Raw genomic sequence first — 54,618 nt, forward strand, 5'->3', positions numbered from 1 at the left:
CCGCACCGGGCCGCTCACGCTCGACGCGGTATTGGGCCGGGACGGGAAGTTCTACCTGATCGAGATGGGCGCCCGGATGGGCGGGAACGGCCTGGCCGAGGCGATCGAACACAGCACCGGCGTCGATCTGATCGCCGCGGGGATCGCCGCCGCGACCGGCGGTGAAGTGGTGCTCGCGCCGCGCGACCCGCGACCGACGCTCATCCACATCCTCGCCTCCGACCGCGGCGGCCGCATCGTGCGCATCGAAGGCGTCGACGAGGTCCGCGCCATGCCCGCGGTGCACAACCTGGAACTGTTCGCGGAGCAGGATTCCTACGTCAAACCGTACGAGCAGGCCGGCTACAAGATGGGGTACGCCGTGCTTTCGGCGCCGACCGTGCCCGAGGTGCTCGCGGCGGAGGACGAGTTGCGCGGCACGCTGAAGTTCCTGCTCGACGAGCAGGGAATGGCGGTACCGCTCCCTTGACCGGAACCTCACTCACCGGTGCCGCGCCGATCACGGCGCCGAAGCCGTCGATGGTGCTCCGGCTGCTCGCCGGGCGCGGCGTCTTCCGGCTGGCGATCCAGGCGATGGGCCTGGTGCTGGTCACCGCGTGGGGTGCGCACGACTACGGCCGGTTCGCCACCGCGCTCGGGCTGATGACCTGGCTCAACTTCGTGCCGTCCGCGGCGGAGAAGTCGGCGTTGAAATGCCTGCCCCGGCTGCGGATGACGCGGGACGCGGTCGCGGCGCTGGCCGTCCGCGTCGCCGTCGTCCCGGTGCTGGTGGTACTGGCGGCGATGGCGGTCGCGCTGATCGTCGCGCCGGACTCGGACGCCGCGCTGTACCTGACGGCCGCGGGCTGGTCGATCTCCGGTGGCCTGCTGATGACCGTCTCCGGCCTGCACCGGTTCAACGGCAAGTCCACTTTGGACGCGCTGGCGTTCACCGCGGGCGCGCTGGTGGTCGGCGCGGTGACGGTGGGCACCTGGTTCGTCCGCTGGCCGCCCCTGACGCATCTCGGTCTGCTGCTCGGCGGGATCCTGCTCATCCTCGGCTGCTCCGCGGCGCTGCTGCCGAAGAAATGGCTCCGGGTGGAAAGGATCGACGGGCACCGGCTCTGGCCCGCGTTCGGCCGGACCACCGTACTGCTCGGGATGACCGAGGTACTGGACGTCCTCGCGACGTCGTCGGTGTTCGGTGTGCTGGCGCTGGCGGGACGCACCGTCGACAGTGGACCGTTTTACGTCGCCTTGCTGGCCGGCAGCGCGTTCTGCTCGCTGCTGTTCTATCAGCTCCGGGTGCACCAGCCGGCTATTTCCGCCCGGCTGCGTGGAAGCGGGGCGGCGGCGGGCCGGGCCCGTGCGGTCGAACTGCTGAAACTGGTCGAACGGGGCGCGCTCGCCTTCCTCGTCCTGGTGGGCGTCGGTCTGGTGATCCCGGCGGCTCGCGCCGTGCTGACCGCCGAAGACACCACCGGCGCCTATGTGGTCCTCTGTGTCTTCGTCCTGGTCGAAACCGTGCTGTTCGCCGTGCGGCTCTACGCGGGCTTCCTGATCGAGAACACCAACAGCAAGGTCCTCACGCTCACCGCGTCCGCCTCGATCGCCGGTCTGGTCGCCACCCCGCTGGCCGCCGCCGCGCTCGTCCCGGCGATGGGGCCGGTCGGCGGCTTCGCCGCCCTCGTCTTCGCCATCGGCACGCGGGCGGCCGTGCTCCGGCGGCTGCTGCGCCGCCACCACCCCGAACTCTGAACGTCGCACTGGAGAAGGAACATGTACGTACTGGGAATCAGCAGGGTCCACGACTCGGCGGCCGCGCTCGTGCGCGACGGCGAGATCATCGCTTTCGCCGAAGAAGAACGCTTCACTCGCAAGAAGCACGACGGGGACTTCCCCGCGGAGGCGATCAAGTTCTGCCTGGAGCGCGGCGGGATCACTCTCGCCGACGTCGACCATGTCGCCTACTACTGGCAGCGCTGGCGCGAAGGCATCCACGCGGCGAAGGTGTTCGCGAAGTACTTCCCGGCGACGCTGGAGGTCTTCCGCAACCAGAACGGTGACGAGGGCGGCTCCTCCGCGGGCATGGTGGAGACGTTCAAGACCGGTGGCGGCAAGGGCGTCGACGACTATCACGTCGGCGGCGCGGTGCTCGCGCACATCAAGCGGTCCTTCACCCTCGAACGCGATGTGAAGGAGGCCGTGGGCTGGACCGGCCCGACGAAATTCAAGACGCATCTGGTCGACCATCACAAGGCACACGCCGCCAGCGGGTACTTCATCTCGCCGTGGGAAGAGTCGGCGGTGCTCACCTTCGACGGCATCGGCAGCGACGGGACCGCGACCTATCTGGGACACGGCAAGGGAAACCGGATCATCGACCTCCGGCGGATCAAGTTCCCGCATTCGCTCGGCGCGATGTATGCCGGCGTCACCGGGTACCTCGGCTTCTACCCCACCCGTGACGAAGGCAAGATCATGGGGCTGGCGCCGCTCGGCAACGACACCTACGTCGACGCGTTCAAGCAGCTGATCCACCTCGACGACGATGGCGGGTACGAGCTCGACCTGAGCTTCTTCGGCCACCATCGCACCGGCAAGCACGTGATGTCGAAGAAGTTCACCGACCTGTTCGGCCCGGCGCGGCCCAAGACCCGGGTCACCGCGGAGAACCCGGTGCCGCAGCACTACTGCGACGTCGCCTACGCGCTGCAGGTCACTCTGGAGGAAGCCGGACTGCACCTCGCGCGCTGGCTACAGCGGGAAACCGGGTCGCGGCGGCTGTGCGTCGCGGGTGGTGTCGCGCTGAACAGCGTGATGAACGGGCGGATCCTGCTGGAAACCCCGTTCGAGGACTTCTTCGCCCAGCCCGCGGCGGCCGACGACGGCTGCGCGCTCGGTTCGGCGCTGGAGGTGTCGGTCAGCAAATACGGCAAGCCGCGCCCCCGCGACGGCTATACCTACACCGGCCCGGACTACACCGAGGCGGAGATGGAACTGGCACTGCAGGACGCCGGGGTCCGCTACACCAAGGTCGACGACATCGCCGCACACACGGCGAAGAAGATCTCCGAGGGCAAGATCATCGGCTGGGTGCAGGGCAGGATGGAATGCGGGCCGCGCGCACTCGGCAACCGTTCGCTGGTGGCCGACCCGCGTGACCCCGACTCGAAGACGCGGATGAACGAGAAGGTCAAACACCGCGAGGCGTTCCGGCCGTTCGCCCCGTCATGCCTGGCGGAACGCGCGGGCGACTGGTTCGTCAGCGACTACCCGTCACCGGTGATGCTGCTGGTGTTCGACGTCCTGCCGGACAAACGCGACGAGGTCCCGGCCATCACCCACGTCGACGGGACCGCCCGTGTGCAGACGGTGAGCGAAACGGACAATCCGTTGTATTACCGGATGATCAGCGAGTTCGAGAAGCTCACCGGTGTGCCGATGGTGGTCAACACCTCGTTCAACGACAACAACGAACCGATCGTCGCCGGCCCGGCCGACGCGGTGGCCTGCTACCTGAAGACCGACGTCGACGCGCTCGCCCTCGGGCCGTTCTGGGCAGAGAAGGACGACCTGTGACCGCGACCTTGCCCGACACCGACGGCTGGATTCCCGCGCTTTACCGGCGACGCAAATGGTTGTGGCTGATTGCGGCCGTCCCGGCCGTGGTGACCACGCTGCTGATCATGGTGATCCTGCCTCCGGACCAGACGCTCGACAACGTCGTGGACTGGGCGTTCAAGCTGTGCCCGTTCGTGTTCGCGGTCGCCACGGTGGCGCTCTTCCCGCGCACCAAAGCGGGTCCGGCGCTGATCGTGCTCGCGGTGTTCGTCTACATGTCCTATTTGGACACCGAACTGATCATGCGGATCCAGGCGTTCGCCAGGAACGCCGCCACCGACGAGGACGCCTTCCAGCCGGTGTACCAGTTCGAACTGTTCATCGTGACGTTCATCGTCCTGTTCGGGCTGATGGCGTACCGGCTGGGCGGCGGCCGGACCGCGAACGTGCTCAAAACCGGGATCGCGGCGATCCTCGTGGTGATCTCGGGCGCGAACGACCTGACGTTCTGGGCGCTCAACGACGTCTGGGCGGCCGGGACGAAACCGACCGAGCTGAAGTGGGCGTCGCATATGATCGTGTTCCTCGGCGGACCGCCGAGCGTTCCGGTCGCGGTCGTGTTCATGCTGGTGCACCTGGTGCTGGCGGCGATCGTGGTGGCGCTGCCGGTGGGCCGGTGGGTGGACCGGGCACTGGGACTCAGGTAGGCGGCGCATGTCGCGAAAGCCACTTTCGCGACGTTGAAGGTTGCGAAAGTGGCTTTCGCAACGCGCTCTTCAGCTCACGTGAGCCGTCGCACCAGACCGTCCGCCAGCAACCGCCCGCGGTCGGTCAGCACGGCACGCTCCTGACCGTCCAAAGCGGACTGATCGAGTAGCCCTTCGGCGGCGGCGACCCGGGCTTCGGCCCGGCCGTCGTCGTCGAGGGCGTCGAGCGGAAGTCCTTCGGACAGCCGGAGTTCCAGCATCACGCGTTCCAGATGCCGATCCTCGCCGGTCAGCAGTTCGCGGCCCGCGGCGGGCGACTCCCCTGCCGCCAGGGACGCGGCGTAGCGCGCCGGATGCTTGACGTTCCACCAGCGGACGCCGCCGACGTGGCTGTGCGCGCCGGGTCCGGCTCCCCACCAGTCGCCGCCGCGCCAGTAACCGATGTTGTGCCGGCAGCGGGCTTCTTCCGAGGTCGCCCAGTTGGACACCTCGTACCAGCGCAGTCCGGCCGAAGCGAGGACGCGGTCGATCATCTCGTAGTCGGCGGCGAGCACGTCGTCGTCCGGCGCGGGCAGTTCGCCGCGGCGGATGCGGCGGGCGAGCGCGGTGCCCTCTTCGACGATCAGCGCGTACGCCGAGACGTGGTCGACGCCGGCCGCCAGCACCGCGTCCAGCGAAGCCTGGAGGTCTTCGATCCGCTCCCCCGGCGTGCCGTAGATGACGTCGAGGTTGACGTGCTCGAACCCCGCGGCGCGGGCCTCTTCGGCGGCCGCGACCGGGCGGCCCGGGGTGTGCACGCGATCGAGGATCTTCAGCACGTGCTGTGCGGCCGACTGCATTCCGAGCGATATCCGGTTGTACCCGGCGTCACGGATGCCCGCGAAGAACTCGGGCGAGGTGGACTCCGGATTGGACTCCGTCGTCACTTCGGCGTCCGGCGCGAGCCCGAAGGTGTCGCGAACGGCGTCGAGGACGCTTCGGAGACCTTCGGCGCCGAGGAGGGACGGGGTGCCACCGCCGACGAAGACGGTGTCGACCGCGGGCGGCTTCCCCAGCACGCGCGCGGCCAGGTCGAACTCGCGCTTGAGGCCTTCGAGCCAGGACTGCGGCGACGAACCGCTGTCCAGCTCTCCGGCGGTGTAGGTGTTGAAGTCGCAGTAGCCGCAGCGGGTCGCGCAGAAAGGGACGTGCACGTAGACGCCGAACGGCCGGGTGCCGAGCCCTTCCAGCGCGCTCTCGGGGAGCGCGGACTCGACGGGCGTGGTGGTTTCGGGCAGCAACGCGGGCACACCCCAGTGTCCCCCACGCGGTGAAGGCCTCCTTCCCCGGGGAAAGAGGCCTTCACGAACGAGCTACCGGTCGGCGATGCGCACCTTGACCGAGGTGGAGCGGGTGCCGTCCTCGAACCGCACCCAGACCAGGGTCTCCATGCTCAACGAATAGTCGTTGACCACGTGGTCCACCGACCAGTCACCGTGTTCGTCCGAGACGGCGTCGCGGCTCATGGCCACCTCGACGAGCACCATCTGGAACAGGTGTCCCCGGACGTCCCGCGAACAGCAGGGACGCCAGCACCATCGCGGCCTCACTCACCCGAAGCGGTATCAGGCCAACCCGTTGGCGGCCAGCCACTCCGGCGACGGCGGGATCACCTCGATGATGTCGATCAGGAAGCCGTTCAGGTCCTCGATGTAGAAGTGCCGCTGGCCGAATTCCTCGTCCACGAGTTCGGTGACGATCTTGACCCCCTCTTCGCGCAGCCGCTCGTATTCGGCCGCCGCGTCGGCGACCACGAAGCCGACCATGGAACCGGCCGCTTCCTGCGCCCGCCACGGCTCCGGCGTGGCCTTGTGACCACGCTTCGCGAAGCTCATTTCATAGCCGGGGACTCCGACGTTGAGGCTGGAGAACCAGTCGAGCTCGATCGTCACCGTCAACTGCATGTGCCGCTTCCACCAGGCGGTGGTCTCGGCGATGTCGTCGACGAGCACACAGGCACCGAAACCGCTGAGTTGCATCTGGTGTTTCCTCCCAGTTGTTTACCACTTGATGCGTAGTACTATAAGCATAGTGGTTTGACTGAGGCAAGGAGAATGTTCCGATGCGACAGAACCCGGAGCGCCGGACCGCGCTCACCGACGCCGCGATCACCGTCCTCGCCCGTGAAGGCGCACGCGGACTCACCTATCGCGCCGTGGACGTCGAAGCGGATGTCCCGCCGGGAACGACGTCCAACTACTTCCGCAACCGGGACCAGCTGCTCGGCGAGGTCGGCGTCCGCGTGCACGAACGGCTGTCGGCGCCGGCCGACGTGATGGCGAACCCGCAGGCCGAGACGCCGTCCCGCGACCGGGTCGGTGTCCTGCTCGGCGAGCTCATGGGGCGGCTGACCGCCCACCGCGAGCCCTATCTCGCACTGCTGGAGCTCAGGCTCGAAGCCACCCGGCGCCCGGATCTTTCGGCCGAACTGACCAAGACCATCCGCGAGGGCATCGACATGAGCGTCGACTGGCACGTCGCGGCGGGAATGCCGGGCGGGCGCGCCGAAGTCCTGCTGATGTACCTCGCGCTGACCGGGCTCACCGTCGAACGGCTGACCCTGCCGGAGGTCCTCGCGGACGTCACCGACGAGGAGGTCATCCGGGTCATCGTGGACCGCGTCCTGCCTTCTTGAGCCGTGCGCGTTCTGCGTCACAATGCCCGGTCGCGAACCCGGGCTTGACCTCCAAAGCATGCCTCTGACCTGCGAATACAGCCAAGTTCGGACAACGTTCCCAGCATTCGGACCGGCCTGGACCACATAGTGGGCGCGTGGCACGCTGAATCAATGACCCGCGCCGGAATCACCCTCGTGGCACGCCGCCACGTGGATCTCCGTCGTGTGGCGAGCGCGCTCTGTGCGACGAACCGCTGACTCCCCGCCACCACCACGATCTGCCGGAGGACTCCCATGTCGTCGCCCACGCGCGAAACCCCTGCCCGCACGCCCCGGGTGAAACAGAAACGGGGCGAGGGACAGTGGGCTTTGGGCTACCGCGAGCCGCTGAACCCCAACGAGCGGTCCAAGAAGGACGACAACCCGCTCAACGTCCGTGCCCGGATCGAGAACATCTACGCCCGCGGCGGCTTCGATTCCATCGACCCGGGTGACCTCCGCGGCCGGTTCCGCTGGTTCGGTCTCTACACCCAGCGCAAGCCGGGGATCGACGGCGGCCGCACGGCGACGCTGGAGCCCGAGGAGCTCGACGACCGCTACTTCATGCTGCGGGTCCGGCTCGACGGCGGCGCCCTGACCACCGACCAGCTGGCCGTGCTCGCCGAGATCTCGCAGACCCACGCGCGCGACACCGCCGACATCACCGACCGGCAGAACATCCAGTACCACTGGATCCAGATCGAGGACGTCCCGACGATCTGGGCGAAGCTGGAGAAGGCCGGGATGACCACGATGGAGGCCTGCGGCGACAGCCCGCGTGTCATCCTCGGCTCCCCCGTCGCCGGCATCGCCGCCGACGAGATCATCGACGGCACGCCCGCGATCGACGAGATCAAACGCCGCTACATCGGCGACCCGCGCTACTCGAACCTGCCGCGCAAGTTCAAGACCGCGGTCTCCGGGCAGCAGGACGTCGCGCACGAGATCAACGACGTCGCCTTCGTCGGCGTGAACCACCCCGAACACGGCCCCGGTTTCGACGTCTGGGTCGGTGGCGGCCTGTCCACCAACCCGATGATCGGGCAGCGGCTGGGCGCCTGGGTCTCCCTCGACGAGGTCCCCGACGTCTGGGAAGGCGTGATCAGCGTCTTCCGCGACTACGGCTACCGGCGGCTGCGCGCCCGCGCCCGGATCAAGTTCCTGGTGAAGGACTGGGGTGTCGCGAAGTTCCGCCAGGTGCTGGAAGACGAGTACCTCAAGCGCAAGCTGACCGACGGCCCGGCACCCGAGGTGCCCGCCACCCAGATCGACCACGTCGGCGTCCACCCGCAGATCGACGGGAAGTTCTACGTGGGCGCCGCGCCGGTCGCCGGCCGCGTCTCCGGGGCCACCCTGCTGGCGGTCGCCAAGGCCGCCGAGCGGGCCGGGTCGAACCGCGTCCGCCTGACCCCGCACCAGAAGCTCGTGGTCCTCGACGTTCCCGAGGCCGAGGTGAACGGGCTGAAGACCGAACTGGCCGACCTCGGCCTTCAGAGCGAGCCTTCGCCGTGGCGGCGCGGGATCATGGCGTGCACCGGACTGGAGTTCTGCAAGCTCGCGATCGTCGAGACGAAGGCCCGCGCGATCGAACTCGTCACCGAACTCGAGAAGCGCCTCGCCGACATCCAGGCCGAGATCGAGAACCCGGTGACCGTGCACCTCAACGGCTGCCCCAACTCCTGCGCCCGGGTCCAGACCGCCGACATCGGGCTCAAGGGCCAGATCGTCACCGATGAGGACGGCAACCAGGTCGAAGGCTTCCAGGTGCACCTCGGCGGCGGGCTCGGCCTCGACGCCGGATTCGGCCGGAAACTGCGCGGGCACAAGGTGACCGCGTCGGAGCTGACCGCGTACGTCGAACGGGTCGTGCGGGCGTACATCGCCGGCCGCGAACCCGGCGAGCGGTTCGCCCAGTGGGTCCTGCGGGCCGACGAGGGCGTCTTGCAATGACCGAGCGCGCGACCCCGTACCACTGCCCTTTCTGTGGCGATGAAGACCTGCGGCCCGAAGAGGGCGGCTCCTGGCTGTGCTCGGGCTGCCGCCGGGTCTTCACCGTGAAGTTCCTCGGACTGTCCTTTCCGGAGGTGTCACCAGGATGACCGCCACTGCCGACTACAAGACGCTCGCCGAACGGGCCTCGAAGGAGCTCGCGGAGGCGACCGCGACCGAGGCCCTGCGCTGGACCGCGGAGACCTTCGGCGACGACTTCATCGTCGCGTCGAACATGCAGGACGCCGTCCTCGTCGATCTGGCCACCCAGGTCAAACCCGACGTCGACGTCCTGTTCCTGCAGACCGGCTACCACTTCCCGGAGACCATCGGCACCCGTGACGCGGTGCAGGCGGTGTACCCGGGGGTGCGGATCGTCAACGCCGAGGCCGCGCAGAGCGTCGCCGAACAGGACGCCGAGTACGGCCCGAAGCTGCACGAGCGCGACCCGAACCAGTGCTGCCAGCTCCGCAAGGTCGTGCCGCTGCGGAACACGCTCGCGAAGTACTCGGCGTGGGTGACCGGCGTCCGCCGCGTCGACGCGCCGACCCGCGCGAACACCCCGATCGTCACCTGGGACGACCGCAACGGACTGGTGAAGATCAACCCGATCGCGCCGTGGTCCGACGACGAGTTCAGGGACTACATCGACGAGCACGGGATCCTCGAGAACCCGTTGGTGTCCATCGGTTATCTGTCGATCGGCTGCGCGCCGTGCACCGCCAAGGTCGCTCCGGGCCAGGACCCGCGCAGCGGCCGGTGGGCCGGGCAGGGCAAGACCGAGTGCGGCTTGCACGGGTGAGAAGGGACGACATGACCACGCTCGAACCGGTCGCGGCCGCGGCACAGGACAACCTGGCGGCGCTGGAATCCGAGGCCATCCACATCTTCCGCGAGGTGGCGGGAGAGTTCGACCGGCCGGTGATCCTGTTCTCCGGCGGCAAAGACTCGACGCTGCTGCTGCATCTGGCGATCAAGGCGTTCTGGCCCGCGCCGGTGCCGTTCCCGTTGCTGCATGTGGACACCGGGCACAACTTCGACGAGGTCATCGACTTCCGCGACCGGGTCGTCGAGCAGCACGGGCTCCGGCTGGTCGTGGCGAAGGTCCAGGACTGGATCGACGACGGCAGGCTCGAGGAGCGCGCCGACGGGATGCGCAATCCGTTGCAGACCACGCCACTGCTCGACACGATCGCCGAGAACAAGTTCGACGCCGTCTTCGGCGGCGGACGCCGCGACGAGGAACGTGCCCGCGCCAAGGAGCGGATCTTCAGTCTCCGCAACTCCTTCGGCCAGTGGGACCCCCGGCGGCAGCGCCCCGAACTGTGGAACCTCTACAACGGCCGGCACCGCCCCGGCGAACAGGTCCGCGTCTTCCCGCTGTCCAACTGGACCGAAGCGGACGTCTGGAACTACATCGCGCGGGAGAAGGTCGAACTGCCGTCGATCTACTACGCGCATCGGCGCGAGGTCTACCAGCGCGACGGCATGTGGCTCGCCGAAGGTCCGTGGGGCGGGCCGCGGCCGGACGAGGTCGTCAAGGAACTGACCGTGCGCTACCGGACCGTCGGCGACGGTTCGTGCACGGGCGCCATCGAATCGACCGCCGCCACGGTGGACGAGGTCATCGCCGAGGTCTCGGCCTCCCGGCTCACCGAACGCGGCGCCACCCGCGCCGACGACCGGATGTCGGAGGCGGCGATGGAAGACCGCAAGCGGGAAGGGTACTTCTGATGTCCAGCCTCCTCAGGCTCGCGACCGCGGGCAGTGTGGACGACGGGAAGTCGACCCTGGTCGGACGGCTCCTGTACGACACCAAATCCGTGCTCGCCGACCAGCTGGACGCGGTCACTCGTGCCAGTGTCGACAAAGGACTGTCCACTCCGGACCTCTCGCTGCTCGTGGACGGCCTTCGCTCGGAACGCGAGCAGGGCATCACGATCGACGTGGCGTACCGGTACTTCGCGACGCCGAAGCGCAGTTTCGTGCTCGCGGACACGCCGGGCCACGTACAGTACACGCGGAACACGGTGACCGGGGCGTCCACCGCGCAACTGGCCGTGCTGCTGGTCGACGCACGCAAGGGCGTCATCGAGCAGACCCGCCGTCACGCCGCGGTGCTCGCCCTGCTGGGCGTCCCGAACCTGGTGCTGGCGGTGAACAAGATCGACCTCGTCGGCTACGACGAAGCGACGTTCACCGTGATCGCCGAGGAATTCGCCGAGCACGCCGCCTCCCTGGGCTACGAACGGGGTTCCGTGCTCGCGGTGCCGGTTTCGGCGCTGGTGGGCGACAACGTGGCGGAGAAGTCGGACAAGACCCCGTGGTACTCCGGCCCGACCCTGCTGGAGCATCTGGAAACCGTGCCGGTGGCGCCGGATCCGCACGATTCGGCGTTCCGCTTCCCGGTGCAGTACGTGATCCGGCCGCGCACGGCCGACCACCCCGACTACCGCGGGTACGCGGGGCAGATCGCGGCGGGCACCGTCCGGCCGGGCGACGAGATCGTCGTTCTCCCGCAAGGCATCCGCAGCCGGGTGGAAGCCATCGACACCGCCGACGGGCCGCTCGCCGAGGCCGGCGCCGGTACCTCGGTGACCCTGTTGCTCACGGACGACGTCGACATCTCGCGGGGCGACCTGATCGCCGCCGCCGACCGGCAGCCGACGGTGACGGACGAGATCACCGCGACCCTGTGCTGGCTCTCGGCCAAGGCGCTGAAGCCGGGCGCCCGGGTGCTCGTGAAGCACGGGGCGCGGACGGTGCAGGCACTCGTCGGCGAACTCCACGCCCGCTTCGACGAGCAGGCCCTGTCCAGTGTGGACGATCCGGGCACGTTGGAACTCAACGACATCGGCCGGGTCACGCTGCGGCTGGCCGAGGAGATCGGGGTGGACGACTACGGCGTCAGCCCGCGGACGGGCGCTTTCCTGGTCATCGACCCGAAGGACGGCGATACACTGGCGGCCGGACTCGTCGGCGAAAGGTTCGCATGACCCCAAGCCTCACTCCGCCACTGGTCGCGGTCGCCCACGGCAGCCGCGATCCGCGGTCCGCCGCGACCATCCGCGCCCTGCTCGACGTTTCCCGCGGGCTGGCGCCGGGTCTCGACATCCGTGAGTCCTTTCTGGATCTCTCGGAACCGCTGCTCACCGATGCCCTGCGCGGGTTGTACGCCGAGGGGCATCGCGAGGTCGTCGTGGTGCCCTTGCTGCTCGGCGTCGCGTACCACGCCCGGGTCGATCTCCCCGCGCTCGTCGCCGAGGTGACCGCGGACTGCCCTGGCCTCGACGTGCGGGTATCCGGGGTGCTGGGCATCGACCCGCTGATCGAGACGGTCGCGCTGGACCGGCTCGCCGAGGCCGGCGCCGATCTGGACGATCCGGGGCTGGGTGTCCTGCTGGCGGGTGTCGGCTCGTCGAACGTCGCGGCGAACGACGCGGTCGCCGGGATCACCACCCGCTGGCAGTTGCGCCGCGGGCTGCTCGCCACCCCCGCGTTCGCGAGCGCCGCGCAGCCGGACGTTCCCACCGCCATCGCGCGGTTGCGGCTCAACGGCGCACAGCGGCTCGCGGTCGCGGGCTGGTTCCTCGCGCCGGGGCTGTTGCCGGACCGGATCGCGCGGCTGGCCCGCGAAGCCGACCCGTCGGTGGTCGTCGCCGGACCGCTGGGGCCGGATCCGCGGATCGCCGGACTCGTCCTGGACCGCTACGACGTCGCCGCCGCCCGGCTCGCCGCCTGATCATTCATCGGCACAGTCGTTCATCGGCACAGTAGAGCGGGCTCGTCCCGTTCGGGCGCTTGATACCGATTTTCGGAGGGTCTCGTTCCCAGTTCCGTCACGCCTCGCGCATGGGAACGGAGATTTCTTGACGAGTTACTTAACTTGCCGGTAACTCTCTAATCGCTGCGCAGCTCCCTCTCTCCCCCATCGAACCCCCAGGTAGGTGGAACATGAAGGCTGCCATCCGTGCCCTCGTCTGCGCGTCGGCCGTGCTCGTCCCGCTCGTCGGTCTCGCCGCGCCGGCTTCGGCGGCGACCACCGTCGTCTTCGACTGCGAGGCGAAGCCGCCGCTCGTCGGCAACAAGTACCTCAAGCTGAACCAGGACGCCGACGTCACCGCGCCTGCCACGGTCGCTCCCGGCGCCGCGCTCGACATCGTCATCGACCCGGCACCGAACACCGTCCCGGCCGAGGTCAGCGGCTACCAGGTCAAGCAGATCAAGGACTTCTCCCTGAAGATCCCGATCCCGGCGAACTCGACCTGGGTGAGCGCCGACCTCGCCGGCGGCTCCGGCATCGGCTCGACCCCGCCGAAGATCACCGTGTCCGGCAGCGTCGCGACGCTGAGCTTCCCCGGCCCGATCGCCGGCGGTTCGACGTTCGAACTGCCGACCGTGACGGCGCACCTCACCGCCGGCTCGTCCGGCACCATCGAGACGAAGCTGGGCGGCTCCAGCTACGCCGACCCGGGCCTGACGTTCACCGCCGTGGTCAGCGCCGGTTTCGACGTCTCCGCCCCGACGTCGTGCTTCCCGAACCCGAGCCCGACCTTCACCACGACGACGATCGGCTGACCCGTGCCTGCGCCACCGTCGCAGGAGATGGTGGCGCAGGCCACTGCCCGGCCCGACTTCGCCCATGCGAAGGTGAGGCATGGCTGACGAACTGGTGCACTACGACGTGGTGGGCGGCACCGCCACGATCACCTTGGACTCCCCGCACAACCGCAACGCGCTCTCCGCCCAGCTGCGACGTGAACTGAGCGAATCGCTGGACAAGGCACGGGCGGACGACGCCGTGCGGGTCATCGTGCTCACCCACACCGGCCCGGTGTTCTGCGCGGGAATGGATCTCAAGGAGGCCCGCGGCGCCGGCGCGGGCGCCCAGGGCGTCAACGAGTTCCCGAAGATCCTCGAGCAGCTGTGGACCAGCCCCAAACCTGTCGTGGCGAAGCTGGCGGGCCCCGCACGGGCGGGCGGGATCGGCATGGTGGCCGCGACCGACATCGCCGTGGCCGTCACCGAAGCGACCTTCGCCTTCTCCGAGGTGCGGATCGGCGTCGTGCCCGCTGTCATCTCGCTGACCGTGCTGCCGCGGCTCAACGCCCGCGCCGCCCACGAACTGTTCCTGACCGGTGACACCTTCGACGCGAAGCGCGCCGTCGAGATCGGCCTGCTGAACTCGGCCGTCTCCGCCGGCGAACTCGACGGCGAGGTCGCCCGCTACGTCAAGGCGCTCGCCCTCGGCGGGCCGAAAGCGCTCGCGGCGACGAAGGAACTGCTCAGCAAGCCTCGCCCGGCGACACCGAGCGAAGGCTTCGAGGCCATGAACAAACTGTCCGCCGGCTTCTTCGCGAGCGAAGAGGGCCAGGAAGGCATCACGGCCTTCGCGCAGAAGCGCAAACCGAACTGGGTGCCCGAAAGCTGAGCCTCAGTCGGGCAGGACGACGGTGAGGCGCCGGGAGTCCGTCCGCTCACCGGACGGCCCCAGCGCCCGCTGCGCGTCGGAAAGCACGCTGCGGACGGCCAAGTACGCCTTCGGGTCGCGCTCCTTGAGCAGCGAGGAACCGGTCCAGATCAGCACGTGCTCACCCGGCGCGAGCCAGGACAGGTCGGTGAGGCAGTCGTAGAGCGCGTCGAGGTTCTTCCCGAAGTAGTCAGGGAAGGACAACGCCTCCGCGATCGCGTCGAGTGTCGAAGCCTTGTCGACCGTCTTGCCGCCGTCGATAAGGTGCGGACGCGCTCCGCGGGCGAACGCCTTGTCCGCCGCTTCCTTCGCCGCGCTCATCGGCTGGGGTCCACTACGACGAAGGACTTGTAGTGGTCCTCGGTGTAGTACAGCTCCTTGCCGGAGCCGGTCACCATCCGCCGCGCTCCCCGATCCTGGCTGCCCGGCGTCTTGACCGTGTACTCCCGGTAGTAACCGGAAGCCTTGGCAGGCAGGACCTTTTCCCGGTTCTGGAAGGTCACGTCGTCGTTGCGCGGATACGGGTACGGCCCGCCCGCCTGGATGAGCTTCCAGGTGTCGGACGCCTGCGGGGGAAGTCCCGTGAGCGGTTTGACCGGAAGACCGGAGTCCGCACCCGCGACCTTGCCCTTCGCCTGGCTCGCGGCGTCGCCCGACGGCGCCGCCGAAGCGGACGAACTCGCCGGAGCACTCTTCGTGTCGTCACCGCTGATGCCGTCCTTGACGAACCAGCCTGCGAGCACCAGCACGATCAGGCCGATCAGGGCGGCGGTGATCCGCCTACGGTTGAACATGGTGTGCCAGCTTAGGAGGGCCGGTCGGAGTCGTTCGCATCGCGGGCCGTGCCGAAGAGCCGGGCGACCTTGCCGAAGACCGAATCGAGCACCCAAGCGGCGACCAGGCACAGCGGTACGACGACCGCCATGACCAGCACGAACTGCACGGGAAACGGGGCCTGCGCGAGCCACAACTCGACGCCGTCCCACCAGTCTGCAAGCCCGTTGAACACGAGTGTGAGCCTACGCTCGCACCCACTGCCACCGCCGGTCAGGCCATGTAGGTTGCTGACATGTTCGCCGTTTACGCTTCCGAACCCAACGCCGAAAAGCCGCTGGACTCGCTCGTGATCGGCGAGCGACCCGAACCCGACGCGCCCGAAGGCTGGGTGCGGGTCAACGTCAAGGCCGCCAGCCTCAACATGCACGACCTGTGGACGCTGCGCGGCGTCGGCATCAAACCCGAGCAGTTCCCGATGATCCTTGGCTGCGACGGCGCGGGCACCCTCGACGACGGCACCGAGGTCGTCATCCACTCGGTGATCAACGCCCCCGGCTGGCAGGGCGACGACACCCTCGACCCGAAACGCACCCTGCTCACCGAGAAGCACCAGGGCACCTTCGCCGAGCAGGTCGTGGTTCCGGCCCGCAACGTCGTGCCGAAGCCGTCGGGCCTGACCTTCGCGGAAGCCGCGACCATGGGTACGGCGTGGCTGACCGCTTACCGGATGCTTTTCGTGAAGTCCGGGCTGCGGCCGGGACAGACGATGCTCGTCCAGGGCGCCTCCGGCGGCGTGTCGACCGCCCTCGTGCAACTCGGGCGTGCGGCCGGATTCCGGGTTTGGGTGACCGGGCGTAGCGAAGAGAAGCGTGCGCTGGCCGAGAGCTTGGGCGCACATCAGACCTTTGAGTCCGGCGCGCGCCTGCCGGAGCGGGTCGACGCGGTCTTCGAAACCGTCGGGAAGGCGACCTGGTCCCATTCGGTGAAGTCGCTCAAACCGGGCGGGATCATCGTTGTCTCGGGGTCGACCAGCGGTCCGGACGCTCACGCGGAGTTGCAGCGCGTGTTCTTTCTGCAACTGCGTATCGCGGGTTCGACGATGGGGACCAGGGACGAACTGACCGATCTCCTCGCTTACCTGGAGCTCACCGGGGTGCGCCCGCAGATCGGCGCCGAACTGCCGTTCGCGGAAGCCGAAACCGGGTTTAAGAACATGCTCGACGGGGAAACTTCCGGCAAGGTCGTCTTCACGCATTGATCGGAGGGGTGAGCGCCCCCCTCGCGGTGATCAAGCGCGCACACAAGCGCACGTCCGCGCGTTCCCCCCAGGTCAACCAGTCATTTCGCAGTCTTGTCAAGTGTCAAGAACGTTATGACTCAGGGAGCTTTTCACGACCAAAGTTCGACCAAAATCCGACCTCTCGCGGTTAGCCTGGAAAGATGACCGCATCGCAGCGGCCCGAACCGGCGGACCCCGGGGGCCGGACCACCACGGACACCGACCCGATCCGCGTCTCGTTCCGGCGGTACGCCGGCGTTCGCACCAGAGTTCTCGAAGTCGGGCCGCAACCGGTGGAATCGGCCGACCGCGCTCCCCGGCGGGTGCTCGGCAAGCGCGCGGCCGCACGCGCGCACGCCAAGCCGACGGCGCCGCGGCTGGTGCTGCTGCACGGCTATTGCGACAGCGCCGACACCTGGCGCCCGGTCCTGGAGCTGCTCGCGGCCGCCGGTGTTCCGGCGGTCGCGGTCGATCTGCCCGGATTCGGTGACGCTCAGCCACTGCGGCCGGGCTCGATGCTGCCGCAGCTGGACGCGTTCACCGCGGCCGTCATCAAGGAACAGGCCGTCCTCGGCACGGTCGTACTCGCCGGCAACTCGCTCGGCGGCACGATGAGCCTGCGCGCCGCGGAGAACCACCGGCTCCCGGTCGCGGGCGTGGTCTCGATCGCCGCACCCGGTTTCGTGGACAGCTGGCTCATCCGCACCGTGGCCCGCTATCCGCTGCCGCTGCGGATGTACTCGGCTCTTCCGCTGCCGATCCCCGGCTTCCTCGTGCGCGCCGTCGCCGAGCAGGTCGTCCCCCGGCTGCTGTACGCCAACGCGACCGCCGCGGACGCCGAGCAGGTGCGCCGGTTCACCTCGCTGTTCCCGGACTACCGCTCCACCACCACCCGGCTCGAACAGGCGCGGCAACTGGTCGAAGAGCTGGCGGACGCGTACCGGCTCGAAGAAATCCGCGTCCCGCTCCTGGTGGTCGTCTGTGGCAAGGACAAACTGGTCAGCGCCGCCTCCGGACGGCAGCTGCACGCGCTGGTCCCGCACAGCAGGCTGATGGTGCGCGAGGACTGGGGGCACTGCCCGCAGCTGGACGACCCCGTCGAGATCTCGGAACTGCTCACCTACTTCTCCGCCGGCGCGTCCAGGCCGTCGAAGATCGCCGCCCGCGTCGCCGCCGAAGTGAGCGAGGACACCGTCGCCGGATAGGTGCGATGTCCCGACTCCCGCTACGGTGCCTCTCGGACTGTGACCCAGTCCGAAAAGCACCAACTGTTGGGAGACGACGATGTCCGCACCGCGCAGCCTGGGCTCGGGATCCGGGATATTCCGCCGCAAACCGATCGAGCAGATCCAAGAACTCAGTGACGGCGGCGGTGGGCTCCAGCGCACGCTGGGCCTGCGCCAGCTGACCGCGATCGGGGTCGGCGGGATCATCGGCGCGGGGATCTTCTCCCTGGCCGGCGCGGTCGCGAACGAGAAGGCCGGCCCTGCCGTGCTCATCTCCTTCCTCATCGCGGGCATCGCCAGCGCCGCCGCCGCGTTCTCCTACGCCGAGTTCGCCGGGTTGATCCCCCGCGCCGGATCCGCGTACACCTACGGGTACACCGTGCTGGGCGAGATCGTCGGCTGGTTCATCGGCTGGGATCTCCTGCTGGAGTACACCGCGATCGTCGCGGTGGTCGCGATCGGCATCTCCGGCTACTTCAACGAGCTGCTGGGCTACCTCGACATCAACCTCCCGGTCTGGATGCTGGGCGCCCCCGGCACCGAAAAGGCCGACGTCGCGGCAGGCTCCTACAAGATCAACCTGTTCGCCGTCCTGCTGTGCCTGCTGATCGCCTTCATTCTCAACCAGGGCATGAAGAACGCCGCCCGGTTCGAGACGCTGCTGGTCTATCTGAAGGTCGGCCTTGTCCTGCTGGTGATCGTCGTCGGCGTCTTCCACATCAACACCGACAACTACTCGAACTTCTTCCCGTTCGGCCTCAGCGGCGCGTTCGCCGGAGCCGCGACGGTCTTCTTCGCTGTTTTCGGCTACGACGCCATGTCCACCGCGGCCGAGGAATCGACCGACTCCCAGAAGCACATGCCGAAGGCGATCATCTACTCGCTCGCCATCTCGATGGTGCTCTACGTGCTGGCCTGCCTGGTCCTGACCGGGATGGTGAACTACAAGGACATCGACAGCGAAGCCGCCTTCTCCAGCGCCTTCGCGGGCGTCGGGATGAAGTGGCTCGGCCTGATCATCGCGGTCGGCGCGATCATCGGTATCACCACCGTGCTGTTCACCTTCCTCATGGGCGCGAGCCGCGTCGGCTACTCGATGAGCCGCGACGGCCTGCTGCCGAAGTGGTTCAGCAAGACCCACCCGGTGCGCAAGGTGCCGAGCCGGATGACCTGGGTGCTCGGCATCGCGTCGGCGATCATCGCCGGGCTGCTCCCCATCGGTGAGGCCGCGGAACTGACGAACATCGGCATCCTGCTCGCGTTCGTCGTCGTCTGCGTCGCGGTGATCGTGCTGCGCTACAAGCAGCCGGACCTGCCGCGGACGTTCAAGACCCCGGGCATGCCGATCGTGCCGATCATCGGCATCGTCTTCTCGATCTGGCTGATCACGTTCCTGAACTACCACACCTGGCTGCGGTTCGCGGCCTGGTTCGGCCTCGGCCTGATCATCTACTTCGCCTACAGCCGCCGTCACTCCGCGATGAACGCGAACAACGGCGACGCGAAGCAGGTCAGCGGAGACGACTCAAACGCGTAGTGGCTTCGCGGGCTTCGGTCTGGAGGCGTTCGACGATCGACGCCGCCGGGCCGGAGCCCGCGAGTTCGTAGGTCTGTCCCGCGTAGAGGGACATGATCTCGGGATCGCCCGCCTTGCCCGCCGCCGCGCGGATCGGTTTGGTCAGATTGTTGACCTGCGGATACGCCGACGGCGCGGTGGCCGAGAAGTCCGCGACCGCGCGGTTGACCAGTGACCGGGCGGGGCGTCCGCTGAACGCCCTGGTGAACGCCGTCGGCCTGCCTCCGTCCGCGAGCGCCTGCCGATGCGCGGGCTGCGTCCCGGCCTCGTCCGCCCGCAGGAACGCGGTGCCCAGCTGCGCCGCGACGGCACCCGCCGCCAGCACCGCCGCGATGTCGGCGCCGTGCACGAGCCCGCCGGTCGCGACGAGCGGCAAGTCCGTCCGCGCGGAGATCAGGCGGAGCAGGCTGAGCACGCCGTACTGCGCACCCCCGCCTTCCGCTCCGGGCTCGTCAACGTAGAGCCCTCGATGCGCCCCGGCTTCGAATCCCTGGACCACCAGCGCGTCCGCGCCGACCGCCACCGCCTGATCGGCTTCCGCCGGGCTGGTGACGGTGACCGCCACCTTGCTCCCGTTGGCGTGCAAGCGTTCCACGTCTGCGGGCGAGGGCGTACCGAAGGTGAAGGAAACGACCGGAACCTTCCGCTCCAGGACGACCTCGAGCTTCGCGCCATAGGCGTCGTCATCCCAGTTCGGCTCGCCGGGCTCGACGCCGTGGCGTTCGGCCTCCGCGCGCCAGCGCTCGATGTGTCCGCCGAGATCAGCCTCTGCTGCCTCACCCGGAACGAAGAGGTTCACGCCGAACGGCTCACCGGTGAGTTCGGCCGTCTTCGCGATCCGGTCCGCGAGGACATCGGCGCTCAGATAGCCCCCCGCCAGGAAACCGAATCCGCCCGCCGCGGTCACCGCGGCGACGAGCTCGGGAGTGGTCGGCCCGCCCGCCATCGGGGCCGCGATCACGGGAAAACGCAGATCTTCGAACACGAATCCGACGATAGTCCGCTCGCGACGACACGGTATGTGACGTTCAAGTCACTCCAAGGTTCACCCAGGGTGGTCTAGACCTTTAACGCAGAAAATGCGACGCTCTGAACCGGCCGTGACGCGGGTCACGTTCCCTGTCCCCCTGGAGGCCCCGGTGAAGACCTTGAGAGCGCGGCTGAGCCGCGCCGTCGTCGGGGTGACGCTGCTCGCCGGCGTCACCACCGCAGCCGCCCCCGTCGCCGACGCGGCCACCCCGCCGCTGCAGGCGATCGTCCCGGTCCCGGTCTCGGCCCGAGCGGTCACCGGATCCGACTACGCCCTGACCGCGAACACCAAGATCTACACCCAGACCGGCTCGGCGCAGGCCAAAGCCGTCGGCGACTACCTCGCCGGGGTCTTCCGCACCTCCACCGGCTTTCCCCTGCCCGTCGCCGACGCACCGTCGGGCACGCCCACCGACGGCATCTCGCTCCTGCTGTCCGGCGCCGATGCCCGCGTCGGCGATCAGGGCTACCAACTGAACTCGACGTCAGCTTCGGTCGTCCTCCGCGCGACGACGGCGCAAGGCCTCTTCGGCGGCGTACAGACACTGCGGCAGTTGCTGCCCGGCAAGATCGAAAGCTCCACGGTGCAGCAGGGCCCCTGGACGATCCCGGGCGCCGACATCCTGGACTACCCGCGCTTCGGCTACCGCGGCGCGATGCTCGACGTCGCCCGGCACTTCCACCCGGTCGCCACGGTCAAGCGGTACATCGACCAGCTGGCGCAGTACAAGATCAACAATCTGCACCTGCACCTGGCCGACGACCAGGGCTGGCGGATCCAGATCGACAGCTGGCCGCGGCTGGCCACCTACGGCGGCAGCACCCAGGTCGGCGGCGGCGCCGGTGGCTACTACACCAAGGCCCAGTACACGGAGATCGTGAACTACGCGGCTTCGCGGTTCATCACGGTCATCCCGGAGATCGACATGCCCGGGCACACCAACGCCGCCCAGGCGTCGTACGCCGAACTGAACTGCAACAACACCGCTCCCCCGCTGCGCACCGACACCGCCGTCGGCTACAGCTCGCTCTGCATCTCGAAAGAGATCACCTACACCTTCGTCAACGACGTAATCCGGGAGATCGCCGCACTGACCCCCGGGCCGTACTTCCACCTCGGCGGCGACGAAGCCCAGGCCACCAGCGACGCGGACTACCGCACGTTCATGAACCGGGTGCTGCCGATGGTGGCGGCCGCGGGCAAACAGGTCGTCGGCTGGCACGAGATCGGCAAGGCCACCCTGCCCGCCACGGCGACCCCGCAGTTCTGGGGCACGACGACCTCCAGCACGGAGGTCTCCAACGCCGTCGCCCGCGGCAGCAAGGTGATCCTGTCGCCGGCGAACAAGGCGTACCTGGACATGAAGTACAACTCCAGCACGCCGATCGGGCTCTCGTGGGCGGGCTACATCGAGGTCCAGGACGCCTACAACTGGAACCCGGGCGCCTACCTCTCCGGTGTCCCCGAATCCGCAGTCCGCGGCGTCGAATCCCCGCTGTGGACCGAAACCGTGGTGACTCCGGCGAACATCGACTACCTCGCCTTCCCGCGGCTCCCGGCGCACGCCGAACTCGGCTGGTCTCCGTGGTCGACCCACGACTGGAACGCCTTCCGGGTACGCCTCGGCGCACAGGCTCCGCGCTGGCAGGCACAGGGCATCGGCTACTACGCGTCGAGCCAGGTGCCTTGGGAAACGGGATCCGGCAACCCGGGCACCTGTTCGCTCCCGGCGTGGGACCGCGCTTCCGTGTACACCGGCGGGGCCACCGTCTCCCACAACGGGCACAAGTGGACGGCACAGTGGTGGACACAGGGTGAAGAACCCGGCGCGGGCGGCCAATGGGGCGTCTGGCGCGACAACGGAGCCTGCTGAGCCCCTCCGCTCGCCCCGCTCGGCCCCTTGCACCGGCCGGGCGGGCTACGGTGGGTCCATGGCCGCTGATCTCGAACTCGTCCGCACTCTTTCCTTGCGCGAAAACGGACTCGCGACCGTCTCGACGGTCCGCGCGGACGGCACCGTGCACTCGTCGGTGGTGAACGCCGGGGTGATCGAAGACCCGGTCACGAAAGCGCCGGGGGTCGGTTTCGTCGCGGTGGGCGGGGCGAAGAAACTCGAGCTTTTCCGCCAGGCGGGCCACGCCACGATCACCTTCCGCCGCGGCTGGGAATGGGCGGCGGTCCAGGGCACCGTCCACCTCATCGGCCCGGACGACCCGGACCCGGACTTCGACCCGAGCGGGCTCCCCAAGTTGCTGCGCGAGGTGTTCATCGCGGCGACCGGGACCCACGACGACTGGGACGAGTACGACCGCGTGATGGCCGCCGAACGCCGCGTCGCCGTCTTCGTCACGGCGAACCGCATCAGCGGGAACCGCTGACGCGAAAAGGCCGCCCGGATCACGATCCGGGCGGCCTTTTCTTCTGCCGTTACTGCTTCTTCTTGCCTGAGTCCTCTGTGGACAGCGCGGCGACGAAGGCTTCCTGCGGGACTTCGACCCGGCCGACGGTCTTCATCCGCTTCTTGCCTTCCTTCTGCTTTTCCAGCAGCTTGCGCTTACGCGAGATGTCACCGCCGTAGCACTTCGCGAGCACGTCCTTGCGGATCGCGCGAATGGTCTCGCGGGCGATGATGCGGGCGCCGATGGCGGCCTGGATCGGCACCTCGAAGTTCTGCCGCGGGATCAGCTCGCGAAGCCGGTTCACCATGCGGTTGCCGTAGTTGTAGGCGTCGTCCTTGTGCACGATCGCGGAGAACGCGTCGACACCCTCGCCCTGAAGCAGGATGTCCACCTTGACCAGATCCGCCGCCTGCGCGCCGGCCTCTTCGTAATCCAGCGACGCGTACCCGCGCGTCCGCGACTTCAGCGTGTCGAAGAAGTCGAAGATGATCTCGCCCAGCGGCAGGTTGTACCGCAGTTCGACCCGGTCCTCGGACAGGTAGTCCATGCCGAGCAGTACACCGCGCTTGTTCTGGCACAGCTCCATGATCGTGCCGATGAACTCCGACGGCGCCAGGATGCTCACCTTGCTGACCGGCTCGAGCACCTTGTCGATCTTGTTCCCGGTCGGCCAGTCCGACGGGTTGGTGACGTGGATCTCCTTGCCGTCGTCCAGCACCACGTCGTAGACCACGTTCGGCGCGGTGGAGATCAGGTCGAGACCGAACTCGCGCTCCAGCCGGTCGCGGGTGATCTCCAGGTGCAGCAGGCCGAGGAAGCCACAGCGAAAGCCGAAGCCGAGCGCCACCGACGTCTCGGGCTCGTAGTCCAGCGCGGCGTCGTTGAGCTGCAGCTTGTCCAAGGCCTCGCGCAGGTCCGGGTAGTCCGAACCGTCCACCGGGTACAGGCCGGAGTAGACCATCGGCTTCGGCTCGCGGTAACCGGCGAGCGGCTCCTTCGCGCCCTGGCGCTCGGAGGTGACGGTGTCACCGACCTTCGACTGCCGGACGTCCTTCACCCCGGTGATGAGATAGCCCACCTCGCCCACACCCAGCCCCTTGCTGGGCTTGGGCTCCGGCGAGATGATCCCCACTTCGAGGAGTTCGTGGGTGGCGCCGGTGGACATCATCTTGATCCGCTCGCGCGGCGTGATCTTGCCGTCGACGACCCTGATGTAGGTCACGACGCCCCGGTAGGTGTCGTACACCGAGTCGAAGATCATCGCCCGTGCCGGAGCGTCGGCGTCACCCTCCGGCGCGGGCACCTGCTTCACCACCGCGTCGAGCAGGTCGCCGACGCCGACGCCGGTCTTGGCCGACACACGCAGCACGTCCGAGGGCTCGCAGCCGATGATGTGCGCGAGCTCGGCGGCGTACTTGTCCGGATCCGCCGACGGCAGGTCGATCTTGTTGAGCACCGGGATGATCTGGAGGTTGTTCTCCAGCGCGAGGTACAGGTTGGCGAGCGTCTGCGCCTCGATCCCCTGCGCGGCGTCGACCAGCAGGACGGCGCCTTCACACGCCTCGAGCGCGCGGGAGACCTCGTAGGTGAAGTCGACGTGGCCCGGCGTGTCGATCATGTGCAGGACGTGGTCCTGCCCGTCGACCTTCCAGGGCAGGCGCACGTTCTGCGCCTTGATGGTGATCCCGCGTTCCCGCTCGATGTCCATTCGATCGAGGTACTGAGCCCGCATGGCCCGTTCCTCGACCACGCCGGTGAGCTGCAGCATCCGGTCGGCCAGGGTCGACTTGCCGTGGTCGATGTGCGCGATGATGCAGAAGTTCCGGATGAGCTCCGGGGGCGTGAAGGTCGTGTCGGCGAACGTCGTCAACGGGTTTCCTCGCGAAGGTCGGGGTGTGCCACCTCTATGGTCCCATGCCGCTCCGGGTGCGAGTGGGGGTCATCCCCGATGCGGCCCGTGGTGAGCTGTGGTGCCCTCGAAGTATGAGTACTTCACTGTCCCAAATGCTCGATCGCACGTTCGGCCATCCCAGGGGATTGCTCGGCCGGTTCGGCGGCCTGGCGATGGCGCACGGCAACGCCGCCACCGAACTTCGCATCGTTGAACTGGCGTCGATCGAGTCCGGCGAAACCGCGCTGGTCGTGGGCCCCGGCCCGGGAGTCGGCCTCCAGGCCGCGGCCGAACGCGCGGGCCGGGCGGTCGGCGTCGACCCCTCCCCGGAGATGCTCGCCCGCTCCCGCCGCCGCTGCGGCGACAAGGTCGAGCTACGGCGCGGCTCCGCGGACTCCACCGGTGAGCCTGACGAGAGCGTCGACGTGATCCTGAGCGTCAACAACGTGCAGCTGTGGGATGACCGGGCGGCCGGTTTCGCCGAGCTGTTCCGCGTGCTGCGGCCAGGCGGCAGGCTGCTGCTGTCTTCGCACGAGAAGTGGCTGCCGGTGTCCCGGCACGAGCTGGCCGACGAAGCGGCCGCCGCCGGCTTCACAGACCTGCAGACCTGGACCTGGGACCCGCCGGGCTTCGGCGCCTCGCTCGCCGCTCAGCTGCGCGCGATCAAGCCCCTGTCCTAACGCGGGTCGGTACGCAACGGATGCTCACGCGGCACCTCGACCAGCACGATCCTGGTGCCGTCCGGATCGGCGATCCACGCTTCGTCCAGCCCCCAGGGTTCACGGCGCGCCCCACGGACCGGTTCCAAGCCCTTCGCCGCGAGCTCCGCGAGCGCCGCGGGCAAATCCCGGACCTGGAGCCACAAGGCGACATCAGGGGTCGGGCCGGTCTTCCCGGTACCGACGATCTCGATCGACCCGTTCCCGGCGAAGAACACCGTCCCGCCGGGGAACTCCTTGTCGATCGCCAAGCCCAGGGTGTCCCGGTAGAACGCCGTCGACACCTCGAGGTCCTTCGGGTGGATCAGCACCCTGCTGCTCAGCACGTCCATGACCCATCCCTACCGGATGGGTTCAGGCCATCGCAATCGCGGTGATCCCGGCCAGCACCACCGCCGACCCGGCCAGCCTGCGGACGGCGTTCGCCTCCCCCAGGACCAGCCAGGCGGCGAGACCGCCCAGGACGATGCTGAGCTCCCGCGCGGGTGCGACGAGGCTCACCGGGGCGATCTGGAGGGCGTAGAGGACCAGCAGGTAGGCGACCGGTGACAGCAGGCCGACGATGAGGATTTCACGCTTGTGCTCGCGCCACAGCCAAGCGACCTCCTCGCGGTCCTTCAGCGCGTACGGCGCCATGAGCAGGCTCTGCACGATCGCACCGGTTCCGAAATAGATGATCGGCGGGACACCGAGGCCGGTGACCGAATGCGCGTCCCACAGTGTGTAAGCGGCGATCGTGACCCCGGTCAGCAGTCCGTAGGCCACGCCTTTGCGGCGAGCGACGCGATCGGCGGCGTCGGCATGCGCCGGCGCGCGGCCGGTGCCGATGACCAGCACCCCGGCGATCACGAGGAACGCGCCGATCAGGCCGAGCACCCCTGGCCGCTCGCCGAGCAGCACGACGGCCGCGAGCACCGAGAGCAGCGGCCCGGTACCGCGGGCGACGGGATAGACGACGGACAGATCGCCGACGGCGTAACCCCGTTGGAGGACGATCCCGTAGGTGACGTGGAACACCGCCGTGACCACGGCGGCGAACAGCCAGGTCCACTGTGGACGTTGCGGCTCCACCGCCAGCGAGACGGCCATGACGGGCACGAGAAGGATCGCGGAGAAGCTGTAGTAGGCCCAGACGAACCGGGCTCCGCCACGGCGGATCCGCTTGGCTGCCAGATTCCAGCCCGCGTGGATGACGGCGGCGATGACGACCAGGGACAAAGCGGTGGCGTTCACGACGGACCTTCCCGTTTTCCGCGCATGCGGAAAACACCGGTCCTCCAGGCTTTTGTCCCGTCAGATGAACGGCGGCGCTTCCGGCCCCGCCGATGGTGCCGCTCGGACCTGTCCCCTCTGCCCTGATTGTGTGTTTCCCTGAACGGGCAGGCGGCGGAACCCTAGGCACTACGATCTTCACCGTACCGCAATCACCCCTCCCAGGCGGCCGTGAGCGGCCCCGGGGCGGCTGTTAAGCTTGCCTTTCACCGTCGTGTGGCATTCCGTCATGGAGGAAACCCGCGCCGCTCTCACGAGCATGCAGGGCCAGTCACAGCGCGGCGGCGAAACCACCGAGAGATTCAAGAGGAGCGCCCCCGTGGCCAACATCAAGTCGCAGATCAAGCGCATCACCACCAACGAGAAGGCGCGTCAGCGCAACCAGGCGATCCGGTCCTCGGTGAAGACCGCGATCCGCAAGTTCCGCGAGGCCGCCGACGCCGGCGACAAGGCCAAGGCCCTGGAGCTGCAAAGGGACGCCGCCAAGAAGCTGGACAAGGCTGTGACCAAGGGCGTTCTCCACGCCAACCAGGCCGCCAACAAGAAGTCCGCGCTCGCGAAGCGCGCGAACTCTCTCTGATCGGCTTTCGAAGGGCCCCGGCGACTCGCGTCGCTGGGGCCCTTCGCCATGTTCAGCGGCTTGTGCCGTGGGCGTCGACGACCTCGAGCACGGCGCGTTCCAACGCGTACTCCGGGTTGGCCGCGACCCCCTTGACCTCGGCGTTGAGCCGGGCGACCACCCGCATCGCGGTGGCGAGACCGTCCTGACCCCAGCCGCGGGCCTGCCCCTGCGCCTTGCGTACCTTCCACGGCGGCATCCCCAGTTCGCCCGCCATCTGGTTCGGATTCCCGCGACCGGCGCCGGACACCCGCGCGATCGTCCGGACCGCGTCGGCAAGAGCGTCGGCGACCAGCACGTGCGGCACGCCCAGTTGCATCGCCCAGCGCAGCGACTCGAGCGCCGCGGCCTTGTCACCGGCGACGGCCTTTTCGGCGACGGCGAATCCGTTCACGTCCGCGCGGCCCCGGTGGTAGCGGCGGACCGCCTGCTCGTCGACCGTTCCGCCCGCGTCCGCGACGAGCTGGGTCGCGGCCGACGACAACTCACGCAGATCCGAGCCGACCGCGTCGATCAGCGCGAGCACGGCCGCCCCGTCGATCTTCCCGCCGACCCGGCGGACCTCGTTGCGGACAAAGGATTCCCGCTCAGCGGCCTTGGTCAGCTTCGGGCATTCGACGACCTCCGCCCCCGCCTTCTTCAAGGCGGCGGGGAGCGCCTTCGCGGCCTTGCTCCGACCGCCTCCGCTGTGCACCACGACGAGCACGATGCCGTCGGCGGGCGCCTTGACGTAGGCCATCACCCCGTCGGCGAGCTCCTGTGAAATGTCCTGTGCCGATTCGAGGACGATCACCCTGCCTTCGGCGAACAGCGAAGGGCTGACCATCTCCGCTAGCGCCGGGACTGTGAGGTCCGACACCCGGATCCGGGTGAGATCCGCCGTCGGATCGGCGGCTTTGGCCGCGTCCGAAGCGCCGCGGACCGCGCGTTCGATCAGCAGCTCTTCCTCACCGAGAACCAGGACCAGCGGCGATGGGGCGGAAGCTTGCGTCGTCACGGTGACGATCCTGCCACTCGTCCTCTCGTGTGCTTTGTCCGGTGATGTGTTCCGGGCACGGTGGCCCCACCTGAGGCTCATGTCGTACGGTGTTGGCGAGGCGACGCGATGACACGCGTGCCGACAATCGAATACCGCTCATCCAGAGGGGCAGAGGGAACGGCCCGACGAAGCCCCGGCAACCGGCGTCAGCCTGTCATTCCGCGATCGCGGGATAGCTGACGAACACGGTGCCAATTCCGGCCCGCCACGGCGGGGCAGATGAGGAAAGGACCTCGCGATGACCGCAACCCTCGGCACGACCTCCACCACCAAGACCCCGGATCTCGGACCGGCCGTCGAACTGGTGTCGAAGGAAGAGGGACACCGGCAGCCGCTCGCCCCCGAATTCGTTTCCGCCGAGGACTTCTCGCCGCTCGAAGTCGCCTACGACTTCGGCCGCGTGCGCCGCGAGGACATCGAGGCCGGGCCGAAGAACATCTGGCGCTACAAGAAACTCCTTCCCGTTCCGTCGAACGTCGAAGAGATCCCCAACACCGAACCCGGCGCCACCCGGCTCATCCAGGCCGACAGGCTCGCGAAAGCCTTGGGTGTCAAGAAGGTCTGGGTCAAGGACGACACCGGCAACCCCACGCACTCGTTCAAGGACCGTGTGGTCGCCGTCGCGCTGGCCGCCGCCCGCGAATTCGGCTTCGACGTACTCGCCTGTCCGTCGACCGGCAACCTGGCCAACGCCGTCGCCGCCGCCGCGGCCCGCGCCGGCTGGCGGTCGGTCGTGCTGATCCCGAAAACCCTCGAGCGCGCGAAGATCCTCACCACCGCCGTGTACGACGGCGACCTGATCGCGGTCGACGGCAACTACGACGACGTGAACCGGCTCGCCACCCAGCTCGCCGCCGAGCAGGAGAGCTGGGCGTTCGTCAACGTGAACGTCCGGCCCTACTACTCCGAAGGCTCCAAGACGCTGGCGTTCGAGGTCGCCGAACAGCTCGGCTGGCGGCTGCCCTCCCAGATCGTGGTGCCGATCGCCTCCGGTTCCCAGCTCACCAAGGTGGACAAGGGTTTCCGCGAGTTCGGGCAGCTCGGCCTCGTCGACGAGACGCCGTACAAGGTGTTCGGCGCGCAGGCCACCGGCTGCTCCCCTGTCTCGGCGGCCTTCCGCGCGGGCCACGACGTCGTCCAGCCGGTCAAGCCGGACACGATCGCCCGGTCGCTGGCGATCGGTAACCCGGCCGACGGCCCCTACGTCCTCGATGTGGTCAACCGCACCGGCGGCGCGATCGAAGACGTCACCGACGAAGAGGTCGTCGAGGGCATCCGGCTGCTCGCCCGCACCGAGGGCGTCTTCACCGAGACCGCCGGCGGGGTCACCGTCGCGACGGCCAAGAAGCTCATCGAGACCGGCAAGCTCAACCCGGACGAGGAGATCGTCCTGCTGATCACCGGTGACGGCCTCAAGACCCTCGACGCCGTCGAGGGCAAGATCGGTCCGAAGGCCACCGTCGGCGCCTCGGCCGACGCGGTCCGCGAAGCGCTCGGCATCTGAGTTCCCCGCCCGGCCCGCCTCAAGAACGAGGCGGGCCGCGGGGCTCACCCCGGCGCAGCAAGGCAAGTCCCCGTGCGTCCGCGACGACCGCGGTGTCGCCGTCCTTGTCCGTTCTGGCGATCGACGCCCCGACCGCGGCCAGATTGTCCAAAGTGGACTTGTTCGGATGGCCGTAGGTGTTTCCGGCTCCGACACTCACCAACGCCACCCTCGGCGCGACGGCGTTGAGGAAGTCCGGTGCCGTGTAACGGCTTCCGTGATGCGGGACTTTCAGGATCTCGGCCTGCAGATCGGCACCCTCGGCCATCAGGTCGGCCTGCGCGGCGAGCTCGACGTCGCCCGTCAGCAGTAGCCTGCCCGCCGGGGTTCCGGCGCGCAGGACGACCGAACCGTTGTTGATCACCGTGCCGTCCTGTTCGAGGACCGATCGCCGCGTGACATACCGCGGCCCCAGTACGTCCAGCGACAGCCCCGGCCAGTCCAGCCGTTGCCCGATCCCCAGTTCCAGCAAGGGAATCCCGCGGCGTGCGGTCTCGTCCGCGACCTGCTGCCACGCCCAGGCGGGAGCCCGGCCCGGGCCGACGGCGACCGCACCGACCGACCGGCCCTCGAAGACGGATTCGAGGCCGCCGATGTGGTCGGCGTGCAGATGACTCAGCACGATCAGCGGAACGCGATCCACGCCCAGCCTGCTCAGGCATTCATCGACCGGCCCCGGTTCCGGCCCGGTGTCGACCAGGACCGCTCTGCCCGGCTCGCCCGTGGCGAGGGCCACGGCATCTCCCTGTCCGACGTCGCAGGCGACAGCGCTCCAGGACACCGGTGGCCAGGCCGGTGCCAGCACCCGCACCGGTACGAAGACGAGCAGACCGGCGGCCAGCGCGACCGCCAGCAAGATCCTGGCGTGGCGCAGCCGGACGACGACGAGCACCACGACGAGCAGGCCGGCCGCCAACAGCCCACCCCACCAGCCATCCGGCCAGTCCACGACCGCACCCGGCGCCCGGGCGCCGTGGCGGGCCACGGTGATGAGCCAGCTCGCCTCGGGTTCGGTCAGTCGGACCAGCAGTCTGCCCGCCGACGGCCACCACGGTCCGACGACGGTGGCGAGCACGCCGAACACGGTGGCCGGGGCGACCACCGGCGCGGCGAGCACATTGGTCACCACCGAGACGAGACTGACCGATCCCGCCATGCCCGCGATGACCGGCGTCGTCACCACGAACGCGGCCAGCGGGATGGTCAGCCCCTCGGCGTAGCCTGCCGGAACTCCGCGTCCGACCAGCCACTCGGCCCACCGCGGTGCCAGCAGGACGAGCCCGGCCGTCGCCAGCACCGAAAGCGCGAACCCGAAGTCCGCGGCCATGGCCGGGTCGGCCACGACGAGTCCGGCGACCGCGAACGCCAGCGCGGGCAGCGCCGAACCCCGGCGCCCCAAGGCCAGCGCCAGCAGCCCGACCGCCCCCATCACCCCGGCGCGGAGCACGCTGGGTGCGGGCCCGGCGAGGACCACGAACCCGGCGAGCCCCGCGGCGGCCGCGGCGGCGGACGTCCGCGGCCCGACCCGGAGCACCCTCAGCAGGAGAAGGATCGAGCCGCAGACGATCGCCACGTTCCCACCTGACAATGTTCGTCAGGCACATGAGACCTGACGGACCCCGACCCCGGGAGCTTGAATGTCAGGGTTCATGTGGCACGTCACGCCGATCACGGTGCTGGTCAGCGCCGTAGCGGTAATCGTGCTGGTCTTCCTCGGAGTACTACCCGCGCTCGCCGCGCTCGGCGGCATCGTCGCGGGTATGGGCGTCGGCTGGCTCGTCGGCCGCGTCGTGGTCGCGCTCGCCAACCGGGCGGGGGATGCCCGATGAAGCGGGCGGCAGCCGTCGTCGCTGCTCTCCTCGGTCTCGTCGCCCTCATCGTCGTCCTGGCGTTGCTGGCGCTGTGGGCGTCCGGCGCGCTCACCGTCTCCAGCCGCGCCGTCCCACAGCCGACGGACGCGTCGAGCACCGCCGCACCGCCGCCCGCGCCCCGGCACGAAGTCGTCATCTCGATCACCGGCGCGCCCGGCACTCAGTTCCGGGTGCTCGGCGAGGTCTTCGGCGACACCGGCCCGATCGATCTCCCGGCCAGCGGGCGCGACGAGGCGCGCTTCAGCACCGGGAAATCGTCCGGCCAGCTCGACCTCGTCGTGTACGTGGCCGCGCCGATCGGCGACGATGCGGCCAGCTGCACGGTCACCTTCGACGGGCGGGTCATCACCCAGTCCGAACCGGTGCCGCTGGAGAACACGCACACCCTCGCCTGCCGGGTGAGGTCCGCGTGAACGGTTACCGCACGAGCGGCATCGCCTTCGGTGGGCTGGTCGCGTTGGTGGCCGCCGTTGCCTCGTACACGCACATGCGCACGCTGGCGGCGAAGCACGGCGAGGACTGGCTGTCCTGGCTGAGCCCGTTGTCGGTCGACGGTCTCCTGGTGGTCGCCAGCCTGGCGATCCTGCGCGCCCGCCGCGATGGTGGCCGGGCGCCGTGGCTGGCGTGGCTGGCGGTCGTGGTCGGCATCCTGGTGTCGCTGGTGGCGAACGTGGCGGCGGCCGGTCCGGATCTGGCGAGTCGCTTGGTGGCTGCGTGGCCGCCGCTGGCGTTCGCGCTCGCCTTCGAGCTGGTGATGTCGCTCGTCCGCCAGGTCGACGCCAGCCAGACCGAGGCACCTGGCGAGGAGCCACCAGCCTGCCGGGAGCCGCACCAGGAGGCTGGTGACGCTCACCAGGAGCCTGGTGAAAACCTGGTGACCAGCGAAAACCCTCACCAGGATGTGCTCCCGCTGCACACTCGGGTGGCCGACATGCTGGCGGAGGCCGAAGCCGCGGGTCAGCGCCCACCTGGTCGCGTCGCCATCGCCCGCCAGCTCGACGCCAGCGAGCACGAGGTCCGCCAGGTGCTTGCCGAGCTTCGCCATGCGCCGCCCGCCCGGCTGGCGGTCGTTCGCCAGGACGCCCGGTGAGCCGCCGGTACCGCACCCGGCGGCGGTCGCTGATCGGGAAAGCCGCCAGGTGGTTCGCCGGGTGGCTGGTGCGGCGCGCCTGGCGTCACCGGGCCGCCCTGGCGCCGGTCTGGGTGGCCGCCGGGCTCACCATCGCCGGGCTGGTGCTGTTCCTGGTGCCGGGCGCCTGGTGGCTGGTGCCCGCCATCGTCGGCCCGGTGGCCGGCGTCGCGGTCCACGTCTGGGGCGCCCGGTTCGCCCAGCCTCTCCAGCGGGTCCTGGCGTTCTTCGTGCCGGACGGCTTCGACGAGGGACGCAAAGGCGTCCTGGACCGGGAGGTCGAGCGCGCATACCTCGCTGTGCTGCTCGCGGTCGGCGGCGGCTGGATAGCGATCCTGGGCGCGCGCGGACTCTCCACGACAGGCATCTGGCAACTGGGCGGGCTGCTGTTCCTGTTCCTGGCCGCGCCTTGGTGGTGGCACCGCCGTATCCGGCGCACGGGCAGGGGCAACCGGTTCGCCCGCCGCTGGCCGGTCGTCACCGAGGACGTGCTGTCGTTCAGGGGCTCGAAGGTGCTGCCGACCGGGGTGGAGACCATCGCCGGGACGAAGGGCGGCACCGTGCTCGCGGTGAAGCTGGCCTCGGGGAAGACGATCGAGGACGTCGCCTACCGCGCCCCGGCGGTCGGCTCGGTCTTCAACCTGCGCAAGGGCGCGGTCACCATCTCCCCCGGCCGCACCGAGCGGCAGGTGGCGGTGCGCATCCTGCCGCGCGACCCGTGGCAGGCGCGGATCGAGCACCCGCTGATCGCGAACCCGCGCCCGCACTCGCTGGCCGAGTCGTCGCTGCTGCCGATGGGTGTGCTCGACGACGGCCGGGACCAGCTGTTCCAACTGCGGCACCTGGCCGTGGTCGGACAGAACGGCTCGGGGAAGTCGGCATTCCTGGAGTCGCTGCTGGTGTGGCTGCTGTCCAGTGTGGACGCCGCTGTCATCGGGGCGGACATGGCGGCGGGGGCCACGCTCGGCGCCTGGGAGTCCGCGCTAGCGGCGCCGCTGGCGACGACGACCGAGGATGCCGTCCGGCTGCTGGTCGGGCTGGAGCAGGTCGTGCAGTACCGCGAGGGCCTTCTGGCCGACGGCAAGCGTGCGGCCGGTGGCGGCGGGCCGGACGTCCTGGAGGTTTCGCCGGAGATGCCGTGGCTGGTCGCGATCCTGGAAGAGTTCCCCGATCTGGTCGCCGAGGGTGGCGAGCAGGTGGTGAAGCTGGTGGGCCGGATCGCGAAGCGGGCACGGAAGACGAAGACGACGCTCGTGCTGGCGGCGCAGAACTCGACGAAGACCGACATGGGATCGACGGAACTGCGCGCCCAGCTCGGGATGGCCGGGTTCCGGCTGGACTCGCAGCAGTCGAAGACATCGTGGGGCGAGCTACGCGGCCGCGGATACACGTCCGTGGGGCTGCCGACGGGCGTTTTCCTTCTGCACGACCAGGAACACGATGTCCCGCGTCAGTCGAAGGGGTTCTTCGTGACCCCGGCGGAGCGAGCGCGGTTCCTCGCCGGGCTGTCCGGCGCCCGGCTGCTGGATGGCGGGTCGGCGGCGCGGCTGCTCGGTGCCGACGGCGGACCGGTACACGCGGAGGCGGAGCGGATCGAGCGGGAGGACGTGGTGCCGCCGGTCATGCCGACGGTGCCGGTGCAGCGCATGGCCAGCAAGCGCGACCAGGTCGCCGAGCTGCTGAGCGCGGCACCGGCGAGCCCGGCACAGCTACGTGAAGCCACCGGTTTCGCCGACTCGACGATGCGGCGGCTGCTCGCCGAGCTAGAGACCGAGGGGCGGGCGCGGCGCGAGGGCCGGGGGAAGTGGGTCCACGCTGAGTAATCAGCTCATCGAGCGCTCAACGCTCACGCTCAGCCCCATACGCGCAGGCGAGGGCGAGCGTTGAGCGCTCCTTGAGCGTTTGACTGTGACGGAATGTGACACATCTATGTGAAGCAAGCACCACGTGAGCCTGTAACAACCGCGCCTGCCACTGCGACCCCTGTACACGATCACCGAGCAGGAAGGCCCTGACCCATGGGCGTCATACGCAAGTCATTGATGATCAGCACAGGCGGCCTTGTTCGCGGTTCGTCGAAGAAGCAGCGTAGCGCCAAGGCCCAGTTGAAGGAGTTGCGCGAGCAGACAGAACTCGCCAGAGCACAGGCCGCAGCGGCCGGTGTTGAGCAGGCGAAGCCGCTCAGCTTCGGCGATCAGATGCGAGCGAACTGGGGCCTGAGCCCGAAGCAGCAAGTGGAACCCGCTCAACTGCCCGAAGCTCCTGCGGCGCCCGCACCGGGCTGGTACCCGTCCCCGAATCAGGCAGGCCAGATGCAGTGGTGGGACGGCGCACAGTGGACGCCGTCGTACGCGCCGAAGCAGTAGACCTGACGCGAGAAAGTCCCCGCGCGAACCGACAACGCCAGGGACTTTCTCGCGTACAGGGCCACGAAGGTTGCAGTCACCCAGCAGGCGTGAGACGGGCTACTCAGCGGTCCCGCCAGGCCAGTGGGGATAGCGTCGCGGCCGCCTCTGCGATGCGTCGAGCGGTCTCGGTCGAGAGTCCTTTGCTGCCGGAGTCGATCCAACCGGCGACGCGCTCGACCCCGGTATCCCGGTACTCGACGGCTTGGAACAGCATCTCAAGCTTGTCGGCGTCCTTCGCGCACTTCGCTTCGATGGTCTCCCTGGTCTCGTACTCGTCCACCGCAGTCCGGACCAGGTCGCGGGAGACGTCGGGCAGGGCTGCTGTCTGGTCGGCCGTGATCTCTCGCGGCTCGGGCTTGTTCATGTACTTGGCCGCCGTGTGCGGGATGTCCCCGGTTCGGGTCTCCTGCGTGTCGTGCCAGAGCGCGAGGAAAGCGGCGCGTTCCGGGTTCGCGCCTTCCTCGGCGGCGAGCAGCGCCGCGATCTGTGCCGTTCGCAAGCTGTGTTCCGCGATCGACTCAGGATCGCGAACGCCAGCGTGCCACCATCCCGCGCGACGGATGCGTTTGAGCAACCCGAGTTCGTAGGTGAACGCGGCGAGTGCGGTGGGCTCGTCTGGCATGTGAGGCTCTCCTATCGATCGGCGAGGCGCAGAGCGTAGTGAAGACCGGCAACCTGGTCACGTCCGTCGCGGGTCAGCGTATCGGCGGAGGTGACCACCTCCAGCGCCCCGGCAAGTGCGGTACGAGCGGCAGGACTTGTCGTCAGCAGAGCGGGACGACTGGCCACGAGGGTGTGCACGGTGTGCAGGTTGAGCGGTAAGTGCGGTAGGGCCGGGTCGAGGCGGCTCACGAGGTGGTGGAGCAGCCGCACACCAGACCACGCCATGCTGTCGTCGTCGGCCATGAAGGAGTCGTCGGTCTGGTCGTCGTGGAGTTCGCCGATCCAGTGCGCCCAGTAGTTGAGGTTCGCGAGTTCCGCACGCGTCCCGTTGGCGCGCGTGACAAAGTCGTGCAAGTGCGAACCGTCGCCGGTCGAGGCAAGGGCGACGGACGCCGAGCGAGCTTCGAGCAAGCTGGTCACATCGCCGTCTGCGATCGGGCGGCGACCGGCCTTTGCCCATTCACCGCGCAGCCACTCTGCCACCTGCTCGCGCTGGTCGAAGCCGAGAAGATACACCGCTTGTCGCCGCAGCAGCGCTTCCTCGGCGTGAATGCCGCGTTCCGCGACGGTCAGCAGGTGGTCGAAGAACCGGGTTCGCTCATCGGCACCCATCATGGGCCCGGACGCGACAGGTCCACGACGGGGCACTTTCGGCGTGAAGACCTCCAACTCCGGCGGCAAGTGCCCAGTAAACGGCCACGTGATCAGGTTCGTCAGCGTCTTGCGGTGCACGCTCGCCGCCAGCGGATGTACCTCGGGATCGACCCAATCGGCGCCGGCCGAAATCCCGGTCGAGAGGACTAGATCGGCTTCGATCGCCGCGCGCAGATGTCGGCCGGTTGACGACGGCGCGCCGAGCCGGGACAACCGGGCGCACAACCGGACGAACTCTCCGGCGGACATCGCGGACAGCGGACGCCGCCCCGACTCCCACCCCTGAATCGTGCTGCTGTCGACTCCGAGCCGTTCGGCGAGGCGTTCTTGGGTAAGTCCTGCGGACTGGCGCGCGAGCTTGAGCACGTAGCCAGTCACGATGCCCGTTGAACGGGAACCCTGACTCCCAGTCAGTGTTGCCGGTGCTCCGCTCACGGTCGCTCCCGATCTGGACGTTTTCTGTCGAACCGCACCCGTACTCACGGTCCGTTCTTTGTAATCACTAGTGATCGTAGCGTCACTCCACGGGGTTTCGGGATGGCTCTAACCAGCCAGAACACGACGGGAGTGACCAGCATGAGGACAGCTGTCCCGCGAAGTCGACAACACCGCGGGCACTCCGGTGCAACTCGCCGGCAGTGCGTGCCGCAGCCGCGGCAGGCGTCGGTGTCGGCGGCGGCCGGGTACGAATGGCGCCTCTTCGCCGGGACCGAAGCGCACTTGTATCGCCGCGTGCAGCTGGCCCCGGACCTCTGTTGGCCTCCGATGCTGCTTGCGTGGTGCGAGGAAGTGCGCCGGGACCCACTCGGGCACGAGCGGACCGCCATCGGTGAGGACCGGATCGCGGCACCGTCAGCGGCCATTCGATGCACTCGGTGCGGCGGGCTTCTACTCGACGCGAACGCGGTAGCACGCGGCGAAGGGGTGCGCCGTGGACAGGCGTGACCTCGACCTTCTCGCCGGTTTGGCGCGGGTCAACACCGACATCGGCAAGGTCACGCTAGACCTCTTGACCTTGCAGCCCTCGGACGAGCACTACGCGGCCGGACTCCGGAAACTCGGCCGGGATCTCGTGAAGATCGGCGCCGCGCTCGCTCACCGCGCGAACGAGCTCGACGGCGAGGAACCGCCCTCCAAACCGCTCGGACTCGGGGCGTCACCAGCACCACCGACCTAGTCCACCCGGCGCCGCGCCCCCTCTTACTCGCGTGGCGTCGGGTCGCCTGGTCGGCGCGAGGGTCCTCCCCTGCGCGCCGACCAGGTTCCAAACCCCCGCCGTCCTGGTGACAGAGGACGGCGGGCAGCCGGGAGCGGCGCGCGGCGACCTGCTCCCGGCTCTCCCGCCGCGTCTGGGGAATGCACCCGCGGCGGGCGCCGGGGGCGGGCCCCATCCCGCCCCGGCCTTCACCTACAACCCAGAAAGGGCCAGGTAGAGCCGATGCCACGTAACCCCGCAGGGCCAAGCCCTTCACAACCGGGACCGGGCAAGGACCGTCCCACAAAGCCCGCGGACAACCGCCCACCGCCCGTGCCCCCAGCGCCGAAGTTCCCGCCCCCGGACTAGGAGCCAGCGTGCCTAAGAAACGACGGCGCGACCGGCGTAGCTGCCTTGTCGGGGGCCAGATCGGAAACACGGCCTTCGGTAGCGCGGGGAGTCATCCACCGAAACAGCCGACCGGGCCGACCCATCCGGGTGCCGCCTATCGCTCGGCCCGGTTCAGCTGGCCGCCAGCCCCACCAGAACACGACGACGAGGTCTAGAATCAAGCCATGCGGACTGCCCGAGAAATGCGCAGGCTGACGGCAGTATTCCTCGAAGGGGAGCCCGAAGCCCGTTTCCACAGCGGGGACCTCCGACGTGCGGCGAACCTCACCGGTCAACGGCTGTCCGCGTTGCTGGATAAGCTGCATAACCTCGGGTGGGTCGCCGACGGATTCGACGAGTCCTCCCCTGACCGTTTGCCGTACTACATGCTCACCGACATCGGTCGACGCGAACTGACCAGGCCGTAGCGGCCTTCAGACACAGCGAAAGGCCCCACCCTCCGCATGGAGAGTGGGGCCTTTGCTGTCTGTCAGCGCTTCCGGGACGTCTTCGGCTTCTCGCTGCCTTCGGGCTCGCCGTAGGCGGCGACGATCTCAGCTTCGGCCGGGGCGTTCGCCAAGGCAGCCTCGTCGCCCTTGAACTGCTCGACGATACCCGCCTCGGCGGGCATGTCCAGCGGCTTCGGGCCGTTCGCCCACGCGGCGTTGTCCGGGTGGGCGGGGTTGAACTGGGCGCTGGGGTAATACTCCTGCTCGCTCATGGGCGGGCTCCCTTCTTGGATCGGCTTCACGCCTTGGCCGCGATCGCGGTCAGAACGCGGTCGAGCTTCGCCGCCAGTTCGGCCTGTGCCTTCTCGATCGCGGCGAATCGGTTGTCGTGTTCCTGTTTGAAGTCGATGGCGTCCTTGTTCGACTCGCGTAGGAAGTCGACCGGCGTGAGCTTGATGTGCGGGTACTTCTTGGACGAGAAGCCGGGGAATCCGGCCTTGACGTCCTCGGTTCCCGTGAGCTGGCCGTAGATCCGCTTGAGCATGAGCTTTTCGTCGGGAGTCAATTCGTCCTCCTGGTCCGGTGTTCCTCCGAGGTTCCACGCCTGGTCGTCGTCGCCGGTCTCGCCCGCCCTCACGCTCAGGTGAAGGTGCTTGGTGTGCGGGTTGTCGCCGGTGTAGGGCTTCCACCCCACGCCGGGCGTCCAGATTCGGCCGTTCCAGATCACGTACTTGATCCGGACGGCACTGGACGCGATGAGCTGGTCCGCCAGCCACTGGCAGTCGAGGTCCCCGGGATCGTGCGTGAAGTCCCGGGCACACACCTGGCGAGCGCCGTCGCTCCGCTTGTAGGAGTTCGGGTTGTGGTCCGACACGCGTGCGGTGTGGGCCGCGTCCCCGATACCGCCGTCGCTCGCGGTACTCCGGCCCGGCGCCAGCGCGTTCAGCTGCCGCCGGAGAACCTCCAGCGATTCGGCCATGTACCAAGGGAAAGGCCACTGCGCCATCACGGCACCTCCGGCAGATAGAGCGGCGGCGGGTCGACGATCGTGCCGCCGAGCTGACGAAGCTGGTCCACGACCTGCTCGTCCCAGCGGTGATGCACGCGCAGCACGTCGTCGTGACGGCGCTGCGTGGCGCGGACCTCGCGAAGTTCGGTTCGGACCTCCTTCAGGTCTTCACCCAAGTCCTTATTGGACTCGGCGGCCGTCTGGATGAGCACGGCCGCACTGTCGGCGTTGACTTTGCGTGCGTCGGCCCGGCTCTTGACGAGATCGAAGATGGCCTTCGCGACAGCGAGCGCGCCTCCGGAGCCGCCCAGCCAGGTCCACACATCGGTCATCGCAGCGCCGCCTTTCTCGCGCAGGAGATCTGCCACGCCCTCCACGCCGCGGCGATGGCCATCGCGAGCAGGAACAGGCAGAACGCCAGTGCCCGCACGCCGGTCGTGCCGAGGCCCCAGCAGGCGTAGGCGAAACCGACGCCGGCCAAACCGGTGAGCCCGGCGCGTTCGAGCAGCACGCCGCGCACGGTGGCGGCGCGGATGATCCCGGTCAGCGCGATCGAACACGTGATGAGCCCGATGGCGAGGAAGACATGTCCGAATGGCAACGGATAGCCGCGCAAGGTCGTGGTGGCGACCTTCTCGAACATCGACAGCGCCACCGCGCAGTACAGGCCGAACGCCGCGACGATCAGCGTCTCGAACGGATTTCGGGTGCTCGTGATCACGAGTCACCCCCTTTCAGATTCAGACGAGCCAGGGCGACGCGAACGCTTTCGACGTGCCCAGCATCGAGACGGGTGTGACCGCGACGGCCGAGCTGGCGCCACCGGACACAAGGCGCGAGAAGATGTCGACGCCGATGAAGTTGCCGATCGATGTGTCAGGCACCTGCACGGCGTACGGACCGCACGTGGTCAGGACACCGGGCGCGGTCGTCGTGGATGCCGGGGACGTGACGGTCGGGCTGGTCCAGTCCCACCCGGTCACCGAGTCGGTGATCTTCACGTAGCTCTCGACGACCGAGGCCGCTCCCGCACCGCCCCACGAGTTGTTCATGCGCCACTGGGCGAGAAAGCAGCTGTTGAGCTGCTGCGCCTGCCCGGTGTAATAGGAGACGAACGAACCACCGCTGTTGAAGATCAGGCCGGGGTTCGTCGGGTACATCGGCACCTGGATGAACGGCTGCGCGAGCCCGTAACCCACATCCGCGTCCGAGCCGAGCACCAGCTTTCCGGTGCCATCGAAGACCTGCACCACCGCGCTGTCTGCCCCAGCGCGAGGCACCACGGCGAAGTCGACGACACCACCGTGCGAGACGACGAACGGGAACTTCGACGCTCTCGTGTACTCCTCGACGATTCTCCGCAGCTCACGCAGCTCGTTGACGAGAAAGTCCTGCGACTTCGGGCGCTCGATCGGCTGGTTGGCGACCACTCAGGACCCCCTCACCGCTTGGAGCTGGTGCAGCACCTTGTCCCGCTCGGAGGCATTCGACACGCCAAGAATGCGGTAGGAGTACTTGCCATTGCGCAGCCAGTGGTGGTCTTTCACCGAGTAGTCGGCGAAGTGGCCGGGCAGGTACGAGCCGACCCGCGGTTCCGTGTCGGCCAGCACTGTGGCCTGCCACTGCTCGGGTTGCGAGTTGTACAGCGCCACATCGGCGGAGGCCCATCCGTCCAATGTGGCCTGTTCGGATGCCGAGGTGTGGCCGGAGTCGACCATGTCCAGCATCGGCCATCCCGCCGAAGTCAGCGACGTGTCGGTGGCGTAGCCGTAGAGCTGACCGGCCTCGTTCCCGGTGCCCTTGACGAAGGAGCTGTTCGCCTGGTTCGAGCCGTCACCGGCGATGGTGAGTTTCACCAGGTTCGACCGGTAGTCGAACAGCAGCGGCACGCCCGGCTGCACGAGGTATGGATTCCCGATGACCATCCGGTGCCGGATGTAGCGGAGCCCGCCGATCACCGTCAGGTACGGCTGGAACAGAACATCCGGACCGCCGTCAACCTGCGTCAGTTCTTGGAGTCGCTGACCGGCGAACGCCATCTCGTAGCCGTGATAGGTGCGGGTGCTCGTGCCGAGAGGTGTCGGCGTCGGCAGATCCAGCGGCAGCGCCGAGCCCGCCCGATACGTCATCGACGTGGCGTGGTCGGCAATCCCCCGGGCGATGTTCGGCAGGCTGTCGTTGATCGTCAGGTCGGCCGAGGCGTCCGTGATTCGCTTCGCGCCCGGGTTCCACGTCCTGTGGTGCAGCAACCTGCGGTTCAGTAGTTCCCAGAAACCCTTGCCGGACACCGTATGCATGGGCCTGTCGTCGTCCGGCGCGTACGGGATGATCGGCCCGGCCTGGCACACCGTGTCACTCGGAACGCCGCCCCCGCGCACGATCGCGACGGAGAACCGCCACGGCACGCACCACTCCCGTACCTTCGCCGTGCGTTCCTGACCGTGCAGCGGCACGGTGATCTTCCAGCCGCCGACGTCGTTGATCCGGGCGGACCACTCCGGCTCGGCGGTCAGGTCCAGGTCGAACAGGACGCGGCCGGTGACCGTGTCGTAGGCCAGCGCGGTGTACACGCGCTCGGCGACAGTGGCCACATCACACCCCGATGTCTTCCACGAGCACCTCGCGCACGACCGCACCATCCACTGTGTTAGTGCCGGTATTGACCCTGCTCGACAGCCCGAACGTTGCCGTGCCAGTGAAAGTCGCGACCCAGAACACGAACCTCGTCGATGTCCTGTATGACCCGGGTGTCGTGTCGGTCGTCGGCTTGACGACCGTCGATCCGCCCAGCGTGATCGATCCGCCAGCCTGCACCCGGTAGGTGTTGGTCAGGATGTTCCCGCCAGCCTCGGAACGGATGTGGCTGATCCGGTATCGCCGACCGGACACCACGGAACCTGTGGCCACCTCGGCCTGCATCAAGTCGCTGGTCGTGATGTTGGCGGGCGAGCCGGTCGACGAAGTCCCGTAAGCCACCTTGCCGCGCGGAACGCTGTCGCCGAACGCCACTCGCTGCCAGTTCCCCGCGCTGTCGCGCACCTCGAACGTGTCGGTGGCGGGGTTGTAGCGGGTGTCGCCGACGTTGCCCGCGGTGTCGCTGTCGCCTTCCATCAGCGCGCGGGTCGCGCCGATGACGCCGACCGAGCGGCGCAGCCGGGTCAGTGTGATCACGCCGCCGGTGGACACCTGCGCTCGCGCGAGCGGGATACCGATCCCGCCGCCCGTGGTGGGAAAGCTCGTGTAGACGCCGAGGCTGTTCGCCGTGATCGGGTCGACGGGCACAGCGCCTGGCGTGCCGGTGATGATCTCGATCCGGCACGGGTTGCCGTCCGGCGACGTGTCGCCCACCGCCGAGTCGTACCAGCGCATGACGATCAGGTCGTTGCGCGGATTCGTGGCGGGTGCGGGATCGCACGTCACCGACGCCGCCGCGAGAAGCCAGCCCTCGTACGGGCCTTGACCAGACCGGTGCGCTACGGCCGAGCCGGGCGCCACGCTCATCGTCAGCCCGGACGTGACCGTCACCAGCAGGTCGGTGAAGCGGGAGTTCGCCGCGTCCCAGGTTGTCGGCACGACGCCGGAGCGCGTGCCGTTCATCGGGGTCGTGTCGTTGTTCTGGTAGACGCCCTGGAGCAGGGCACGTCCCTGGCGGGCGTTGTTGGCGCGCGAGCCGCCGGGCATCGCGGACCAGAAGCCGGTCGCTGCCGCGTTGGTGGGCATCGGGCCCCCTCTCAGTTGTAGGCGTACTGCCAGGTGGCGGTGACGGTTCCCGCGCCGGTGCCGGAGAACTGGACGGTCACCTGCCCGCCGGGCGGGATCTCGATCCACTGGGCCGAGGCGAGGAACCCGAAGCGGTCGACGCCGTTGAGCGCGACGGAGCGGGTGAACGGGCTGGTGTCGATCACCAGCGTCTGTCCGGCCTCGACGGTGCCGGTGTAGGCGATCACGTCGCCGGTCGCTGGGTTGGTGAACGTCGGGTTCGTCAGCGGTCCGACGATGGTGAAGACCGGCCACGTCGGCGCGGTGCCGAGATTGCTCAGCGACAGCACGCCGCCGTTCCCGCTGCTCCCCCAGTCCAGGCCACCGTTCGCCCAGTCCAGGCCACCGCTACCCCAGTCGAGGCCGTCGGTCGCCGCGCCGCCGACGGTGAACGGCCCGGCCGTCTGCACGGACGTGTCGAGCCAGCGCGGATCGGCGGCGTAGAGCGGCAGCTGCCAGTCGAACCCCTGTGCGTCCGCCCAGCCATCGAGCTTCACCGCGTCCGCGTCCAGCTCGACCAGCAGTTGCCGCGCCGAAAGCCCATCGGACTTCACGAGCGCGAGCTGCGCACCGTCCGGGAACATGCCGAGCAGCCGGTCCCGTGCCGCTACCGCTCCCGCGAAGTCCGGTGCTTGGCACCAGCCCTGCAAGGTGTCGGAGCGCGCCGTTAGGTACGAGCGCGCGCGGTACGCGCCCATCCCGAACGGCCGCTCCGTCACATGCAGCTTGCGGCCCGGACCGCTGTGGAGCGTCTGCGCCGTGACTACCCACCGGCAGCCGAAGTCGTCGTCCACATTGGCCGACCAGTCGCCGATCGAGTACACCGGCAGGATCACCGAGGTAGGCACATCAGCCTCCCCTCATGGCCCAGCCGAGTTCCGCCGAGACCGCCGCGGCTACGGCGTAGGGCTCCATCGCGGCGGTGTGCACGGTGATGTGGTTGGTCACCCCGCCGCCGGCCACCGGTGTGCGGCCCATGCGCGCGTTCGTCTCGTCCAGCAGCCGCTGCGATCGCGCCGAGCGCGGATCGAGCGGGATGTAGGACTCGGGCACGCGCATGTTGTCCCCGACGACGCGCCACGTGTTCGGCGGCACGATCTGCGCCATTGACGACATCGGGGTCAGGCCCTCGAAACCACCGCCCGCGAAGAACTTCAGGATGTTGCCCTGCGCGTTCGGGACCCTCGGCCCGTTCAGGCTGCCGCCCCCGCCACCGCCTGGCGTACCGACGGTGATGGTGCGGATGTAGGCAGTCCGGTCTCGCGCGGCATGGTTGAGCGCTGCCTCGGCCGCCGCCACATCTGCACGGGCATGGGCTTCAGCCCATGTACCGTCGGCCTGCTGCTTCCAGACCCGCACCGCTCCTGTGGCCGGGTTGATGTCGGAGAACGTCCGGGTGATGGCGCCCGTCGCGTCCGTAGTGGCCTTCCACTGCCGTACCGCTCCGGTGGCCGGGTCGGTGCTCGTGTAGGTGGTCGTGTTGCCGACTGTGGCCGTGGTGACGTTCTTCCAGTTCGTCACCGCACTGTCCGCCGGATTCGTGTTGGCGAACACGGTGGCGGTCGCGTCACTGTTCCCGACGTCGTTGAGCAGCTTGGCCGCCGCCGCCTTACCGGGTTCGGTGTCGGCGAAGACCCGGAACGTTCCGTCCGGCAGCTTCACGACCTTCATGTCCAGCTCGCCGAGCGCACGGATCGCCGGGTCGGTCAGCGCCTTGACCGCGATGCCCTTGTTGTCCGGCACAGCGGCGAGCTGTGACCGGATGTCCGTCAGCTGCCGCTGGGTCTCGGCGTCACCTTCGAGGCCCAGTTGCGTGATCACCTTGTCCGGCAACATCCCGTAGTGATCGAGGATCTTCCCGATCTGGGTGTCGTTCAGGCCGAGTTGCTTCAGCTGCGCGGCGAACTCGCCGCGCATGCCGGTGAGCTTGCCCTTGATCTCTTCCACCGGCGTGCCCGCGTCCTTGAGGGACTGGGCGTACGCGGCGAAGTCGGTCGCTCCCTTCTGCACGGTGTCCTGGAGCTTCGACCCCGCGTCGGACACGGTGTTGATCGCGCCGGACGCGTCGACCAGATCCTTCGCATGGCCCGGGATGTTGGCTCCCTTGAAGGATTCCCCGATGCCGCGCAGCCCGTCGTTCCACGCCTGCAACGCTTCCTCGACGCTCGGGGTCTGGCCGGAGAGCCGCAGCATCACGTCGATGATCGCCTGGCCCTTGGCTGCCACGTCTCCGCCGGTCTGGTTCAGCGTCTCGAACGCGGCCTCCAGATCCGCCGACGCGGCCTTCGCCGCGTACATCGCCGGGGACATGCCCCGTGCGGCGATGGATTCGATCTTGCGTAGCCCGGCTTCCAGCTCGGCCGCCTTGCGGGCACCCTCGGCGGACGCCCCGGCCTGCTCGTTGATCGCGCGGACGTTCTTCAACGTCGAGACCAGCTGCGCCTCTTCGGCGTCCGACAACTCCAGCGACGCCATGCGCCGCGCGGTCATCGCGTCGACGGTGTCCTCTGCCGATCCGCCTTCCTTCACGTAGGCGTCCGCCTGGCGCAGGACCATGTCCAGCACGTCGCCACCGACCTGGTGGGACTGGACGAGGTTGGTCAGGTAGCCACGGAAGCTGTCGTTGACGGTCTTGAGCGCGTCCGCCTGGCCGAAGCCAGCCGCCGACACGGTGCCCATCGACACGCCCAGCCGCTCGTTCGAGTGGAACGCGCCCTTGTCCGCCAACGCTTTCAATGCGGTCTGCCGGACGTTCTCCCCGATGACGCCGTTGTCGCGGCGGTACGCCTCGGTCATGTCGTTGACCGCCTGCGTGTGCCGCGCGGCACGCTCGGCAGCTTCGGCCTGCTTCTGCCCGAGGATCGAGAGCAGCAGCCCGAACGCACCCACCGCCAGGGTGGCCGGGGTGAACCCGCCCGCCAGGCCGCCGAGGAAGGTCGTGAACTTGTTCCCCGCGCCCTGCGCGTTGCGGACCTGGTCCCCGATGCCCCGGAACCCGGCGCCGACGTCCACACCGAACCGGTTCGCGATCATCGCCGCCGCAGTCAGTGATCCGGCGAACTGACCGATCCCCGGCGGCAGCATCGACAGCAGCGAAACGAGCAGCCGCAGCATCGACACCGCACCGACACCGGTGTTGGTGAAGCCGCCGAGGAACCCGATCGCCGCCGAACCCTGCGCGGTCATGTCGTTCAGCGCGCCCGTGGCCTGATCGACCAGGACATATAGCGACGACAGCGGGCCCGAGCTTCCGCGTGCGAGGTTCGCGAACAGCGTCCCGAGCCGCGCTTCCAGCAAGGCGACCGTCGAGCCGAGCACGACGAACCCACGCTGCGCGCCTTCGCTGCCCTGTGCGGCGTTCGCGAAGAACAGGCCGAGCCCGGTGCCTGCCTGTGAGGCGAGGCTGTGCAAGCCCTTGAGGGCCGGTTCCGAGGCCTTGACCGCGGTGACCATCCCGGGCATCGCGTTCTCGGCGAAGTCTGTCACCGAACCCGTCAGCTCGCGCACAGCGGGCTTGGAGGCGTTCACCGCGCTGTGGACCTGCGGCGCCAGCCGGTCCCACGCCTGCCCGGCGTGCCCCAGCGCCCCGACGATGTCGTCTTCGAGCGCGCTGCCCATGCTGTTCACGTCGTCGAGGACGCCGTTGGCCATGCGTTTGGCAGCCGCCTGCACCTGGTCCGAGGACGAGGCCGCGTACACGCCGAGTGCGGCGAATCCGCCGGCCACCAGCGCGAGCGACGCCGTCGCCCCGGCCGCGCCAACCGCTGCGGCAGTGGGCAATCCGACCGATAAGCCGAGGAACTTCAAGGCGTCGAACTGCGCGTTGGCACGCCGCGCCGAACGGCTCAGCTCGTCCTCGGCGCCCTTGCCCGCCTTACGCGCGGAGTCGCGCGTGGACTTCTCGTCGACTTCCGGCCGCAGAACCGGCTTCGTCTCCCGCTCGATCTTCTCCTTGATCAGGCGGGTGTTCTTCGGGTCCTTCAACGCCGTGTCGAGCGAAACAGGCTTCTCGCCCTCGATCTTCGCCCGGATGCGCTTCTCGTCGCCGGACGTTTCGTCCTTCAACCGGACTTCGACGTAAGCGCCTGCCAGTTTGAAGTCGCCACCAGGTGCGGTCACCGCGTGCCCCCTCCCCGGTCAGCCGAAGTCGAAGACCCCGGCTTGGTTCACGCCCAGTGGCCCGTATTCGCGGGTCTTGTTCAGCGCCTTCAGCTCGTCGGCGGTGTGCGCACGCACCGGCTCCGGCGGCGCGTCAGCGGCCCGGGTTTCTGCTTGCGGCGCGGGCATTGCGGGCCGCTCGGCGTCGCGGTGCAGGGCGTGGCGCACGGCGCCGTCGTAGAGCGCCAGGCGGACCATGCGCGGCAGGAACACCGACGCGGGCAGCTGGTCCAGCTCGTCGACACGGTGGAACACGGACATGTCGCTGAGCACGTCCTCGATGTGGGCGAAGAACCAGCCCACCGCCGACAGCCGCGCGTGCCAGGCGTCCATCACGCTTTTGGGCCGAGCACCACTTCCGGCAGAATCCGGTCCACCAGCGCGTCAAGCACGGTGCGCATCTTGGACTCGGTGACGGTCTCGCACTCGACCAGCGCGTTCCACGCCTCCGGGGTAAGCAGCTTCTCCGCCGCGAAATGCAGCGACGCCGCGCTGCCCTGTTCCACGGCGATCCTGTACGCCTGCAACGACCACGACGGCGGGACCCGCTTCGGGATCGTGTACGTGACGCCGTCGATGGTGAACAGCGGTTCCCGGTCGGCGATCAGAGCGTCGATTTCGGCCTGCGCTTCGGCGTCGTCGAGCACGACACCGAGATCGGCCTTCGGCTTCGGGGGCGTGCTCTTACGCGGTGCGGTCTTGCGGGTGGTCGTCTTGCGCGGGGCGGATGCGGCCATGACACGGTCCTCCTGACAGGACAAGGAAAAGTGGGGGCAGCCCCGCCCCGCACGCCGTCAGGTGCGCGCGGAACGAGGCTGCGTCTTGGGGGTGGATCAGACTTCTTCTTCGTCGATGACCCGGATCGGGCTGATGGCCTCGGTGACGAAGAACGCCTGGAACTCGGCGGCCAGCGCCTGCTGGTTCGCCTTCTCCCAGTTGAGCGCGGTGTCGCCCGAGGGCAGCGACTTCCGCAAAATCGCACGCCGCTTCAGCGACACCGAGCCGTCCTCGACGTCCGGGCCGAGACCGTCGACCAGCAGCGTCCGGTACGGCGCGCGGTTCGCGGTCTGCCCGGCGTTGAGGTCCGACACCCGGTAGTTCGAACCGGTCGGGCCCGCGGTCATGTTCCACGCGTAGGCGAGGTTCGTCCGCGTCATCTCGGCGAAGTTCACCGTCGCCTTGATGTCGCGGTCGGTCAGCCTCGCGCCGAGCTTGTCGACGAGCTGGTCACCGGTGAGCGGCGTCCACGTCGGACTGATGCTGACGTTCGTGCCGCCGAGCGTGATGCCCGTGTCGTACCAGGCCGACGCGGCCGGGGCGATGTTGATGTCCGCCAGCGCGGGCTCGTAGGACAGCGTCGGGTCGAAAGCGAAACGATAGATGTAGAGCCGGGCAGGCCCCATCACCAGGTTTCCCGGCTGGAGGCCAAAAGTGTCGGCCATGATCACTCCAAAGAGGACTGAGGGCCTTATGGCCCGAAAGGTTGGTGGTCAGTCCCCTCACGGGGTGCTCTTGGCGACCGGAACCCAGTTCAGAACCAGGTCCAGGGCGTACACGGCGTAGTCGCCGAAGTCGCCATACGCCCGCCTCGGCTTCCCGAGGACGTAGGCCGTCTTCACGACGGCGTTCTCACTGCACGCGGTCAGCGGCACGAACCACGGCTCCCGCCGGTAGGTTCCCGCCTGCACGCTCAGCGCGAGGTTGCGCGCCTTGTTCCACGGTGGCGCGTCCGTACCTGGTGTGGTCGCCCACCCGCGCACGTCCATCACCGGCGACTCCAGCCGGAACTCCGGCACCGTCGAACCGCCGGCCACCGCCACGGTCACGAACCCCGATACCGCCCAGGCGCTGGTGTCGCGCGGAAGCGTCTCCCCGACCATCCCGGCCGAGAACCCGACCAGTTGCGCCAGCCAGGCCAGCGTCACCGCCTCGTCCGAGGCGTACAGGAACGGGGCTGTCATCACGCACCCCGCCGTCGGTAGAGCGCCGGACGCAGGTAGGGCTGCGGCGGCACCACGTCGCCGGTGAAGACGGTCTCGCCGTCCGGCCCGGCGTACGCGACCCGGTGGCCTTCCTCGACGTACAAGGCGTAGTTCAGCTCCGAGCCGATCCGGGCGGTGTCACCGTTGATCTCAGCCGACAGCGATTCCCGCAGGTGCCCGGTATCCACTGGAACCAGGCGCTTCGCGTCGTCGAGGACTTCGCCGATCAGGCGGCCGAACAGGTCGCGGACGTCGGTGGTGATCTGCTCCCGCCAGTCCGGGGCCTCGCGGTACTCCGCCACGGCTCACCCCCCGTCGTCGCCGACCCGTTTGAGGTCCAGTTGCACGTCCGGGACACGGCCTGCCGCGCGTGGGCGCGTGACGTTCTGGACCAGGTACAGCACGCCGTGCGTGTCGTCCTTGAGCCGGTCGCCGGTGAGGATGTCCGTCGTGGACGGAAGCGCGGCCTTCGCGACGCGGACCACACGCGCGGTCTGCGTCGCCGGGTCCCAGACCCGGGAGTCGCGCTCCTCGATCGCGGCGAGGACACCGCTGGCCGCCGGAGTGAGGTTGTTCGGCACCGGATCGCCGAAGTCCGACGGCGTGGTGCCCCGGTAGATCGATGCCCGGCACGTCGCCCGTGCCCACATCAGATTGTCCGCCAGGTGCCAGGATCGCCGTCGTCATCGCCGTAGACCTCGCGCGGCCCGTCCGAGGTCTCGCCCGGGGCCCGGACGTGCAGTGAGCCGGAGCCGAGCCAGGACACGCGCCGCAGCGCCTGCGCCGCGTGCGGGGCCAGAGTCAGCCAGGTCTCGGTGCCCTGCGTCGACTGCCCGCCACCGGTGGACGTGATGTCCTGCCGCTCGAACTGGTCAGGCTGCGCGAGCTGCCACGCGGCCTGGTAGGCGATGGCGAGCTTCAACCAGTACTGGTCCCGGGCGCCGATCCGGTCGGCGTCCACCGGCAATCGGCCGACGTAAGTGTCGATCACGGCCTGCGCCGACAGCACCTCGTCTTGGTCGACCGTGACCTTGGCGTAGGTGAGAACGTCGGCCACAGTGGCCCAGGTGTCCGGCATGACGCCCTCCTTCCGAAGATGGGGCCGCGCAACGAAAGTCGCGCGGCCTCATCACGGCATCGGTCAGTTCTTCACCAGCATCGAGAACGCGCCGGGCGCGCCGACCGCGAAGGCCTTGCGGGCACGGAAGTACAGCAGGTTCTCGTCGGTGTCGACGCCGATCCCGGTGTCGGTGTCCTGGAAGTTGACCGCCAGCTCGCCGCCGGTGCGGTGACCGACCTGAAGGAACTGCCGGTTACCGAACACGATGAACGGGAAGCCGGTCGGGGTGGCCGAGCCAGCGGCGGACGTCTTGGCGCCCATCGACCACTGGAGGTCGTAGCCGAACAGCTTCGGCGTGCCGCCCTGGCCACCACCGGCCACGCCCGCGGTCGACTCGTTCAGGATCGGGGCACCGGTGCTGTCCTTGATCCCGCGCAGCACCTGCTTGAACGACGGGTGCGCGATCACCACGGTCTCGGCCTCGTCGAAGAAGTCGCCGACTTCGTACAGGCCGAGCGACGCCGACAGGTTGTCGTAGGTGATCCCGCCGGTGCCCGCCAGCGTCAGGTTCGCGTTCGCGGTGTAGCCGGTGGTCGCGTCGGCCTGGGTGAGGACGTAGTACAGCGAGTCGAAGCCCCACCCGCTGGTGCCCTTCGCCGCCGTGATCCCGAGGGTCACGTTGTCGAACAGCTTCGCGAACGAAGTCCCGGCGTCGCCCGACTTGGTGTCCACGATGGACGCCAGCGAGTCCTCCATGTCCTCGGCCTGCACGACGACCTTGCCGCCGAACTTGTCGGTGTTGAGCAGCACGGAGTCGTTCGGGCTGCTGTCGGCCGGAGCCGAGGTGGAGCGTGCCCACCGGCCGATCACGACGCCACCCGAGCGCGGGGTGTACTTCGTGTTGCTGCCCATCGGCACGGGGTGGCCGAAGCGGAGCACCGCCGAGGACTGCTTGACCTTCTGGATGACGTCGGGGTTGGTCTCGATCGGGATCCAGCCCGCCCCGGTGAAAGCGACAGCCATGATGGCTCTCCTTTTCTGTTGGGATTAAAGGGAAGGTCACCGCTTCCCCATCACGGGTGCGGTTGGACGCCCTCACGGGCTGCTCATGGTTCTGGTGTGGCGGCCTTGGGTTAGCCGCCGTAGCGGGCGGCGATGATCTCGCCCGCGGTCTTCTCGGTGGCGGCGGTGGTCTTGCCGCCGGGAGTCAGCTTGCCGGGACGCGGCCGCTCGCCTTCGCCCTCGGCCTTGAAGAACTCGGGGTACTCGGCCTTGACGCGCTTGACCTCGGCGTCCAGGCCGGTGATCTCGCCCTTGTCGTCGATGTCCAGCTTGGACACGTCGAGCAGGCCAGCCAACGCGGCCACGCGTTCCGTCTTGGCGTCGGCTTCCAGCAGCGCCGACTTCGCCGATGCCTTGATCGCCGTCGGCTTGTAGAGCGCCGTCGCGGCCTCAAGCGCTTCGCGCTTGGCCTTCTCGGCGTCGGTTTCGTTCTTCTGCTCCAGCTCCTTGAGCTTGACGCGGCGGCCAGCGGACTCGGCGTTCACACGCGCGAGTTCGGCCATCTTCGCCTCGTACTCAGCCTTCGTCGGAGGCGTCCACTCGGCCGGAGCGGGCTCAGGGGCCGGAGCCGGTGGGGCTGCGGGCGTCGGGTCCGGCGTAGGGGTGGGGTCGTCAGCCATCTCGGCATCTCCTCGTGTCTGCCCTCACGGGCTATCTGGTGAACCGGCCGCGCTTCACGGCCCGCTCGGCCCGCGTCTTCACCGACGCGGGCACCCGCCACCCAGAGGGCGCGGGCGAGTTCTTGCCGGACCCGATCCGTGCCAGCAGCCGGTCGGCGGCGGCCAGGCGCACGTTCTCCGATTCGGCCGGCAGTGCGTCGCCGCGCAGGATCGACCGCTCGGCCTCGCGCCGGAGCGCCGCCGGAAGGTCGAACGCGGCAGAGGACTGGGCTGCCGCAGCGGCTTTGCGTGCCGCGTCGACCGCCGCCTGGTCGCCGTTCGCCTGTGCGTCCTTGATCGCCTGCGCCCAGTCGTGGGTCACGGCTCGCGCGGCGGCCTCGTCGTGGCCGAGCCAGGGCGAAACCCGGCACCGGCAGTACGGATGCCGGGGCGGCCGCTCCAGCTCGATGTCGACGAGTTCACCGGCGGTGTTGTAGTCCTTCGGCTGGTACGCCTTGGCACCGAAGGTCAGTCGCCAGTCGAAGACGTCGCCGGGATCGACGACCTGGCCGGACAACGCGAGGCACGCCACGCAGGCATCCCGCTCGGCGATCCACAGCAGGCGGCCGCCTATGTGCTCGGCGGCGTCGGCCAGGCCCTCGTTCAGTTCGGCGTTCGTGACCGTGCGCGCGGCCCGCTCGACGATGTTCCCGGCCTGGTCGGCGACGGCCAGTTGCCGGTTGATCGTCTTGAAGCTGCCGCGGTTCAACGCCTCGACGAGGTCAGCGGCTTGTGCCAGCTTCGCCCGCGCCGCCGCCGTGGCTTCGTCAATGTGCCGTCGTGTCTCCTCGCGAAGCCGATTCTCGAGATTTTGCTGTGGAGCACCCGCCTCGATCAGGCCTTGCGAGACGCCGAGTACCCGGGCCCGTTGGGCGAAATCGAGCAGCACGGGTGCCGGGTCGATCTCCACAGCCCGGATACGGGCGGCCAGCTCGGCGGCGTAGGCGTCGAACTCTGCGCCGGACCGCAGGCCGCGTGGCGCGCCGAATCGCTTCGACCACGCCACGTGCGCCCACGAGAGCGCCGCCTTCAACGCCTCCCGTACCGGCCCGGCAGCAGCCAGAACGGCCGCGTCCTCCAGCGCAAGAGCTTCACCGTCGTGCTCGACGATGACCGCCGGAATGACGCTAGCCGGAGCCGTCATCGTCCGCGCCCGTCACGTCGCCGACCAGTTTCGCGACCACCTGCTGAACCGTCGCCTGGTCCATCAGCCCGGCCGCGACCGCCGAAGCGAAGTCGCCGACCGCGTCGCCGAGCTGGGCCAGCAACGCGATCCGCTGCGGCAGGCCACCGTCACCGTCCTCCATCCACCGCTTCACGTCGTCGGGCTTGTAGCCCAGCTCCGTCAGCGACTGATCGACCGGCACGCCGATCTCCTGCTTCTGCTTGGCCAGCGCCAGCTTCGTGCTCTCGTCCGTCGACTCGATCGGCGCCCACGCCAACGTCACCGGCGCGTCGTCGTGGCCGAGGATCTTCAGCACGAACTGGTAGAACGCCCGCCATGTCGGATCGAAGGCGGTCTTCCGGCGGCCGGACTTGTTGTCCAGCGGCTCGTTCGCCGTTTTCAGCGACTCGCCACTGGGGATCTGGCCGGTGCGGTCGAACAGGTGTAGCGGCGTCTTCGACACCACCGACCCCTCACGCAGGTACGCCGCGCGAGGGTCGAGGAACACGGCCGCGGTGGTCGGCTCCAGCTGCTTGACGTCGCGGTAGCCCTCCAGATCCCACACCGATCCGGGCTCGCTGGAGAGCTTCGACTTCCGGTCGCCGGTCGTCGAGCTGGTTCGCTGGCCGTCCGGGCTCGCGAGGAACTCATCCTCGTCGAGGTCGTCGATCGGTGAAGGACCGGGCTTTCCCGCGTCACGCAAGGCGACTCGCTGCGGCAGCGTATTGAAGTCCACGCCCGCCATGTGCGAGATCTCCAGCTTCAACAGCTTGTTCTGTGTGCCGATGAAGCACTTGTGCTCCGGCGTGCCGTACTCGCCGGGCAGACCGGTGCCATGGAAGTGGAACACCGGGAAGCCGTAGGGGTTCTCCTCGACGGCGTCGCGGTCGTCGGCCTCGTACGGCTGGAAGTCTCCGGCCCGACTCGACCGTGCGCCCCGGGAGATGTAGTGCTCGATCCGGTCGTCGTAGAGCAGATCCACACGAACGCGCTTCGCACCCAGTGGCGTCTTCACGGTCCACTTCTGGATCGCGACACGCGGCGTGCCCGGCTGGTCCTCGTCGTAGAGCACCCGCATCGCCTTCGGCGAGTGCACGGAGATCAAGACCTTGCCGGGGACGGGCTCGCCTGCCGCGTCGAGCACGGGCCAGGCGGACAGGTAGCTGTCGCCGAGCTGGAGAGCCCGGCGCATCACCGCCGGCCGAACCAACGCCATGTTGTTGGCCTCGTC

Annotated in this window: 62 protein-coding genes, 2 pseudogenes and 1 riboswitch (2 of these 65 only partly in view); of the genes and pseudogenes, 30 read left to right on the plus strand and 34 right to left on the minus strand. The window is 68.7% G+C overall.

Annotation, left to right across the window (positions count from 1 at the left end):
• The 5 genes and pseudogenes from ACIHAO_RS28800 to ACIHAO_RS28820 form a co-directional block, all read left to right on the plus strand.
• A pseudogene (locus tag ACIHAO_RS28800) lies at nt 1-148 on the plus strand (acetyl-CoA carboxylase biotin carboxylase subunit family protein) (its annotated part extends 428 nt beyond the left edge of the window); the annotation flags it as partial.
• Nucleotides 149-169: 21 nt separating this feature from the next.
• Nucleotides 170-469, plus strand: a complete 300-nt coding sequence (locus tag ACIHAO_RS28805; protein ID WP_396563188.1) for a hypothetical protein — start codon at nt 170-172, stop codon at nt 467-469.
• A complete protein-coding gene (locus ACIHAO_RS28810) occupies nt 466-1,737 on the plus strand; it encodes a hypothetical protein (RefSeq protein WP_396562998.1) in 1,272 nt (423 codons plus the stop codon). The genes ACIHAO_RS28805 and ACIHAO_RS28810 overlap by 4 nt, the downstream gene beginning before the upstream one ends.
• 21 nt (nt 1,738-1,758) lie before the next feature.
• Nucleotides 1,759-3,561: a carbamoyltransferase gene (locus tag ACIHAO_RS28815; protein WP_396563000.1), complete on the plus strand. Its 1,803-nt coding sequence runs from the start codon at nt 1,759-1,761 to the stop codon at nt 3,559-3,561.
• A complete protein-coding gene (locus tag ACIHAO_RS28820) occupies nt 3,558-4,250 on the plus strand; it encodes a hypothetical protein (protein WP_396563002.1) in 693 nt (230 codons plus the stop codon). Before ACIHAO_RS28815 ends, ACIHAO_RS28820 begins: the two co-directional genes overlap by 4 nt.
• Nucleotides 4,251-4,324: 74 nt before the next feature.
• On the opposite strand, the gene hemW is transcribed toward ACIHAO_RS28820, so the two are convergent.
• The 3 genes from hemW to ACIHAO_RS28835 all read right to left on the minus strand — a co-directional run bounded on the left by hemW (nt 4,325) and on the right by ACIHAO_RS28835 (nt 6,268).
• Nucleotides 4,325-5,539 (minus strand): radical SAM family heme chaperone HemW, encoded by a 1,215-nt coding sequence (gene hemW / locus ACIHAO_RS28825; protein WP_396563004.1) that lies wholly within the window; start codon nt 5,537-5,539, stop codon nt 4,325-4,327.
• Between the two features lie 63 nt (nt 5,540-5,602).
• Complete coding sequence (locus ACIHAO_RS28830; protein WP_396563006.1) at nt 5,603-5,776, minus strand: hypothetical protein; 174 nt, start codon at nt 5,774-5,776, stop codon at nt 5,603-5,605.
• Between the two features lie 78 nt (nt 5,777-5,854).
• A complete protein-coding gene (locus ACIHAO_RS28835; protein WP_396563008.1) occupies nt 5,855-6,268 on the minus strand; it encodes a VOC family protein in 414 nt (137 codons plus the stop codon).
• An 83-nt stretch (nt 6,269-6,351) separates the two neighbouring features.
• On the opposite strand from ACIHAO_RS28835, the gene ACIHAO_RS28840 reads away from it, so the two are divergent.
• From ACIHAO_RS28840 to ACIHAO_RS28885, 10 genes are all read left to right on the plus strand, one after another.
• Complete coding sequence (locus ACIHAO_RS28840) at nt 6,352-6,924, plus strand: TetR/AcrR family transcriptional regulator (RefSeq protein ID WP_396563010.1); 573 nt, start codon at nt 6,352-6,354, stop codon at nt 6,922-6,924.
• A 153-nt stretch (nt 6,925-7,077) separates the two neighbouring features.
• On the plus strand, nt 7,078-7,164 hold the full coding sequence (locus ACIHAO_RS28845; RefSeq protein WP_360907593.1) for a putative leader peptide: 87 nt from the start codon (nt 7,078-7,080) through the stop codon (nt 7,162-7,164).
• A 36-nt stretch (nt 7,165-7,200) separates the two neighbouring features.
• Entirely contained in the window at nt 7,201-8,895 is a 1,695-nt protein-coding gene (locus ACIHAO_RS28850) for a nitrite/sulfite reductase (protein ID WP_396563012.1), read from the plus strand.
• The gene (locus ACIHAO_RS28855; protein WP_276368387.1) at nt 8,892-9,044 is read left to right on the plus strand and encodes an Insertion element protein; all 153 of its coding nucleotides are present in this window, start codon (nt 8,892-8,894) and stop codon (nt 9,042-9,044) included. Before ACIHAO_RS28850 ends, ACIHAO_RS28855 begins: the two co-directional genes overlap by 4 nt.
• Nucleotides 9,041-9,736 (plus strand): phosphoadenylyl-sulfate reductase, encoded by a 696-nt coding sequence (locus ACIHAO_RS28860; protein WP_396563014.1) that lies wholly within the window; start codon nt 9,041-9,043, stop codon nt 9,734-9,736. The genes ACIHAO_RS28855 and ACIHAO_RS28860 overlap by 4 nt, the downstream gene beginning before the upstream one ends.
• A gap of 11 nt (nt 9,737-9,747) precedes the next feature.
• The gene (gene cysD, locus ACIHAO_RS28865) at nt 9,748-10,668 is read left to right on the plus strand and encodes a sulfate adenylyltransferase subunit CysD (protein WP_125793185.1); all 921 of its coding nucleotides are present in this window, start codon (nt 9,748-9,750) and stop codon (nt 10,666-10,668) included.
• Nucleotides 10,668-11,930 (plus strand): sulfate adenylyltransferase subunit 1, encoded by a 1,263-nt coding sequence (locus ACIHAO_RS28870; RefSeq protein WP_396563017.1) that lies wholly within the window; start codon nt 10,668-10,670, stop codon nt 11,928-11,930. The genes cysD and ACIHAO_RS28870 overlap by 1 nt, the downstream gene beginning before the upstream one ends.
• Complete coding sequence (locus ACIHAO_RS28875) at nt 11,927-12,676, plus strand: sirohydrochlorin chelatase (RefSeq protein ID WP_396563019.1); 750 nt, start codon at nt 11,927-11,929, stop codon at nt 12,674-12,676. Before ACIHAO_RS28870 ends, ACIHAO_RS28875 begins: the two co-directional genes overlap by 4 nt.
• 212 nt (nt 12,677-12,888) lie before the next feature.
• Nucleotides 12,889-13,512: a cyclase gene (locus tag ACIHAO_RS28880; protein WP_125793182.1), complete on the plus strand. Its 624-nt coding sequence runs from the start codon at nt 12,889-12,891 to the stop codon at nt 13,510-13,512.
• 79 nt (nt 13,513-13,591) lie between these two features.
• Nucleotides 13,592-14,365 (plus strand): enoyl-CoA hydratase-related protein, encoded by a 774-nt coding sequence (locus tag ACIHAO_RS28885; RefSeq protein ID WP_396563021.1) that lies wholly within the window; start codon nt 13,592-13,594, stop codon nt 14,363-14,365.
• A gap of 3 nt (nt 14,366-14,368) precedes the next feature.
• Here ACIHAO_RS28885 and ACIHAO_RS28890 read toward each other — a convergent pair whose 3' ends face one another.
• The 3 genes from ACIHAO_RS28890 to ACIHAO_RS28900 are packed head-to-tail and all read right to left on the minus strand — an operon-like array spanning nt 14,369 to nt 15,413.
• Complete coding sequence (locus ACIHAO_RS28890) at nt 14,369-14,725, minus strand: barstar family protein (RefSeq protein WP_125793180.1); 357 nt, start codon at nt 14,723-14,725, stop codon at nt 14,369-14,371.
• Nucleotides 14,722-15,198 carry a ribonuclease domain-containing protein gene (locus tag ACIHAO_RS28895; protein ID WP_396563023.1) on the minus strand — a complete coding sequence of 159 codons (477 nt, stop codon included), beginning with the start codon at nt 15,196-15,198 and terminating at the stop codon, nt 14,722-14,724. The genes ACIHAO_RS28890 and ACIHAO_RS28895 overlap by 4 nt, the downstream gene beginning before the upstream one ends.
• Nucleotides 15,199-15,209: 11 nt before the next feature.
• Nucleotides 15,210-15,413: a CDP-alcohol phosphatidyltransferase family protein gene (locus tag ACIHAO_RS28900; RefSeq protein ID WP_125793178.1), complete on the minus strand. Its 204-nt coding sequence runs from the start codon at nt 15,411-15,413 to the stop codon at nt 15,210-15,212.
• Between the two features lie 60 nt (nt 15,414-15,473).
• Between ACIHAO_RS28900 and ACIHAO_RS28905 the strand changes: the two genes are divergently transcribed.
• From ACIHAO_RS28905 to ACIHAO_RS28915, 3 genes are all read left to right on the plus strand, one after another.
• Complete coding sequence (locus ACIHAO_RS28905) at nt 15,474-16,439, plus strand: zinc-binding dehydrogenase (protein ID WP_396563026.1); 966 nt, start codon at nt 15,474-15,476, stop codon at nt 16,437-16,439.
• Between the two features lie 182 nt (nt 16,440-16,621).
• Nucleotides 16,622-17,665: an alpha/beta hydrolase gene (locus tag ACIHAO_RS28910; protein ID WP_396563028.1), complete on the plus strand. Its 1,044-nt coding sequence runs from the start codon at nt 16,622-16,624 to the stop codon at nt 17,663-17,665.
• A 79-nt stretch (nt 17,666-17,744) separates the two neighbouring features.
• Nucleotides 17,745-19,223 (plus strand): amino acid permease, encoded by a 1,479-nt coding sequence (locus ACIHAO_RS28915; RefSeq protein ID WP_396563030.1) that lies wholly within the window; start codon nt 17,745-17,747, stop codon nt 19,221-19,223.
• On the opposite strand, the gene ACIHAO_RS28920 is transcribed toward ACIHAO_RS28915, so the two are convergent.
• Complete coding sequence (locus tag ACIHAO_RS28920) at nt 19,198-20,247, minus strand: NAD(P)H-dependent flavin oxidoreductase (protein WP_396563032.1); 1,050 nt, start codon at nt 20,245-20,247, stop codon at nt 19,198-19,200. The genes ACIHAO_RS28915 and ACIHAO_RS28920 overlap by 26 nt on opposite strands.
• A 154-nt stretch (nt 20,248-20,401) precedes the next feature.
• On the opposite strand from ACIHAO_RS28920, the gene ACIHAO_RS28925 reads away from it, so the two are divergent.
• Complete coding sequence (locus ACIHAO_RS28925) at nt 20,402-22,165, plus strand: family 20 glycosylhydrolase (RefSeq protein WP_396563034.1); 1,764 nt, start codon at nt 20,402-20,404, stop codon at nt 22,163-22,165.
• Between the two features lie 58 nt (nt 22,166-22,223).
• Entirely contained in the window at nt 22,224-22,670 is a 447-nt protein-coding gene (locus ACIHAO_RS28930) for a pyridoxamine 5'-phosphate oxidase (protein WP_396563036.1), read from the plus strand.
• Nucleotides 22,671-22,719: 49 nt separating this feature from the next.
• On the opposite strand, the gene lepA is transcribed toward ACIHAO_RS28930, so the two are convergent.
• Nucleotides 22,720-24,561, minus strand: a complete 1,842-nt coding sequence (gene lepA, locus ACIHAO_RS28935) for a translation elongation factor 4 (protein WP_125785909.1) — start codon at nt 24,559-24,561, stop codon at nt 22,720-22,722.
• A gap of 113 nt (nt 24,562-24,674) precedes the next feature.
• Here lepA and ACIHAO_RS28940 point away from each other — a divergent pair, with 113 nt between their 5' ends.
• A complete protein-coding gene (locus ACIHAO_RS28940) occupies nt 24,675-25,262 on the plus strand; it encodes a class I SAM-dependent methyltransferase (protein ID WP_396563038.1) in 588 nt (195 codons plus the stop codon).
• Here the strand turns inward: ACIHAO_RS28940 and ACIHAO_RS28945 are convergent.
• Nucleotides 25,259-25,633, minus strand: coding sequence for a VOC family protein (locus ACIHAO_RS28945; RefSeq protein ID WP_396563040.1), 375 nt, complete (start codon nt 25,631-25,633; stop codon nt 25,259-25,261). The genes ACIHAO_RS28940 and ACIHAO_RS28945 overlap by 4 nt on opposite strands.
• A 22-nt stretch (nt 25,634-25,655) precedes the next feature.
• The gene (locus tag ACIHAO_RS28950; RefSeq protein ID WP_396563042.1) at nt 25,656-26,534 is read right to left on the minus strand and encodes an EamA family transporter; all 879 of its coding nucleotides are present in this window, start codon (nt 26,532-26,534) and stop codon (nt 25,656-25,658) included.
• A gap of 358 nt (nt 26,535-26,892) precedes the next feature.
• Here ACIHAO_RS28950 and rpsT point away from each other — a divergent pair, with 358 nt between their 5' ends.
• Nucleotides 26,893-27,153: a 30S ribosomal protein S20 gene (gene rpsT, locus ACIHAO_RS28955; protein ID WP_396563044.1), complete on the plus strand. Its 261-nt coding sequence runs from the start codon at nt 26,893-26,895 to the stop codon at nt 27,151-27,153.
• A gap of 52 nt (nt 27,154-27,205) precedes the next feature.
• On the opposite strand, the gene holA is transcribed toward rpsT, so the two are convergent.
• Nucleotides 27,206-28,189 carry a DNA polymerase III subunit delta gene (gene holA, locus ACIHAO_RS28960; protein WP_125785913.1) on the minus strand — a complete coding sequence of 328 codons (984 nt, stop codon included), beginning with the start codon at nt 28,187-28,189 and terminating at the stop codon, nt 27,206-27,208.
• A gap of 135 nt (nt 28,190-28,324) precedes the next feature.
• Nucleotides 28,325-28,457, plus strand: a riboswitch (SAM riboswitch).
• 12 nt (nt 28,458-28,469) lie between these two features.
• On the opposite strand from holA, the gene thrC reads away from it, so the two are divergent.
• Nucleotides 28,470-29,735, plus strand: a complete 1,266-nt coding sequence (thrC, locus tag ACIHAO_RS28965; protein ID WP_396563047.1) for a threonine synthase — start codon at nt 28,470-28,472, stop codon at nt 29,733-29,735.
• Nucleotides 29,736-29,754: 19 nt separating this feature from the next.
• Here the strand turns inward: thrC and ACIHAO_RS28970 are convergent.
• Nucleotides 29,755-31,362 (minus strand): annotated as a pseudogene (locus tag ACIHAO_RS28970) (ComEC/Rec2 family competence protein); the annotation flags it as partial.
• Nucleotides 31,363-31,411: 49 nt separating this feature from the next.
• Between ACIHAO_RS28970 and ACIHAO_RS28975 the strand changes: the two are divergent.
• The 5 genes from ACIHAO_RS28975 (at nt 31,412) to ACIHAO_RS28995 (ending at nt 35,140) form a co-directional block, all read left to right on the plus strand.
• The gene (locus ACIHAO_RS28975) at nt 31,412-31,603 is read left to right on the plus strand and encodes a hypothetical protein (protein WP_396563049.1); all 192 of its coding nucleotides are present in this window, start codon (nt 31,412-31,414) and stop codon (nt 31,601-31,603) included.
• The gene (locus ACIHAO_RS28980) at nt 31,600-32,058 is read left to right on the plus strand and encodes a hypothetical protein (protein WP_396563051.1); all 459 of its coding nucleotides are present in this window, start codon (nt 31,600-31,602) and stop codon (nt 32,056-32,058) included. The genes ACIHAO_RS28975 and ACIHAO_RS28980 overlap by 4 nt, the downstream gene beginning before the upstream one ends.
• Nucleotides 32,055-32,735 carry a DUF2637 domain-containing protein gene (locus tag ACIHAO_RS28985; RefSeq protein WP_396563053.1) on the plus strand — a complete coding sequence of 227 codons (681 nt, stop codon included), beginning with the start codon at nt 32,055-32,057 and terminating at the stop codon, nt 32,733-32,735. The genes ACIHAO_RS28980 and ACIHAO_RS28985 overlap by 4 nt, the downstream gene beginning before the upstream one ends.
• A complete protein-coding gene (locus tag ACIHAO_RS28990; protein WP_396563055.1) occupies nt 32,732-34,597 on the plus strand; it encodes an FtsK/SpoIIIE domain-containing protein in 1,866 nt (621 codons plus the stop codon). Before ACIHAO_RS28985 ends, ACIHAO_RS28990 begins: the two co-directional genes overlap by 4 nt.
• 219 nt (nt 34,598-34,816) lie before the next feature.
• Nucleotides 34,817-35,140 carry a DUF2510 domain-containing protein gene (locus ACIHAO_RS28995; RefSeq protein WP_396563057.1) on the plus strand — a complete coding sequence of 108 codons (324 nt, stop codon included), beginning with the start codon at nt 34,817-34,819 and terminating at the stop codon, nt 35,138-35,140.
• 103 nt (nt 35,141-35,243) lie between these two features.
• Here ACIHAO_RS28995 and ACIHAO_RS29000 read toward each other — a convergent pair whose 3' ends face one another.
• Together ACIHAO_RS29000 and ACIHAO_RS29005 are read right to left on the minus strand one after the other, a co-directional pair.
• The gene (locus tag ACIHAO_RS29000; protein WP_396563059.1) at nt 35,244-35,804 is read right to left on the minus strand and encodes an HD family hydrolase; all 561 of its coding nucleotides are present in this window, start codon (nt 35,802-35,804) and stop codon (nt 35,244-35,246) included.
• An 11-nt stretch (nt 35,805-35,815) separates the two neighbouring features.
• On the minus strand, nt 35,816-36,877 hold the full coding sequence (locus ACIHAO_RS29005) for a helix-turn-helix domain-containing protein (RefSeq protein WP_396563061.1): 1,062 nt from the start codon (nt 36,875-36,877) through the stop codon (nt 35,816-35,818).
• 553 nt (nt 36,878-37,430) lie between these two features.
• Here ACIHAO_RS29005 and ACIHAO_RS29010 point away from each other — a divergent pair.
• Both ACIHAO_RS29010 and ACIHAO_RS29015 read left to right on the plus strand, forming a co-directional pair.
• Nucleotides 37,431-37,676 (plus strand): hypothetical protein, encoded by a 246-nt coding sequence (locus ACIHAO_RS29010; RefSeq protein WP_396563063.1) that lies wholly within the window; start codon nt 37,431-37,433, stop codon nt 37,674-37,676.
• 593 nt (nt 37,677-38,269) lie between these two features.
• Nucleotides 38,270-38,512, plus strand: coding sequence for a hypothetical protein (locus ACIHAO_RS29015; protein WP_396563065.1), 243 nt, complete (start codon nt 38,270-38,272; stop codon nt 38,510-38,512).
• A gap of 62 nt (nt 38,513-38,574) precedes the next feature.
• Here the strand turns inward: ACIHAO_RS29015 and ACIHAO_RS29020 are convergent, their stop codons facing one another.
• The 20 genes from ACIHAO_RS29020 to ACIHAO_RS29115 form a co-directional block, all read right to left on the minus strand.
• Nucleotides 38,575-38,805: a hypothetical protein gene (locus ACIHAO_RS29020; RefSeq protein WP_396563067.1), complete on the minus strand. Its 231-nt coding sequence runs from the start codon at nt 38,803-38,805 to the stop codon at nt 38,575-38,577.
• Nucleotides 38,806-38,831: 26 nt separating this feature from the next.
• Nucleotides 38,832-39,539 (minus strand): hypothetical protein, encoded by a 708-nt coding sequence (locus ACIHAO_RS29025; protein ID WP_396563069.1) that lies wholly within the window; start codon nt 39,537-39,539, stop codon nt 38,832-38,834.
• Nucleotides 39,539-39,874 carry a hypothetical protein gene (locus ACIHAO_RS29030; protein ID WP_396563071.1) on the minus strand — a complete coding sequence of 112 codons (336 nt, stop codon included), beginning with the start codon at nt 39,872-39,874 and terminating at the stop codon, nt 39,539-39,541. Before ACIHAO_RS29030 ends, ACIHAO_RS29025 begins: the two co-directional genes overlap by 1 nt.
• Nucleotides 39,871-40,263: a hypothetical protein gene (locus tag ACIHAO_RS29035; RefSeq protein ID WP_396563073.1), complete on the minus strand. Its 393-nt coding sequence runs from the start codon at nt 40,261-40,263 to the stop codon at nt 39,871-39,873. Before ACIHAO_RS29035 ends, ACIHAO_RS29030 begins: the two co-directional genes overlap by 4 nt.
• Before the next feature lie 19 nt (nt 40,264-40,282).
• Entirely contained in the window at nt 40,283-40,972 is a 690-nt protein-coding gene (locus tag ACIHAO_RS29040) for a hypothetical protein (protein WP_396563075.1), read from the minus strand.
• Nucleotides 40,973-42,133, minus strand: coding sequence for a hypothetical protein (locus tag ACIHAO_RS29045; RefSeq protein ID WP_396563077.1), 1,161 nt, complete (start codon nt 42,131-42,133; stop codon nt 40,973-40,975).
• 1 nt (nt 42,134) lies between these two features.
• A complete protein-coding gene (locus ACIHAO_RS29050; RefSeq protein WP_396563079.1) occupies nt 42,135-43,262 on the minus strand; it encodes a hypothetical protein in 1,128 nt (375 codons plus the stop codon).
• An 11-nt stretch (nt 43,263-43,273) separates the two neighbouring features.
• Nucleotides 43,274-44,149, minus strand: coding sequence for a phage distal tail protein (locus ACIHAO_RS29055; RefSeq protein WP_396563081.1), 876 nt, complete (start codon nt 44,147-44,149; stop codon nt 43,274-43,276).
• Nucleotide 44,150: 1 nt separating this feature from the next.
• The gene (locus ACIHAO_RS29060) at nt 44,151-47,420 is read right to left on the minus strand and encodes a hypothetical protein (protein WP_396563083.1); all 3,270 of its coding nucleotides are present in this window, start codon (nt 47,418-47,420) and stop codon (nt 44,151-44,153) included.
• An 18-nt stretch (nt 47,421-47,438) separates the two neighbouring features.
• Nucleotides 47,439-47,792, minus strand: coding sequence for a hypothetical protein (locus ACIHAO_RS29065; RefSeq protein WP_396563085.1), 354 nt, complete (start codon nt 47,790-47,792; stop codon nt 47,439-47,441).
• The gene (locus ACIHAO_RS29070) at nt 47,792-48,196 is read right to left on the minus strand and encodes a hypothetical protein (RefSeq protein WP_396563087.1); all 405 of its coding nucleotides are present in this window, start codon (nt 48,194-48,196) and stop codon (nt 47,792-47,794) included. The genes ACIHAO_RS29065 and ACIHAO_RS29070 overlap by 1 nt, the downstream gene beginning before the upstream one ends.
• Before the next feature lie 96 nt (nt 48,197-48,292).
• On the minus strand, nt 48,293-48,901 hold the full coding sequence (locus ACIHAO_RS29075; protein ID WP_396563089.1) for a hypothetical protein: 609 nt from the start codon (nt 48,899-48,901) through the stop codon (nt 48,293-48,295).
• A 57-nt stretch (nt 48,902-48,958) separates the two neighbouring features.
• Entirely contained in the window at nt 48,959-49,420 is a 462-nt protein-coding gene (locus ACIHAO_RS29080) for a hypothetical protein (protein WP_396563091.1), read from the minus strand.
• Complete coding sequence (locus ACIHAO_RS29085) at nt 49,420-49,743, minus strand: HK97 gp10 family phage protein (RefSeq protein ID WP_396563093.1); 324 nt, start codon at nt 49,741-49,743, stop codon at nt 49,420-49,422. The genes ACIHAO_RS29080 and ACIHAO_RS29085 overlap by 1 nt, the downstream gene beginning before the upstream one ends.
• A 3-nt stretch (nt 49,744-49,746) precedes the next feature.
• On the minus strand, nt 49,747-50,091 hold the full coding sequence (locus ACIHAO_RS29090; protein ID WP_396563095.1) for a hypothetical protein: 345 nt from the start codon (nt 50,089-50,091) through the stop codon (nt 49,747-49,749).
• On the minus strand, nt 50,091-50,519 hold the full coding sequence (locus tag ACIHAO_RS29095) for a hypothetical protein (RefSeq protein WP_396563097.1): 429 nt from the start codon (nt 50,517-50,519) through the stop codon (nt 50,091-50,093). The genes ACIHAO_RS29090 and ACIHAO_RS29095 overlap by 1 nt, the downstream gene beginning before the upstream one ends.
• A gap of 63 nt (nt 50,520-50,582) precedes the next feature.
• A complete protein-coding gene (locus tag ACIHAO_RS29100) occupies nt 50,583-51,524 on the minus strand; it encodes a phage major capsid protein (RefSeq protein WP_125793142.1) in 942 nt (313 codons plus the stop codon).
• A gap of 110 nt (nt 51,525-51,634) precedes the next feature.
• Nucleotides 51,635-52,183: a phage scaffolding protein gene (locus tag ACIHAO_RS29105; RefSeq protein WP_396563099.1), complete on the minus strand. Its 549-nt coding sequence runs from the start codon at nt 52,181-52,183 to the stop codon at nt 51,635-51,637.
• A gap of 31 nt (nt 52,184-52,214) precedes the next feature.
• Nucleotides 52,215-53,366: a hypothetical protein gene (locus tag ACIHAO_RS29110; protein WP_396563101.1), complete on the minus strand. Its 1,152-nt coding sequence runs from the start codon at nt 53,364-53,366 to the stop codon at nt 52,215-52,217.
• A protein-coding gene (locus ACIHAO_RS29115; RefSeq protein WP_396563103.1) for a hypothetical protein crosses the window boundary here: on the minus strand, nt 53,350-54,618 show its 3' portion. It continues 255 nt past the right edge of the window; the window shows 1,269 of its 1,524 coding nt (coding positions 256-1,524); the start codon falls outside the window, past its right edge; its stop codon occupies nt 53,350-53,352. The genes ACIHAO_RS29110 and ACIHAO_RS29115 overlap by 17 nt, the downstream gene beginning before the upstream one ends.

This window comes from Amycolatopsis sp. NPDC052450 (assembly GCF_044547565.1).
GTDB lineage: Bacteria > Actinomycetota > Actinomycetes > Mycobacteriales > Pseudonocardiaceae > Amycolatopsis.

Bases quoted from the DNA above. Each gene is read 5' to 3' on its own strand.
- ACIHAO_RS29070 (WP_396563087.1), bottom strand. From the start codon at position 48,196: ATGGCCGCATCCGCCCCGCGCAAGACGACCACCCGCAAGACCGCACCG.
- ACIHAO_RS28930 (WP_396563036.1), top strand. From the start codon at position 22,224: ATGGCCGCTGATCTCGAACTCGTCCGCACTCTTTCCTTGCGCGAAAAC.
- ACIHAO_RS28915 (WP_396563030.1), top strand. From the start codon at position 17,745: ATGTCCGCACCGCGCAGCCTGGGCTCGGGATCCGGGATATTCCGCCGC.
- ACIHAO_RS28880 (WP_125793182.1), top strand. From the start codon at position 12,889: ATGAAGGCTGCCATCCGTGCCCTCGTCTGCGCGTCGGCCGTGCTCGTC.
- ACIHAO_RS28850 (WP_396563012.1), top strand. From the start codon at position 7,201: ATGTCGTCGCCCACGCGCGAAACCCCTGCCCGCACGCCCCGGGTGAAA.
- ACIHAO_RS28975 (WP_396563049.1), top strand. From the start codon at position 31,412: ATGTCAGGGTTCATGTGGCACGTCACGCCGATCACGGTGCTGGTCAGC.
- ACIHAO_RS28945 (WP_396563040.1), bottom strand. From the start codon at position 25,633: ATGGACGTGCTGAGCAGCAGGGTGCTGATCCACCCGAAGGACCTCGAG.
- ACIHAO_RS29065 (WP_396563085.1), bottom strand. From the start codon at position 47,792: ATGGACGCCTGGCACGCGCGGCTGTCGGCGGTGGGCTGGTTCTTCGCC.
- ACIHAO_RS28835 (WP_396563008.1), bottom strand. From the start codon at position 6,268: ATGCAACTCAGCGGTTTCGGTGCCTGTGTGCTCGTCGACGACATCGCC.
- ACIHAO_RS29020 (WP_396563067.1), bottom strand. From the start codon at position 38,805: ATGAGCGAGCAGGAGTATTACCCCAGCGCCCAGTTCAACCCCGCCCAC.
- thrC (WP_396563047.1), top strand. From the start codon at position 28,470: ATGACCGCAACCCTCGGCACGACCTCCACCACCAAGACCCCGGATCTC.
- ACIHAO_RS29090 (WP_396563095.1), bottom strand. From the start codon at position 50,091: ATGTGGGCACGGGCGACGTGCCGGGCATCGATCTACCGGGGCACCACG.
- ACIHAO_RS28980 (WP_396563051.1), top strand. From the start codon at position 31,600: ATGAAGCGGGCGGCAGCCGTCGTCGCTGCTCTCCTCGGTCTCGTCGCC.
- ACIHAO_RS28905 (WP_396563026.1), top strand. From the start codon at position 15,474: ATGTTCGCCGTTTACGCTTCCGAACCCAACGCCGAAAAGCCGCTGGAC.
- ACIHAO_RS28830 (WP_396563006.1), bottom strand. From the start codon at position 5,776: ATGGTGCTCGTCGAGGTGGCCATGAGCCGCGACGCCGTCTCGGACGAA.
- ACIHAO_RS29100 (WP_125793142.1), bottom strand. From the start codon at position 51,524: ATGGCTGTCGCTTTCACCGGGGCGGGCTGGATCCCGATCGAGACCAAC.
- cysD (WP_125793185.1), top strand. From the start codon at position 9,748: ATGACCACGCTCGAACCGGTCGCGGCCGCGGCACAGGACAACCTGGCG.
- ACIHAO_RS29075 (WP_396563089.1), bottom strand. From the start codon at position 48,901: ATGGCCGACACTTTTGGCCTCCAGCCGGGAAACCTGGTGATGGGGCCT.
- ACIHAO_RS28815 (WP_396563000.1), top strand. From the start codon at position 1,759: ATGTACGTACTGGGAATCAGCAGGGTCCACGACTCGGCGGCCGCGCTC.
- ACIHAO_RS28890 (WP_125793180.1), bottom strand. From the start codon at position 14,725: ATGAGCGCGGCGAAGGAAGCGGCGGACAAGGCGTTCGCCCGCGGAGCG.
- ACIHAO_RS28860 (WP_396563014.1), top strand. From the start codon at position 9,041: ATGACCGCCACTGCCGACTACAAGACGCTCGCCGAACGGGCCTCGAAG.
- ACIHAO_RS29110 (WP_396563101.1), bottom strand. From the start codon at position 53,366: ATGACGGCTCCGGCTAGCGTCATTCCGGCGGTCATCGTCGAGCACGAC.
- ACIHAO_RS28895 (WP_396563023.1), bottom strand. From the start codon at position 15,198: ATGTTCAACCGTAGGCGGATCACCGCCGCCCTGATCGGCCTGATCGTG.
- ACIHAO_RS29080 (WP_396563091.1), bottom strand. From the start codon at position 49,420: ATGACAGCCCCGTTCCTGTACGCCTCGGACGAGGCGGTGACGCTGGCC.
- ACIHAO_RS28995 (WP_396563057.1), top strand. From the start codon at position 34,817: ATGATCAGCACAGGCGGCCTTGTTCGCGGTTCGTCGAAGAAGCAGCGT.
- ACIHAO_RS29105 (WP_396563099.1), bottom strand. From the start codon at position 52,183: ATGGCTGACGACCCCACCCCTACGCCGGACCCGACGCCCGCAGCCCCA.
- ACIHAO_RS29000 (WP_396563059.1), bottom strand. From the start codon at position 35,804: ATGCCAGACGAGCCCACCGCACTCGCCGCGTTCACCTACGAACTCGGG.
- ACIHAO_RS28910 (WP_396563028.1), top strand. From the start codon at position 16,622: ATGACCGCATCGCAGCGGCCCGAACCGGCGGACCCCGGGGGCCGGACC.
- ACIHAO_RS28855 (WP_276368387.1), top strand. From the start codon at position 8,892: ATGACCGAGCGCGCGACCCCGTACCACTGCCCTTTCTGTGGCGATGAA.
- ACIHAO_RS29030 (WP_396563071.1), bottom strand. From the start codon at position 39,874: ATGACCGATGTGTGGACCTGGCTGGGCGGCTCCGGAGGCGCGCTCGCT.
- ACIHAO_RS29015 (WP_396563065.1), top strand. From the start codon at position 38,270: ATGCGGACTGCCCGAGAAATGCGCAGGCTGACGGCAGTATTCCTCGAA.
- ACIHAO_RS28940 (WP_396563038.1), top strand. From the start codon at position 24,675: ATGAGTACTTCACTGTCCCAAATGCTCGATCGCACGTTCGGCCATCCC.
- ACIHAO_RS28845 (WP_360907593.1), top strand. From the start codon at position 7,078: ATGACCCGCGCCGGAATCACCCTCGTGGCACGCCGCCACGTGGATCTC.
- ACIHAO_RS28870 (WP_396563017.1), top strand. From the start codon at position 10,668: ATGTCCAGCCTCCTCAGGCTCGCGACCGCGGGCAGTGTGGACGACGGG.
- ACIHAO_RS29025 (WP_396563069.1), bottom strand. From the start codon at position 39,539: ATGGCGCAGTGGCCTTTCCCTTGGTACATGGCCGAATCGCTGGAGGTT.
- ACIHAO_RS28840 (WP_396563010.1), top strand. From the start codon at position 6,352: ATGCGACAGAACCCGGAGCGCCGGACCGCGCTCACCGACGCCGCGATC.
- ACIHAO_RS28885 (WP_396563021.1), top strand. From the start codon at position 13,592: ATGGCTGACGAACTGGTGCACTACGACGTGGTGGGCGGCACCGCCACG.
- ACIHAO_RS29050 (WP_396563079.1), bottom strand. From the start codon at position 43,262: ATGCCCACCAACGCGGCAGCGACCGGCTTCTGGTCCGCGATGCCCGGC.
- ACIHAO_RS29095 (WP_396563097.1), bottom strand. From the start codon at position 50,519: ATGCCGGACACCTGGGCCACTGTGGCCGACGTTCTCACCTACGCCAAG.
- ACIHAO_RS28875 (WP_396563019.1), top strand. From the start codon at position 11,927: ATGACCCCAAGCCTCACTCCGCCACTGGTCGCGGTCGCCCACGGCAGC.